The organism is Sporolactobacillus terrae DSM 11697 (genome assembly GCF_000648615.1).
In the GTDB taxonomy this organism is placed as follows: domain Bacteria; phylum Bacillota; class Bacilli; order Bacillales; family Sporolactobacillaceae; genus Sporolactobacillus; species Sporolactobacillus terrae.
Genome location: NZ_JFZC01000038.1, coordinates 1 through 57,671 on the forward strand (window position 1 = coordinate 1; position 57,671 = coordinate 57,671).

Sequence of the window (57,671 nt, forward strand, 5' to 3'; positions counted from 1 at the left end):
TCCCTCGCATGGCACACATGTCCCTCGTTTATGTCCTAAGTGTCCCAAAAACATGGCATAACTGGGCTTTTGCGATGGCAATATACATATAGTTCATAAACCAAAATTTTTAGTTCTTGACGAACCAACGACTGGGTTAGACGTAAGTGCCTCAACAACTTTACTCAATTATTTAAAAGAGTTATCAAAAGATAACAAATCTATAGTCATTTCGTCACATGATCTGGATCTACTTGAATCATTTTGTACAAAAATTATATTTATAGTTAGTGGCAAAATTAAATTTTTCGGAGACATGTCTCATTTTTTAAGTAACAGTCAAAATTTGAAAATATTAACGATTAATTTTAATGGTAAATTGACTGATGATTCCATACAGTCTTTGAAAGAAAGATGCGTAGATATCGTAAATTGGAAACCTCTTGAGATAAAATTAAGCAAGCAGACTTCGATTAATTCAATATGGGATTGTTTAGCATCTGTCGTACAAATAAATAGTATTCAAGAAAAAAAACCGTCTCTCAGAGATATTTTCTTAGAGACTCAAAGAGAGAGGGCGGGGAAATGACACCAAATGAATTTAGAAACAATCGACAATTGGGTTTACGTGGATTTTTTATAGTAGTTTTAATAGAAATGAAGGCATTTTGGAATAATAAAAATATATTATATTCTAAGGTTTTGACGCCTATTTTTTATTTTCTTTTTCTTACTGTTGGTATTAAACAATCAATGGATAATTTTGAGTATCAGGGGCAAAACGTAAATTATATTCAATATACGACCATAGGAATTTTTGGTATATTGATAATTTCACAAATGTCTCAAGCGGTGTACAGAACTGTTATTGATAAAAGATGGGGATTATTACCTATAAAATTATTTAATGGAATTCGTCCAAAATACTATGTAATTGGGATGTCCACTTTTCCGTTAATTTCAGTTTTTATTCAGGTGTTGATTGTGTATAGTCTATCAGTAGCTATTCAAAATAGCATAAGCTTTTATAGTTTCATTATAATTGTATTTTTTTCTTTAATATGTCTTATATTTTGGACCTCATTAGGGATTATTATTTCATTAATGGTTAAAAATTATCAGCAGAGGGATATCTTATTGAGTGTGTTGTATTTGCCAATATCTTTTACAGCACCAACTTTTTATAGTTTAGATCATGCTCCAATTTATATACTCGTTCTATCCCATCTTAATCCTTTAACCTATCAATTAAATGCTATGAGGTCGGTTGTTTTTGGAAATATTAATTTTCAGATGATTGGCATCACGTTGGCATTATCGTTATTAATGTATTTATTCGCAGTTTTTCTTATTAAGCGCGCTCCACTCTTAAGCGAAGAAAAATAATATTTGAAAAACATTTGTGACCTTTTTGAATGGCAATTTTTTTGAGATTCAGATTTTTTGCATTTAGAATTATAAAAATAACCCACACCTATTCACAATGATCTGTACCCTGTCAAGTTGACAATCGAAATAATGAAAGCTCATTTTAATTTTTAACGTAAGCGTCAAATAATGGACACCTTCTCTTGATCAGTCAAGCATGCGATAATGCCTCTATCAAATGATCTGGAGGATGATCCATGACGCGTATCGAGTTACAAAATCTTTGGCAAGAGCGCATGAAAGATTTTGAGAAAAGTGAACAGAACGGCAAAGAATGGTGTTCGACACAAGGAATTTCACTCAGTCAATTTCGATATTGGCGACGTAAGCTAAGATTGATGCCAGCGACACCTTCAACGCATTCATGGATGACCATGGATTTTGATCGTGCACAGAAACAAGAGAGTCTTTTTGTCCATCTTGGAGTTTCAAGGATCGAGGTCCACGCCGGGTTCGATCCGGATCTGTTGGCTGATGTGGTTCGTGTGTTGCGAACGCTATGATTCGGGATTCGATCATTGAGCAAGTGTATTTAGCCAAAGGTCCTACGGACCTGAGAAAGTCGATTGATGGGTTGTCCGTTATCGTACAGGAAGGCTTTCATCTTAATCCTTTTTCCTCCTGCCTATTTGTGTTCTGTAATCGTAAGCGGGACAAGTTAAAAATCTTGCATTGGGAATATAACGGCTTTTGGCTTTATTATAAGCGTCTGGAGAAAGGAGCCTTTGCATGGCCAAAGGCTGACGATTCCTCGCCTTCTTTAAAAATTACGCGACGACAGCTGAATTGGCTGTTGGATGGCAAATCAATACACACATTTACACAATTCGTTGAAACCATAGAACTGAGTACATATAAAATCTTGATCTAGAAGGACAAGAGGGGGAATTAGGGTGTCTAATATTTATTACTCAATAAAGAATGGAGTAACAAATTTAATCAAATGGTTTCCCGTAATATGGACAGATAGAGATTATGACAATGCATATCTTTATAAGCTATTATGGAAAAAGCTACAAAATATGGCCAATATGCAAAGAAGAGAGGGTCATTCAACAAACTCAGAAGAAATAGCTGAACAAATAGAATATGCGGCAAATCTGGCACATAGGTTGTGGAAGAATAATTACCTTGAAGAAACACTTAACAAGTATGACTACTATACAAAATATCCAGCTATTGATGCTAATGAAATTATGCATGTTGCTGATCAACCAAATAAAGATGGAAATTATGATGTTACACAGAGTATAAATACGATACAATTAAAATTATTTCGTCAGTGCGGGACAGAAGCTGATGATCTTTTTGAAGAAGAACATAAACAATTATTCGATTACTTGAAAAGGTATTCGGAAAGTTGGTGGGATTGATTGAATCGTAGTTTCAGTAATAGGGAAGAACAAGTCATCATAAGCAAGAAAGAGGTTTAAAAATCCGTATCTAAGAATAGTCAAAGGAATTGACTATATTTGACCGTATTTAATGAATCCCTTCCTAAAGCTAAATATTTTTCGTTGACTCCGCTTGATGATGGTGTCTGGGCAGCGCTTTCTATACCTGGAACTGGCTCGTGGTCAAATGCGGGGATCAAACAGTTGTTTTTGACGCGTTCGCTACCCCCACGGCTGCCGATGATTTACGAATGGTTGCTGAATCCCCGCACAATACGCATCATATGGTGCACCTAGCATCTTTCATTACAATATAAAGTCCTTGCTGGAAAAGGGAAAAGGATCCAGTAATTTGTAAAACCGGTAAGATTGCGGGACGAGGCCTCCTATTTATCAAACCTTATTTAAGTATATTTAACTCATCAAAGCCCCAATAAACCAACTTTTTGCTCTTTAACTCCGTTCATAGCAAACGAGTGGGGATAAAGACAAATACAAATTAAGCAATAATGCCTATTTCACGGCGTTTATTGTGATGAATAAAAACTGTTAAAGATGATAGGGTTCCCTAGGGAATCTCTTCCAGAGAGTGGCCTCATAAATAGTGCCCTTTCCAAGCAGCTTGTTAGAAACAAGGCAAATTACTTTTCTTTCCTTTTTTATACTGACACTTACGAGGACCATATTCTTTGTTGCACATTTCTCCTATCCAGAAAAACTTTTATCAATTGGAAAAGGCCTGTGCGAACGTAGTGATTCGTACAGGTGTTTCGTAATTGTATTTTGTTACTTTGAAAAAGCTTGGTCAATAATCTTTTTCTCTTCTTCACTTAAAACGGAAAGGGGTTCACGGCAGATTCCGACATCAATCTTTTGCTTTTCAAAAAGATATTTAACTGAACGCAAGGTTCCCATTTCCATGATTGAATGGATATAGGGTAAAAGTTTAGTCAGCTGTTTTTCTCCGGCCTCAGTTTTTCCTTCATGAATCGCTTTGATCATGAACTGGATTTCATTTGGAAATATATTTCCTATAATACTTGTAATGCCGTCAAATCCTAACTGATGATTTTTAATAAGCGACAAATCATCTCCGGATAAGACCATGAATGCCTTACCCAGTTGTTTTTTGATATGGGGTACAGTATTGGGATTGCCCGCCTGTTTGAATGCAACGATTTGTGGGTTTTTGTCAATCAACTTGAAGAGTGTTTCCAGATGCAGATCGAATCCTGTTCGTGGAGGATTGTTGTAAAGCATGATTGGCAATGTCGTTGTATGGCAAATCTTTTCCACATAAGTGATCGCTTCTTGTTGGCTAATGCGTAAATAAGGAGGGAAGCCCAGCATGATACTATCGAGTCCCGATTTCTCCGCAGAAACAGCTAGGGCCATTGCATCCTTTGTTCGAACAGCAGCGACACCGCCATATAAGATCAGGTCATCTTTTGCTTCTTTTTTTACTTCGCTGAATAAAGCTGCGCGTTCTTCATAAGTCATTGAATGCTGCTCGCCGGTAGATCCGCTAATCAATAATGCAGGAACGCCCTGCTTCTTATAGTATTCGATTAAAGGGGGAATTCCTTTTAAATAGAGATCGCCATTCGTCGAAAAAGGTGTAATCATAGCGACACTGAAAGGTAAAAAAGGTTTGTTCATTTTTCCATCTCCTAATCTCTATTTTTTATACTCTTGAATTGTCAAACGAAGTCTTTGGCTTTGCCCAAGACTTGGCTGTACCCTGAACATTCCACTGTTTATTGAGCACGCTCAAGATGGCGGTCTATTTGTAAGCGGCCAAATACTTTTTTAGTTAGTGACATGAAGTAATTGAGTAGGGGTCCCCCTAAACAAACCGTTAATAGAGTTCCAACACCAATGGGTCCATTTAAAATGACTGCGATGATCAAAAATAGGACGTAAATGAGCGTCCTTGAAAAAAATATATTTGTTCTCGTTAATTCTTGAATAATTAATGTTAATCGGTCAACTGGAATCGGGGCGAAATTTGTATGTAAATAGATTGACGTTCCTAATCCGATAACAACTAAGCCGATTCCAAAATAAACCGCTTTGCTGTACCATTGTTCAGGTGTTACAAAAAAGTGCAATAAAAAAAGCCACAGATCAATACCGATTCCTGTTATAAGTGATGTTAACAACCCTAAAAATTCTGGCCTTTGTCTTTTTAATAATGAATTACAACTTATTAATAGTAAAGCAAGTATAATTTCCCAACTTCCTACAGTAAACCCTACATTTATAGATAGGCCTACCAAAAGTGCATCAAAGGGTGAAGTTCCGAGGTCCGATTGTATCGTGAAAGAAATACCAAGAGTTAATAGTAAAATGCCTAGTACATAAAAAGCATATTTCACTTTATTTTGCCACTTCCTCTTGATCAATGTTTTTGTTGTAAATGCAATAAAATTAGTTTAAATTTAATATATATCATAGTTGTTGCATATGCAATAAAAATATTTGTGAAGGAGTTAATGATGAAGGAAATTCTCCGTGAAGTTGGAATGATTGCCCGGGCACTAGATTCGATAAGCAATATAGAATTTAAAGAATATGAACTGACAAAAGGGCAGTATTTGTACCTTGTGCGAATAGGTGAAAACCCGGGAATCATTCAAGAAAAGTTAGCTGAGATGATCAAAGTGGATCGAACAACAGCAGCTCGTGCCATTCAAAAACTTGAAATGAAGGGTTTTATTGAAAAAAAAGATGATGAACATAACAAAAAAATAAAAAAACTCTTTCTCACAGAAAAAGGGAAAAAGGTATTTCCTTTTATTAAAAGAGAAAATGATTATTCGAATAGCGTTGCATTAGCGGGACTTTCCGGAGAAGAAACAGAAACGATTTTTTATCTTCTTCAAAGAGTTAGAAAAAATGTAGAAAAAGATTGGGAATTTGTAAAAAAGGGAAACAAAAGAAATTATTGATCGATAAAAGGAGTGCCATTTTAAAATGACTATAAGGATTAGCAAGTGCTGCCGTGAAGACTTACCAATACTCCAAGAAATAAGTATTGAAACTTTTGACCAGACATTTAGGGAGCAGAATTCTCCGGAAACGATGAAAGCCTATTTAGAAGAAGCATTTAATGTGAAACAGCTGGAAAAAGAAATGTCTGACCCCTCTTCAGAGTTCTTTTTCATCTATCTCAATAAAGACCTTGCTGGTTATTTGAAGATAAATGTTAATGATGCTCAGTCTGAAAAAATGGGCGATGAATCACTTGAAATAGAGCGGATTTATATTAGACGCACGTTTCAAAGAAAAGGACTTGGAAAGTATCTCATTAATCAAGCGCTGGAGATGGCCCGCATTCAAAATAAAACAATGGTCTGGCTAGGTGTTTGGGAAAAGAATGAGAAGGCAATTGCCTTTTATAAGAAATTTGGTTTTGTACAAAATGGAGCCCATTCCTTTTATATGGGTGACGAGGAACAGACGGATTTCATCATGAAAAAACCCCTTGTTTGAATTCAGAAGTTCGAATTAATCCTCTGCTCGCCCATGATGATCATTACATTAACAGAAGTGTTCTTCCATTAAAAGTTTATTCACCTCTATTAGAGGCTGCATCGATTGATTTATGGAGAACGCATGTGAGGGTGGAGTTAAAAACAATTGACAGCGACCGACCGTTCGGTTACCATTGCTGTATGAAAAATAAAGATAAAAATAAATTACAAATGATTCTTCATGCAGTTCTAAGTCTGACTTCAACGAATGATCTGGTCAATTTGTCGATCAGCAAAATTGCTGCGGCAGCAGGAATATCCAAGTCAACGGTCTATGTCTATTTTAAAGATAAAGAGGAGCTACTTTCCAAAACCTATATGTACGTAAAGGATTTGATGGACGAAGGTATTGCCGAAGTTGAAGCGAAGCATCCGGATTTAGATGAACGCATCGGCGCATTCATTCGCCACTTTGTTCAGCGCTATCAGCGTTATCCTAAAGAAGCGAAATTTATGGAGGCGGTTCAAACCAATCCGAGTGTAGTCAGCGAAGAGGCGCACCAATATGCCGAAACGACGGCTGCGCCTATTTACAGGGCTTTTGAAGAAATAGTTGGAAATCCGGAGTTTGTTCAGGCACCGGCCTATGTGTACGCGACTTTCTTTTCTTTACCTATGAAAATGGCAGAGATCAATGGGACAATGACAGATTCGGAACTGGATTCGATCATTTGTATGGTGCTGAATGCAATGAAAAGGCGTTAAAGATTGACGGGAGCGCAGAAATGCGCTTTTTAATAAAATATAAAAAGACCGAACGTTCGGTCTTGATAGGAGCCATAATCATGCAAAATGAAAAAAGAGTGGTATTAATTACAGGCGCATCGTCAGGTATGGGGTATGCAAGTGCTAAATATTTTCATGATCACGGTTGGGTCGTTTATGCAGGTGCCAGACGAACGCAACGTATGAAAGATCTGAATGAACTCGGCATTCATGTCCTCCCGTTGGACGTTACAGACAATGAATCAAATCAAAATTTTGTCGAGACGGCAATAAAAGAACAAGGCCGAGTCGATGTATTGATCAATAATGCAGGTTATGGAGAGTACGGTCCACTGGAAGAAGTTAACCTTGAAAATGCCAAATATCAATTTGATGTCAATTTATTTGCGGCCGGTGAATTGTCTAAGCTGGTCTTGCCGCTGATGCGGAAGCAACAATTTGGACGGATGATCAATGTGACGTCGGTTGGAGAAAATGTTTATATGCCTCTTGGTGGATGGTACCATGCGACTAAAGCAGCGCTGGGGATATGGTCAGATGTACTCGATATGGAAATCAGACAATTTGGTCTCCGGAGCATTGTGATTCAACCGGGAGCTACTCAGTCTGAGTGGGGAGACATAGCAATGCAAAAAGCGGAAAAGAATTTAAAAGCAGACTCACCCTATAGGAAACTCGTGCTGGCGATCAAGAAGCTTTTATTTTCTTTTCAAGCATCGGCAACGTCTGATGATTTAGCAAAAATTTTCTATAAAGCTGCGACGGATTCAAATCCCTCAAGAAGGTATTATCATTCATTAACAGATAGAATTGCGGTACGGATTGCAAGAAATCATCCGTCCCTTTGGCGCTTTGGCATGTGGAAAATGATGCGTCGAATGGGAAAATGACGAAGTGAAAATGTCGTCATTAAAACGACTCTGTTTAACACGATTTTGGCGAGAATTCCCCGCTTCAAGCTTTGCGAGAAGCTAAGCGGTAAGATGAATCGCTTTCTTTAGTGTCTCGTTACCATTGGCAATAATCACGATTGACTAGAATAAGCGTTCGCACTATGATTTGTGTATAAAAGGATTTCCTAAGCAGGTGGGTGAGCCCATGATCCAGAAAAAAGCCTACACGTTTAGACTGTATTCCATCAAAGAACATAAAACAGGGTTCCGGTCTTTATATGCATCTGAAGCAACATGAATTTTTCCGAATTTATCACCTATGTGGGAGACGATCAATAGATGGAAAGTTTTGGGATTGCTACTCTTTTACCGAATCCGCAGCTGAACAGGCATCACTTCTTAGAATGATGCCTGTTCATTATTTTGTGCTTATTTATTCATCTTGATGAGCTCTTCTATTGATAACCCGGTTAATTCGGCGATGGTGTGGAGGTCTATTTTCTTTTGAAGCATACGCAGCGCCATCTCTTTTCGAGCTTCTATTTTGCCTTCAGTTTTACCTTTCTTCAATCCGCGATCATAGAATGAATTCGGCCATTTGATGACTTGTTCTCGCTCATCTTTCGGTAATGCATGGACTTCTTTCATGAGTTGATCCACCTCATTTTCACTCAGATTTAAATAGGTTTCAAAAAAACCGTTGATCATGCTGCTGCGTGCTTCATCAAGCTGCAAACCGGCCATCTGCCTGAGAAAGGCAAGCCGAACGGCTACACGTTCTTTCTTTTTATAATTCATTTTACTCATCAAAGCGGCACTTGCAGGATTGTTGCTGTGCATAAATGCGTGCCAGTTCATTTTGCCCAGTTCCATCTTATAAAAACGAAATCGCATGGTATCAAGAAAAGGGGTTTTGATGATGAATTCATTCGGTTCATCGCTTATTCTTACTCCATCATAACTGAAAATGGCAATCGGTAAAACAGGTTTTCTGAATTTTAAATAAATCATTGAAAAAACGAAAAAGTAGACAGATCAAATGTAATGATTTAGTATTACAAGTAAAGTTGAATATATTCTTCGGGGCAGGGTGTAATTCCCGACCGACGGTAATAAGCAAGTAAGCTTAAAGTCCGTGACCCGCAATTTTGCGGTGGATCTAGTGAGAGTCTAGAACCGACAGTTAAAGTCTGGATGGGAGAAGAATTTAGTATTATTGCAATTCTAACGAGGATTGTATCTTTTTTGCTATGGTCTAGTTAGATAATAATAAAACTAAGTCTATTTTGTGTTGCCCCGTAGGTTACTACGGGGCTTTTTGTATCTTTTTAAAGAAAGGGGGACGTGCAATTGGATGAACGGTTCATGAAAAAAGCAATTGAGCTGGCTGAAAAAGGTGGTCGAAACACATATAGAAATCCACGAGTGGGTGCCGTTATTGTGAAAAATAATCGCATTATTGCAACCGGCTATCATGCGAGATTTGGTGAAAAACATGCGGAAAGAATGGCCATTGACCATTGTGCTCACCCCGAAGAACTGCACGATTCAACTTTATATGTCACTTTAGAACCTTGTACACATTACGGCAAACAGCCGCCGTGTGTGCAAGCGATCATTGACAGTGGGATTAAGCGCGTGGTCATTGGCCAACTTGATCCTAATCCGATTGTTGCTCATAAAGGCGCAGCAATCTTAAAAGCCCATCAAATTGACGTGAAAATGAATTGTCTCACGAGTGAAGCTGAATCACTAAATAAGCACTATAACTATTTCTATCGACATAAAAAACCGTATATTGTGTTGAAACAAGCCCTTAGTTTAGATGGAAAAATAGCAGCTAAACCAGGTGAAAGAACGGCGATTACCGGTAAACGGGCGAATCGATTTGTGCATGAAGAGCGATTAGGCTATCAAGCGATTCTAGTCGGAAGTGGCACGGTTTTAGCAGACAATCCCATCTTATTACCCAGTGGAAACAGTGATTATCCACCCATTCGAATAATCGTAGACAGAAGCGGGAAGACGCTGCATTTTGAAGCGTTTAAATTATTTGAGCATCCAGAGCCAATTTGGATTTTTACGAGAAGTGCATTACAAGAAAAGGCACCCGATCATGTGAAAATTATCCAAACCGATGATTTCTCAATACCAAAGATTGTGGATGATATTGGACAGCAAGGGGTGCAATCCATCTATGTTGAAGGCGGCGCGCAGATTCATCACACCTTTTTGCAAGCGCATTGCTATGAAGAAGTGATTACTTATCTCGCGCCTAAGTTAATTGGCGGTACCGGTTTATCCGCCTTTTCCGGCAATGGAATGATCGATCATGAAAATAATTTGACATTCAAAAGTATCGAACGTATTGGTGAGGATTTACGAATTGTCAGTGAGAGGGTGAAGTAAATGTTTACAGGGTTAATTCAAACGGTCGGGAAAATAAAACGGGTGAATAAGCAGCAACATCACATCACGTTGACGGTATCTGTAGAAGATACGGATCGATTAAAGGGTTTCAAAGTTGGCGATAGCATGGCAATAAACGGTGTTTGCTTAACGGCAACCACTGTTGAAAAGGATTGCTTTTCCGTTGACGTTATGCCGGTAACCTTTCAGAAAACGACTTTTTCGCAAATGAAAGAAGGCACTTTAGTCAATTTAGAGCGCGCAATGTCTCCAAATGACCGGTTTGAAGGGCATATCGTCTCTGGGCATGTTGATCAAACCACTCGATTAATTCAAAAAATGAAGTACGAAAACTCACTTAAATTAACCTTTTATTATCCACCAGAACTAAAAGGTGAAATTGTTCCACAAGGCTCAATTGCTGTCAATGGCACGAGCCTGACGGTTGATGATGTCAAACCGGGAACATTCGCTGTAGCTTTGATCCCACATTCTTTAGAAAATACGAATTTTGATCGTTTAGTAAAAGGGGATTATGTCAATTTGGAGACCGATGTCGTCGGTAAATATGTGAAGTCATTATTGAGAACAACGATTCATTTAAACGAGGAAGGGTATCATGCGTGAAGAAAAGATCCTACATGCGGTTGAAGCGTTAAAAGCAGGGCAATTAATTATTGTTGCTGATGATGACAATAGAGAAGCTGAAGGCGATCTAATCGGGCTATCAAGTAAAGTGACCCCCGAAGCGGTTAATTTTATGACCAAAAACGCTCGGGGCTTACTCTGTGTACCTGTAACAAAGAAGATTGCACAACGGTTAGATTTACATGCGATGACGGCTGAAAATTCCGATGCTTTTGGAACAGCTTTTACAATTAGTGTCGATCATAAAGAAACGACTACAGGCATTTCAGCATTTGACCGAGCGAAAACGATAAAGGCGCTCGCTGATCCGAACAGTGAGCCAAGCGATTTTTTACGGCCGGGACATATCTTTCCGCTAATTGCTGAAAATGCAGGCGTTTTGAAAAGAAGAGGCCACACGGAAGCGGCGGTTGATTTAGCAAGACTGGCTCATGAAGAGTCCGCTTATATTTGTGAAATTCTAAAAGAAGATGGCAAAATGGCGAGAACGGCCGACTTAAAAGCGTTGGCTCGGAAATGGCAACTCGATTTTATAACCATTGCCGAGTTAAGCGACTATTTAACCCATCAAAAGAAGAGCGCCGATGTCACAGTCCAATTACCTACTAAATACGGTGATTTTAAATTATCGCTCTACCTTGACCATGAAGGAAAAGAACAATTGGTCCTATCAATGGGCGATTTAAAGAAGAGCAAGGAGCCCCCGTTGATTCGCGTGCATTCAGAATGTTTGACTGGAGATGTATTTGGTTCGCATCGCTGTGACTGCGGCGAACAATTAGATCAGGCAATGAAGCAAATTGCTGAAGCGAAAATAGGTGCCATTTTATATTTACGTCAAGAAGGCAGGGGGATTGGCCTACGGAATAAGCTAAAAGCATACAAACTTCAAGAAGCAGGTATGGATACTTATGAAGCGAACGTTGCTTTAGGATTCTTACCTGATGAAAGACACTATGCGCAAGCGGCATGGCTATTAAAAAACGAAGGGGTTTCAAAAATTAAGTTACTCACCAATAATCCTGAAAAGATAGCAGAGCTACAGCAACATCATATTGAAATTGTCGAACGTGTACCACTCGAAACAACGGTTTATCAAGAAAATAAGCATTATTTAAAGACGAAGCAAGAAAAGTTCCATCACATGTTATCACTCGAAAAGGGGATTAAATCATGACGGTTTATGAAGGAAAATATCAAGGAGAACATGTAAAGGTCGCCATTACCATTGCTCGTTTTAATGAATTGATTACATCAAAATTACTTGCAGGTGCTAAGGATAATTTGATAAGACACGGCGTTGACGCGAAGAACATCGATGTTTACTGGGTACCCGGTGCCTTTGAATTACCGTTTATTACCAAAAAAGTAGTCGCTACTCAAAAATATGATGGGGTCATTACTTTAGGGGCTGTTATTCGAGGCGCAACCACACATTATGAACTCGTAAGTAATGAAGTAGCCAAAGGCGTAGCGCAAATCGAATTAAATTCAGATATACCCGTCATGTTTGGCGTACTGACCACGGAAACGATTGAACAGGCGATCGAACGTGCAGGGACTAAGAGTGGGAATAAGGGGAGTGAAGCAGCACAAGGATTACTTGAAATGGTATCGCTAAATGAATTGATGGAAAATAAAAAATCCTGAATGGCTACAGGATTTCTATCATTCGTTTTTAGCTGTTGTTTTTAGCGTTTATCCTATTGGCTTTTTGAGGAGTTACTTCAATGAGGAGTAGCTCCTTTTAAATTTATTTGTTCTTCACTAAGTAGTCTAGGAGTTTAAATAAAACCGTTTTGTTTTGTTCAGGAATACCAAAGTCGGTTATTTCTTCAGCGCTTTGCACGAATTGTGAGTGATCAATATAATCTCCGTCATGGGTGAGTAATCCCTGAATACGATTAGGGGTCATTTCCAGATGAAATTGCAAGCCAATCACTTTTTCACTGTAGATAAATCCCTGGTTTTCACATGCCGCGCTGCTCACTAATCGTTCCGCTCTATCGGGAAGTTCAAATTGCTCGCCATGCCAATGAAAAACAGTCAATTCCTCTGGTATAAACGGTAACCTTGAAGAAACGGAACGTATTGGATGCCAGCCTACTTCTTTATCGCCTTGAATAACAGCGGCTCCTAATGCTTTAGCAATCTGTTGAGCGCCTAAACAGACGCCAAATACAGGCTTATTTTCGGAAATGGTCTTTCTGATTAATCTGCGCTCTTCGTCAATCCATTGTTGATCCTGATCATTTGCACTCATTGGTCCGCCGAGTAGGATCAGAAATTCAAGATCATCGATCCGGGGTATTGAGGGATTTTCATAGAGCTTATGCATGCGAAAGGTATGGCCATTATCGTTGCCCCATTCTTCAATAGATGCGAGTCCTTCAAAGGGAACGTGCTGCAATACGTCAATGTTCATGTCATCACCCACTTTATCGATTTTGCAATCCGTCAATCAGCCTTGTTTTGCTTTGTACATTGCGGTCAATCATCCGCTTCTTGCATCTTCGTTTAAAAATCATTGATTCAATCATAGCGCATCTTTTAGCTTCAATAAAGTCTTCCCATACCAAAAAGGAACCTTAGCCGCACGAACTTCAGCAATGAAATCGAATCATTGATGCTACAATAAATCGTTACTTCTTGACAGCGGTCAATTTTAAATTCTTCGTCTCCGTTTATCCTTGAGTTATAAAAAGGAGGGGGAGGCTGTATGAACGTCCAGAAATGGGTACAGAAGCATAACCAACACATCACCTATTTGACCGGTGCTTTGATTGTCCTCGGCTTTTTAAGTAAAGGACTTTTTCATTGGGAATTAGGTTATACGGCGACCTTTATCGCGGCTACACTTGTCGGCTTTTTACCGGTTTTGATTCATGCATGGCAGGCCTTGAGCGTAAAGGTCATCAGTATCGAATTGTTAGTCAGTATCGCTGTGATCGGTGCCCTTTTCATTGGTGAATATAACGAATCGGCGATCGTTGTCTTTCTGTTTTTGTTCGGGAGTTATCTGGAGCAGAAAACCTTGCAGAAAACGCGCAACTCAATTAAAACCCTGACTGAAATGGCTCCGACGAAAGCTTGGGTTTATCAAGAGAATGGTCAGGTGCAGGAAACGGATAGTGATGAAGTCAATGCGGGTGATGAGCTCTTAGTGAAGACGGGTGCACAGGTCCCGGTGGATGGGGTGATCACCTCAGGTCACGGCTATCTGAATGAAGCCAGTGTCACGGGCGAATCGCGGGTTGTTGATAAGTCGGTCGGCGCGACCGTTTTCGCCGGGACTCTTTTAGACAATGGAACGTTACGCATTAAGGCAACTCGTGTGGGTGAGGATACCACATTCGGTAAGATCATTGAATTGATTGAAGAAGCTCAGGATACGAAATCACATGCGGAAAAGTTTATTGATCATTTTGCCCGCTACTATACGCCAGCCGTTCTCTTATTGGGAATAATTGTCTGGGGGATCACGCAGGACATCCGTCTGGCCATCACAATCTTAGTCCTGGGTTGCCCGGGGGCCTTAGTGATCGGTGCTCCGGTATCCAATGTCGCCGGTATCGGTAATGGCGCAAAACGCGGCGTTCTGATCAAAGGCGGCGAGATCATGAATACGTTCAGTAAGGTGGATACGTTAGTCTTTGACAAAACGGGCACGCTAACGAAAGGACAGACTGAGCTCGTAGAAATGAAGGCCATGCCTGGTCAGCAACGTGGATTAGCCTATACAGCTGCTATTGAAAAGGAATCCGATCACCCACTTGGTCGGGCGATCTTAGCCTATGCCGAGGCGCACGCTATTGAGTACAGTCATCTGAAGGTGACGCAAACCAAAGTGGTTAAGGGTAAGGGAATCCGGGCAGTTGTGGAAAATCAGACCGTCCTGGTTGGTAATCGTAACCTGTTAACTGAAGCCGGGGTTCGACTGAACCAGGAACAGGAACGAAAATTAACTGAGATGGAAGAGAAAGGAATATCCACCGTTTTAGTTGCGGTCGATCAGCAACTGGCGCTTATGCTTGGTATCGCCGATACGCCAAGAGACGGGGTTAAAGCAGCTTTAGCAGCGTTAAAAGCAATGGGCATCAAAAGAATGGTTATGCTGACGGGTGACAATGTGCGGACCGCGCAGGCGATTAGCCAGCAACTTGGTATTGATGAAGTTCATGCAGAGCTGTTGCCGGAAGATAAAGTGGGTTATGTAGAAAAGTTGAAGAAGGCGGGGCATACGGTTGCTTTCATCGGGGATGGCGTCAATGACAGCCCATCCCTTGCCTCGGCACATATCGGCATTGCCATGGGCAGCGGGACCGATGTTGCGGTGGAAACCTCAGACATTGTTTTGATGAAATCCAGATTTACCGAGCTTGTCCATGCTTATGGATTAACGAAGAAAACGGTAAAAAATATGAAAGAAAATATTGTTATTGCCATTGCTACCGTTGCTTTCTTATTGATCGGTCTGATCTTTGGCTATATTTATATGGCGAGCGGCATGTTCGTCCATGAAGTCAGCATTTTAGTGGTCATCCTGAACGGGATGCGTTTGTTAAGCTACCACACGAAGCATGCTGCATAACACTTAGCTCTTATTTCTAAAAGTTGATACCTGTCAATTTATTAATGAACGAATCGCTTTAAACTGAAAATGTAAAGAAAAGAAAGGGGCGTTCAAGATGACAAAAGTGATTTTACAATTAGAGGCGCTGACCTGTCCGTCATGTCTGCAAAAAATTGAAACCGGCCTTGCGCATCAGGAAGGCATTCTAAAGTCGAAAGTCTTGTTTAATTCCAGCAAGGTTAAAGCAGAAATCGATCCAGATAAGATCTCAGCCAAAGCGGTTGCGCAGATCGTGTCGAAACTCGGTTATGAAGTCGAATCGGTAAAAGTAAAGGAATCTTAAGGATCATAAATTCAGAGGAGGAACGCGTATGTCAATCGATGCGTTGTATGAAGCAGAAGTTTCTCAGTCGGAGAAAGATCACCACATCCCGACCGCCGGAGCGATGACCGGTCATATTTTAGCCAATCTGAAGATTCATCAGGAAAAGCTGGCTCAGGCCGTTTCTTATGCCAAAGGATCCGAAACTCCATTTTTAAAGGAATTCTTCAGCCAGGCGATCCAAACAGAAATCAGGTTATTTGACGAGCTTGCACAAGTGTTGTTAGATGAAAGCGAAGTGATTCCGACAACAACTGAGGAGTTCAACCGTTACAGTATGTTGGAGGAGCATGGGAAATTCAAGTATCTCTCTGCTAAAGAATGGCTTGTGGCTGCAGTGAAAGACTTTGATACGCAAAATCTGTTTATCACGCGCGCGATTAAATTAGCTGAAAAAGAGGATAAACCGGTACTTCAAGCGTTTCTGGTGCAGCAATTAGGCTGGAATAATTGCAAGATCCGTGAGTTACAGGCGTTCTTAGGTCATGCTCCTCGAGAGGGATTAGAAGAAGACGATGATGATGATGATTAATTAATGGAGGTTTGAATGATGGGGAAGCATAGCTGTCTGATCTTGGTCCCTCTGTTCAATCATTTGGACGAATCTGATTTAGAAAAAATTGATCAACTGACCAAACGTCATGTCTATAAGAAAGCGGAACAGATCTTCAAACCGTATGATCAGAAGCAGTTGACCATCGTAGCCAAAGGACGCATGAAAGTCTATCAGATTTCCGGCTCTGGTCGCGAGCAGCTTCTGCGCGTTGTCGAACCGGGTGGGTATGAAGGCGAAACGGCATTATTCGGTACAGAAAACGACAGCTCATTTGGCGAAGCGCTTCAAGAAACGGTGGTATGCACACTGGCTCACCAGGACTTCCGGAAGCTGCTGCTGACGTATCCTCAGATCAGTCTGAAATTATTAGAGACGAATGCAGAAAAACTGGTTTCTGCGGAGAACCAGTCAAAATTTTTACTCATGGAAGCTGTAGAAACGCGATTAGCGGTCTATCTGCTGGATTTAGCGAAGGCAAAGGGTTCCCTGACCTTCGATTTACCTGTGAAAATGAAGGAATTAGCGGGGTTCTTGGGAACGACCCCAGAAACGTTGTCCCGTAAATTTAAGTTATTAAAGGATAAAGCGTTGATTCATCGCGAGAAGCAAACAGTGACCTTGCTTGATCCGGAAGAACTTGAAGCGCGTTATGTCATCAATTAGAAAGTCCCGTCAGGAAAAGCTGACGGGACTTTTTGACAGGTAAAGAAAGTTTATGATTCTGCCCCTTCTTCAACCAATAGACCAGTGTCTTGGCTAAGAATCAAAACGGAGGTACTCTGGCGCCTGCGGGATCGCGCCTAGTTGATGCGTGCCAGCGAGTAACCGATAAAGGCGTGCACGTCGTGTGCACAACGCGGAAGTCATCACATCCTGTGGAAGTAAGGACCGGGCGTATTTTGCCTGGTTTTTCTTGTAAGTAGATAAATGTATATGAGCACTGGTCGCTGCTTCTCTCTTATGAATCATTCTCGATAAGGCTTGCTAGTTGAGGACTGCAATTGCCTTCTAATCGCATAAGATTATCCCGGGACATATTATCTAGAAAATGGTTGATAATTTGAGAACCATAATTGAGACAGTACTGAGATTAATCCATTTGTTGTCACCAGCAGACCTTTTGATAATCGCGCATTAAGGATGGCGAACATGAGCTCCTTCGTCCATGGCGTATCCCCTCCGCACCTACACCCATCCAGAACGAATTGATCGGCATCGGTACAGAACCTCATTAGATCGCCATCCTTCATTCAGGTTGATTGAAAGATGAAAATCCTGCAAAACATGATGTTGAAGTAAGCTTCACTTCAAACCAATAGCGTTTACTTAACAGGCCATAAACAATAGTTATAAATTACTACGCTGAAAATTGTAACAATTATAAATAATTTAAAACTTATGAAAAATTTGTTAACAAACAACAAAATGTATTTACTTTTCATCACTAGCGTTGCAGTAATTAAAGCTGATGATTCAAAATACTAGGAATGTTCGGATTTAAGGTGGTTAGCCAACAAAAAAATCCTTTACAATGGAAGGATAGGTGATTCTATCCAAATCCAAAGAAAAGGATTTACGCATGGATAAGAATACACATCTCTCTTCATTTTCGCAATGGTTAAATCAGATAGATTTTAAACAGCTTGACGAAACACTCGGACAAACCGGCGGTGACAAGTATGTGAAAAAGCTGACGACAAAGGCCTATATGACCCTTTTTCTGTATGCTCATCTTCAGAAAGAAGACAGTCTGCGTTCGATTTCGGACTGTGTCTTAGGTGAAGAGCTTCAGAAAGCAACGGGTCTTTCGTCGATCAGCGCCTCACAACTCTCAAGAAAAAATAACTCGGTTGACCCTCAACTGTTGATGACGATCTTTCTTGATCTCGTCGCCAAAATTAAAGGCAAACGAGCGCCCAAAATTGATGAACGGCTTAAGGTTGTGGATTCGACGACGATACCCCTGAATGCTCAGCGATATCCATGGGCTCACTTTCGCAAAACCAAAGCCGGTGTCAAGCTGCACCTTCGCCTTGTCTTTATGGGAAAAGGGCAAGTGTTTCCGGAAAAAGCAGTCCTTACATCAGCTCAAGTCAATATCCGCTCGCAACTCGATGTGCTCGTTGACGAGAAAGAAGCCATGTATGTCTTTGATCGAGGCTATGTGGACTACCAGGCCTTTGATCGTTTTTCAGAAGAGGGGATGTTCTTTGCTTCCCGTTTAAAAAAGAACGCCGTAATCCATGTCCTGCACGACTATAAAGTACCCGAGAAAAGTTCTATTTTATCGGATCAAATGATCCTGCTGGGCGGCGTTCAAAACCAAACGGAAAATGCCTTCCGTCTAATCGTGGCTAAAGACGATCAGGGTAAGAACATCCGGATCATCACCAATCGCTTTGACTTGTCGGCGACAGAAATCAGTGATGTCTATCGCCATCGATGGGCCATCGAACTTTTCTTCAAATGGCTGAAACAACATGTACGGATTCGAACGTTTTATGGACAAAGTGAGACGGCTGTCCAAAATCAACTACTTTTGGCATTGATTCATTACAGTCTATTCGTTTTGATTCAGCAGAAACTTGAAACAACGCGTTCAGTTCTTCAACTGACCCGATGGTTCAAAGCTGTGCTTTGGAAATCCTGTGAGCAATGGTTCCGCCGTATTCGTTTTCAAATGGAGAAACGGAAACGAGTAACCTAAGGGCACCTTTAAAGGCTGTCGACACCTTGACACTGATTAACTGGATAAAACTGTAAAATGGATCGAGTCACCTTTTAGGTGGACATTAACTTTTTTAGTTTTGGCAGAAAAAATATAATTTCCGAATATTCTCTTAAAATTCATGCAACGCTAGTGATGAGATTATCAATATTTTACTGGATTTTAATATTAGAAGAATTCGACTCTCGGACACAGTTGGCACAGCGACCCCGTCTTTATGCAGACATAAATTTGAACGATTGTCGGTGTCTGCAAAGCCTCAGCCGAAGTTTGGGTTTCATGGGCATAACGATTTGGGAATGGCATTAGCCAATACAATTGAATCCTTAAAGGGTTCCTCCTGCGACTATGCAGATACAACATTACTGGGGATCGGTGAGAGGACGGGGAACTGTGATTTTTTACAGCTGATACGCATTGCTCGGCCGATCTTTAATTTTGGTGTGTCTATTGAAAGAGCAGAAGACATCCAAAAAAAGTTTCTGAAAATCACGCGTTTGTTATAGAGTTGCGTGTTCACATCAGCTATTTTCCTGCTTTTAATTGACTGATAATTACATTTATTTCATGGTAATCACTTCTGCAGGCAATCATAAGCGACACCTTTATTTTGACAAGAGGAAGCTAGGGACAAGCAGCTAAGCTAGGCATGAAGCAGGGGGAGGGTAACAATGGCTAAGCTCGTAGTGTTTTCATCGGAAAACGGACTGTGCCCATTTAAAATGGCCGATCAATTGATTGTTTATGAAAAGATCGAAAAAAGATGGGTGATTAACAGAAAAATAAAAATGAATAATCAACAGCCGCGCTCTATTCGGGCACAAAGAAAGTATGTTGAGGAGCTACTTCCTTTGATTTATGATTGCAAAATTCTTGTCGGGAAAGAGATTAGCGGAATTCCTTATGTCGTTTTTGACAAAGCCGGGTTTCATGTTTTTCAGGTAAATCAACTCTCGGATGAACAGTTTGAAGCAATCATCCGAGAAATCCATTCCATTGAAAGCGACAATGCGGTTAAGAAAGAAATTTTGAAAAAAGCAGTACCGGTACCGACTGAAAATAAAGATGTCTATTTTTTAGATTTGATCAAACTTCAGAAGAGATTTCCAGAAGTCACGTCAAAACAGGCGTTAAAGCCCTTTATATCCCAGACTCCCTTTCTAGAACTGCATTTATATTGCAAGCATACACCACCATGGATTGAAAGGGACGGCAGATATATCGTCGAATCGAAACCGGCGAAAAGCGACCAATATATTGTTATCAAAGCCAAACCCAATCATAAATAATAAATTCAAATCACGAACCGTCTGTTGCGAAAACAGAGGATTTTCAGTATGAACTCAGAAGGGTCGATGAAGGAGGACAACGATGGAATCGAAAAAGGCCAGAGAATCATTTTCAGTGACCTCAATTCACGTTTTACCAAACGATACAAATAACCATGGCACATTTTTCGGTGGAAAACTGATGATGCATGTGGATAATATTTCTTTAACGGCTGCCACTCGCCATTCGCGCAGGCTCGTTGTAACTGCTTCTATTGATTCGGTTGATTTTCTGCGACCGATCTATGCGGGTTCGTCAGTTTGCTTAGAGGCATTTGTGACATGGAGTCACAACACCTCGATGGAAGTATTTGTGAAAATTATTGATGAAAATCTTAAAACCGGTGTACGTCAATTATGCACGACGTGCTTTTTAACTTTCGTAGCACTTGATGACTATGGAAAGCCGACTTTAGTTCCTAAAGTAATTCCTGAAACCGAGGAGGAACAGTTCCTTTTTGAAAGTGCAGAAAACCGTTATCAGAGTCGGAAAAAACGCAAACAGCAAACGAAAGAATTTACTGCAGGACTGACGCTTGAGAAACCTTGGGAATAACTGTCTTATTTTGCGCCACAAGCATCTTCATTTTGGACGACGCTTCTCAGGGTACGACGCCAGAAACTTTATTGCGCAAATTTAAGTTATTGACGAACAAAGATTTGAGCGGCAAAAGTGACACTGCTTGATTCGGAAGAGCTTGAAGCGCCGCTATGTCTGATCAATCAAAAAGAGGGTGTCTCAAAAGTCAATTGACTTTTGAGACACCCTTAAAAAACGTCTATTTTGGGATTAAGCGCGAAGATGCGAGACTCCTGCGGAGCGTTCCCGTTGATCGCGAGCCGGAGGAGACCCCGCAACCCTTACAGGATCAGTCGAGGAGGCTCCTGGATCGCCCGCGGTCGCGCTCTGTTGATGCGAGCAGCTGGAGTGCCCGTCAGGCCAAAGTTAATGAATCAAAGCCGACGCCGTTATTTCTTTTTACTGTTCATCATCCTCGATAAAGCGTGCAAGACGATGGCTGTAGTCACCGTCTAAGTGTACAAGATCCGCTTTGGACATATTCTCTAGAAAACGGTCGATAATTTTAGGACCGTAATCGAGATCGAGTTCTGAGATTGATCGATTTGTCGTCACCAGCAGACTTTTCGATAATCGCGCATTGAGTATGGCGAACATGAGCTCCTTCGACCATGGAGTAATCCCTTCTGCACCAACGTCATCCAGAATGAGCAGATCGGCATCGGCGATGAAGGTCATCAGATCGCGTTCAGTGAGCGTACTCTCCTTCGTCCAGGTTGATTTAAAGATGAGCTTTAGAGCTGGAACATCGATAAATAAGCATGTTTTATGATATTTTTGGTCAAGCAGTTTACTGATCCCCACGGCTAAATGCGATTTTCCGAGGCCGGGTTTGCCATAATAGAACATTCTCGCCGGCTTATTTTCTCCTATTTTTTCAACAAATTCAACGGCATGTTCAACGGCATGGATCTGTGACGCATTCTGAGCGGAAAAATTTTTTAATGTCGCCTGTTTTAAGGCATCGTTGATCGTCGACAGTTCGTAAAAGCGTTCACGCTTGATTCTGTCGGCCTCTTGTAGCGCTTGCTGAGAAAACGAGCAGTCACAAGGCTCGGTGATCGTCGTCCATGAACCTTTTCGCGGCCCGCCGATCATGCGCATTTTATAGACATTCAACGCTCTGCCGCAATTGCGGCAATGGCTCACATTGACTAAGGTTCGCTTCAAATTGATGCCATCTGCATTTAAGAAATTAGCTAAGCGACGCATGGTGACACCAGCCTTTATGAGACGGATTAACGCTGCACTTATTTCTTAGTATCATGCTTATTCCCCCGAAAGACGCGAGCACTTCGAACATAGTCAACATCCTTTACATGGAGCCGAAAGTTGGCAACGCGTGCAGCGGCAAAAAAGTAATCAGAGAGACGGTTGATATAGCGCAAGGGTAGAGAGGACAGTGCCTGATCCTGCTTCATAAGACCTGCGATGCATCGCTCGGCTCGCCGTGCCACGGTGCGGGCGATGTGGAGCGAGGCAGATGCGGCAGTCCCTCCAGGAAGAATAAAGCGTTCAATGTTCGGCGCTTCATCGGTTAACGCATCGATCCGCTTCTCCAGCCAATCGACCATTTCTTGGTGTAATTTGTTCGGTCGTTCCTTAATCACGCTTGCCAGATCGCTGCCGCAGTCAAACAATTCATGTTGAATCTTCTCCAAGTCATCCAAAAGATCCTGAAATAGGGCGGGATCAAGCTGGGCAATGGCCAACCCGACAAAACTATTGGTTTCGTCAACCGTTCCATAGGCCTCGATTCGAATGTCGTCCTTATCCCGCCGACCGCCAATGATGCTTGTCTGCCCCTTGTCACCCGTTCGCGTATAAATTGCCATGGTTTTTCACTTCTTTCGTCAGCATTGCTTCAGTTCTAAAGTCTTTAAAACTTGCTATAGTACCAGACGATCTGATCATTTTTTTGAACCTTTACGGCACCAGCGCCGACATTGGGCTGTTTGCCGTTAACGGTGAACAGCCAGCCGGCGTTCTTTGAGGCTTTTTTGTTGTTTAAGCTTGTCACATAGACCATTTTGCCACTGCCGCTGCTGCTCATTTCGAGATGCTGTTTTTTACTGAATTTTTGAAGCAGGCTAAAGACGGTTTCGTTTTTTGAAAATGCGATTTTGCCTTCTTGTACATGGGAACCGTTCTTAATACTGATAAAAGCGCTTGGAGCAGCAGTTTGAGCCGCATGTGCGGCTGGGTTTGCTGCAGCGTTCTGCGCCGTCTGATGCCCGGCCCAAAAGCCTGCACCAAATAATACGGCGGCTGCAAGTAGCGCAATGATGACGCGATAAATGGTTTTCATTAGTTTTGTCTCCTCTTCGTGTAGGGTGTTTGCTTAACGGGTCTGTTTGTTCAATTTACGGGCTTCAGCTGCGAAGACTTTGAACAAAAGCGGAGAAAACAAACCGAAAATGAGATTGCCTGCCGCGTGATAGAGATCAAAAGGCAGTCCGCTGATCCATAGACCGACGACCGTTAAGGGATTTTGGGTGAAAACAAAATAGGACAAGGCCATGATCATACCAAACACTAATCCGCTCACGACCAGCCATAAGAAATAGAGCCACCGCTTCTGTGGAAGCAGCGCGGACAGGAGTCCGATCAATCCCCACGCGACAAGGTGAAAAAGTGTCCAGTAACCGAGACCGAGAAACAGATCGGAGACCAGCGCGGTTAACAACCCTTCCGCAGCCCCCATTTTCCAGCCAAAAAACCATCCGGTCAGAATGATGATGAGTGTTGCCGGTTGGATATTTACTCCGTGAATCGCAAGTCGGCCGGCGACCGCGGCTGCAGTCAGCAAAGCGAGCAGTGTCATTTTATGAATGGCCAGCATCAAGATACCCTCCAGGTCACTTATTTTACAGGACAAGCGCCACCGACGCAGTCGCTTTGACCGACGATTTCAAGGTCTTTCTGTTCCTTGAGACGGAGCGTTTGATAGAGTTCAGCAACATCCGCACGAATTTTGGCTTTGCGCTCAAGATACTTTTCTTTACTGATTGGCTCTTTTGGTGCCTGAGCGAAGCCGTGTCCGCTGTAGGGAAGCAGCGAGGTTGACTTGCACCGTGTTCGGTATTGCTGAAGCAGACCGGCAATCTTTGAAGCTTCCTCTATATGAAACGTAATGGTGCAGCTGACCGAGTTGTCGGCCCAGTAGGTTTGCAGAAACAGCTGCGTCGCAAACTGTTCGCCGATCGATACATCATTTGCGGATACAAAGCCTTGATGATCGGCACTGCCGGCTTTGACCGGGAATTCGACGACCATCGTATTCTCAGAGTATACATCTTTTTCGATCGTATAGCCGGCTTGTTGCAGCACAGGCAGCAAAGGATCACTGTCCTGAAAACGGATGCGTTGAATCAAGTATTTATCAAAACTAAAGTGCATCCCTTCGGATATCCCGACAAGCTTTGAGACCGTTCCGGATGGCTTGACGGTCGTGTGTTTGATTGATGGACTGCAGCCGAGTGTCTGGGAATACTGTTGATCGGCTTTGACGACCATTTGATAAAAGGCATCAACACGTTGTGCCGCTTGCTCATTAAAAATTGGCTTTTGATACAAGGTTCCGCTTTCTGGATCTTGAGCATCCACAAAGCCGCTGATGAGACGTTCGCCAAATCGTTTGAGTACCCAGTCTTGGATGCCGCTCATTGAGATGCCGATACGCCGGTTTTTCTCGATAATTGTTCTTGAGCATTGCCAATCATAGTGCGAGAACGTGACGCGTTTGGCATAGCGGACGGCAAGACTGAAGACTTCTTCCATCGACCAGCCCATCTCTTCTGCAATCCCGGGGAAGACTTCAAATAAGTTGCAGGGTTCGCCGTTTCCTAATGAGATTTCGCCGCAGGGGTTGGTTCCTTCTGCATCAGCGTCGATGCCTGGCTGACGACCGTCTGCAAACCGCCCGTAGTTGCGGATGTTGTCCAGATTGACGATACCCGGTTCTCCATTTTTGGCAATCGCCTCGGCAACCGCATCGTAGTGATTAAAGTCAGGGGTGACCAGCACACTGTTGTTTGAGGCCCAGCGATGATCCATTAATTGTTCCTGATCCTGTTTCATCGTGACGAAGGCTTGGTCGTCCGGATCACCAAGGGCAATTTCTGCACTGCGGCGCACATTGCCGGCAACGACATTTTTGCCGATTAAATTGCAGATGTCCGTACAGTCCACGGATGTGAGCGATTTCCCGTTTGCCTGATTCAGCACACGGTTTACTGCGCCCAGCATTTCGATGAACGGAACAGGACCTGCGGCTACACCGCCGAATCCTTTAATTTTTTTCCCTTTTTCACGAATCGCGCTGACATCGATGACCACATGTGATGCATGGTCAATCATCGACGAGAAGTGGGCATCAATGAGCAGGGCATTCGATTCCACCCATCCTTCGCGTGTATCCGGCGTTTGGTAGCAGAGACAAGCTGTGCGGTCATGATCCTTATACCAGGTATCGGCATCTTGCGCGCCCGCCTCAAGTGCTGCTGCGTAATCGCCATTTTCTTTACTGATCAGAATATCAAGTTTCACGTGACGCGTCACCGGAGGGATTTGACGAATATTTGCTCTGGAAACGGAGAAACCGACACCACCGCCTTTCATTAATTCGTCAAACAGGAAGGAGAAGGGCATGGATACGGCCGGCTGCTCTTTCTTCAGATAGAAAGGAACGATATGACTGTCCCCATAGGCTTGGGGACGAATCGCAATAAACCAGCAATTATTCAATGCATCGCCGACACGCTGCTGATAGTCCGTACCGGAGATCCAAAGGTTGCGTCCTGATGGGGTGGAGGCAAGGCTGTAAATAAGTTTAAATAAGCGCTCGGCTTCTTTTCCAAGTTCATGGACGGTTGCTTCGGATACCGGATCCGTATGGAGTCTCGGATCCAGATTTATATTGCCTTCAACCACCCGCCTTACTGTTTCGTCCCATTCTTCGTAGCGGCCAAACGGCTCAATCCAGCGGGCATAGGTTCTTTTATAGGTGACCCATCCGAGTTCGCCCCAGTGTGGCTGAACGTCCGACTTTATCTTTTGTATGTAAGCATCTGATAACTTAATCTGCATTATTTTACTCCTCTCGACGATGTTTCCTGCTCATCGTAACTAGATATCGTATTAAAGTCAATCATTTAATCAATATATAGTATTATCAGCTTGTTCGGTTCAATCCTGCATGGTTATCGGATTTTTGGTGTGACAGCCTTTGGATGCATCAATTCAGTAAAATATAGTGTCACATAATTGTCACTTTGTGAAAAGATACCCAATAGACCCTTTATCTGCACATTAACCGTGCGGGCGACAAGGTTTTTTTCTGATGAGTGAGGAATGGAGGCGTCACGGTTTTTCTAATAGGAATTGATGGCTGCGAAAATAAAAGATGAGCTTATTCTTGAAATTGAGAATCGTTATCAATAAAATGTGTAGGTGGAGAATAGTCGCTTGAGATTCAACCCATGCTTAAATAAGTACGGGTCTTGAAAGCGAAAGCGGCGTGATTCTGATTAATGAAAGGGCCTTTGCTCCTAGTTTTCTAACTGCATCGGTAGAAGAAATTTTCGTATTCGGGATCCATTGGCAGTGTTTCTTGATAAATACGGCAGACTTTAGTGGAAGATGAGGAAACAATAATGAGAGACCACGAAACTGGGATTGGCGTGAGCAGCAGTAAAATTATTCTGATTGGCGAACACTCGGTTGTTTACGGAGAACCGGCGATTGCTCTGCCTGTTCCGGTCATGCATGCAGTGACACAAACAACCCGCTGTCTCGGACCGCTGAGGCTGCAATGCAGCTTCTATAATGGCATTTTGAGTGATGGAACGGATCAGATTGCCGGACTCAGAACGATTATTCCGGCAGCACTGCACGTTTTAAAGCAGCCTGAAAAAGATCTAACGCTCACAATTAACAGTACAATACCTGCAGCGCGCGGCATGGGTTCAAGCGCTGCCGTTGCGATATCGGTGATCCGCAGTTTATTCAACTATTTTGAAACACCGCTTGAGCGGAAGGTGCTGCTCAAGCTCGTCGGCGTTTCTGAAAACTATTTTCATGGAAATCCGAGCGGTCTCGATGCGGCTGCGGCCAGCAGTACTCGTCCGATTTTCTTTATGAAAGGAAAAGGAATGGAATGGATTCACCATAAGCTGCGCGGTTGTTTGGTCATTGCCGATAGCGGGATAAAAGGCCAGACGAAACGTGCAGTCACCGCCTTAAAACAACGTTTGCTGCAAAGTGCATCGCTCCAGTGGAAAGTAAACCAATTAGGTGTACTTACCTCAAACGCAAGAGAAGCGTTGGAGACAGCCGAAGAAGAAGTCTTGGGTTCCATTTTGCTGGAAGCACATCGTCTTCTCAAAGAGCTGGGCGTCAGTCATCCTTCTTTGGATCGTTTAGTTGCAGCAGCGATGAAAGATGGGGCGATTGGAGCGAAGATGACTGGCGGGGGATGCGGCGGCTGCATGATTGCACTGGTAAAGGATGTGCGCAAGGCGCATGATCTAGCGAATAAGTTAATCGGTGCCGGCGCGTCTAAGACTTGGATTCAGCCGCTTCGGGGCAGAGATCTTCCAGTCAATGCCGGGCTCTTGGACTGAGCTGAATAAGAAAGAAGGAGAGTGAGTGGATTGTATGCTGCTGCACGCGCGTATACAAATATTGCTTTGATCAAGTATTGGGGGAAGAAGGATGAGCAGCTTATTCTGCCGATGAACAGTAGTTTGTCGCTTACGCTCAATACTTTCTATACGGAAACAAGTGTTGAGCCGCTGCAAGGGCTGCACGAAGATGAAGTGATGATGGATGGCGTGCCTTTATGCGGCGCTTCCGCTGCAAAAATCAGCCGTTTTATGAATCTTGTTCGTGAAAAATCGGGAAGGCACAGGTTTGCTCGAATTGTAACCAAAAATCATGTTCCGGTGGCCTCTGGTTTTGCGTCTTCTGCCTCCGGTTTTGCCGCGCTTTCAGCCGCAGCAGCGCGTGCCTATGGCATGGACTGCTCGGGAGCTGCGCTCTCTCGGCTTGCGCGTCGCGGTTCGGGCTCGGCTTCGCGTTCGATTTACGGCGGTTTTGTTAAGTGGATGAAAGGAACCGATGATGCGAGTTCTTATGCGGTTCCGGTTGATCCGGCAGAGTGGCCAATTTGCCTCTTGTCCGTTGCTGTGAACAAGCAGCCCAAAAAGATTTCCAGTCGCGAAGGAATGAGGCGAACCGTCAAGACGTCATCCTTTTATCCGGTTTGGATCAAAGAGGCGGAAAGGGATCTTGCCAGAATTGAACCGGCGATTCGCAAACACGATTTGGACATGGTCGGCAAAATTGCTGAAGCAAATGCACTGAAGATGCATGCGGCTATGCTGGCAGCGGATCCTCCCTTTACATACTGGGAAGAAGGAACAATGACCGTAATGCGGCGCGCCGCTCATCTGCGCAAACAAGGCATACCATGCTATTTTACGATGGATGCCGGCCCAAATGTCAAACTGCTTTGCTCGGAAGCACAGGTCGGTCGGATTCTCGAAGATCTATCTGAATTTTTCCCTTCAGAATCCCTGACCGTTGCCCGGCCAGGACCTGGCGTTGACTATTTGGAGAACCCTATTCAATGAAGGAGACATTCACAAATTGCATGGCGTACAATGTGCACCTGGAAAACTTTATATAGCGGGAGAGTATGCGGTTGTTGAGCCGGGCTATCCTGCCATCATTGCTGCAATCGACAAATCCGTCACTGTAACCATTGAAAGAAAGGAAACACATGGTCAAATTCAATGGGCACATGCAACGCTCAACTTGAGACGCAGTGCAACGAACCAATGGAACACGGAGGGTGATGTTTCTCCGTTCCGATTTGTCTTATCGGCAATCGAACGAACCGAGCGGTACATACAATCGCTCGGAAAACAACTTGGCGTTTATCAACTGTCCGTGAGCAGTGATCTGACAAGAAAAGATGGCAGAAAATACGGATTGGGTTCCAGTGCTGCTGTGACGGTTGCCTGCACGAAGGCAATCCTTGCTTTCTATGATGTGACGATTGATCAACAAATCGTATTCAAACTGGCCGCCCTTGCCCATCTTGCGGTTCAAGGGAACGGATCATGCGGGGATATAGCTGCCGCTGTTTACGGTGGTTGGATTGCCTACACCTCATTTGACCGTGAATGGCTGGCACCGTTCATTTCTTCAGGAAAGGATTGGCTTGAACTGCTCAAGACGGATTGGCCGAAGCTATCGATTCAGCCGCTTGTTCTGCCAGCGGATCTGCATCTCATTGTCGGCTGGACAGGAACGCCTGCCTCAACCGCCAAGCACATTGATCGAGTGGAAAAAGCAAGACGTGGTAAGGAAAAAGGTTACCAGCACTTTTTGAAGCAAAGCAAAGCCTGCGTAGAAAAAATGATCGCCGGTTTTTTAAACCAGCAGCCAGTGTTAATTTTGGAAGGGATTCGCGAAAATCGCAGGATTCTTGCTCAATTAGCCAAGCTGTGCGGGATCTTCATTGAAACCGATAAACTGCATCAGCTCTGCAGCATTGCCGAAAAGCATCGGGGCGCAGCAAAAGCATCGGGGGCCGGCGGAGGCGACTGCGGCATCGTTCTTGCTAACCAGGAGACCGATCAGAAGGCGCTCATCGAAGAATGGAAAGCACAGGAAATTACTCCGCTTGATCTGCACGTAGTTGACAGAGAGAGTCAAAAGGAAGAAGGATCGTGAGATGGAATCGCGTAAAGATCAGCATGTTCGGCTATTTCAGGAAACCCACCAGAAGCATACGAATGATTTTGATTCTGTGAAATTTATACATGACGCGCTGCCGGAAATGAGTCTTAAGCAGGTGACTTATACAACGGATCTGCCGTTCGGCAGTTGGCCAGTTCCTTTTTTTATCAATGGGATGACTGGGGGAAGCCAGAAGACAAAGAAGATCAATGAATGTCTGGCACAAGCAGCGGCAGAAACGGGGCTTGCGGTTGCATCCGGCTCGCAGAAGGCGGCCTTAAGAGACCCGGGATTGCGCGACACTTTTCAGGTGCTGCGCCGTGCCAATCCGGATGGATTTATTTTTGCAAATATCGGTGCTGAACTCGATGGGGAACAAGCGATACGTGCAGTCGATATGCTGGAAGCGAATGGGCTGCAAGTGCATTTAAATGCCCCGCAAGAAATCGTAATGCCTGAAGGTGATCGCGACTTTTCTTCATGGCTGAAAAATCTGGAACGGATTGTCCGCGCTGTTGAGGTTCCTGTTGTCGTGAAAGAAGTGGGGTTCGGGATGAGCCGGGCAACATATCAGAAGTTGATCGATGCAGGTGCTGCGGCCATTGATGTTGCCGGTAACGGAGGAGTAAATTTTATCACGATTGAGAATCTTCGCCGGGAGCGGGCACGATTTGACTACTTGCAAGACTGGGGGCAATCGACGGTCATCTCGATGCTTGAAGCGCAGCCTTATATTGATCAGACGGTCTTCTTTGCGTCCGGAGGGGTGCGCAATCCGCTGGATGTTCTGAAAGCTCTTGCACTTGGGGCACGTGCGGTCGGTATTTCAGGAACCTTTCTTCATACCGCACTCGCGGAAGGTAAGGATGGGCTGGTTGCCCAGATTGACGAATGGAAAGAACAGATGAATCAGATTATGCTGCTCCTCGGCTGCTCAAATGTACAGGCACTTCGGAACAAGAGTCTGATCCTGAGCGGTGCCCCTTTCGAATGGGCACGTCTAAGAGGACCACGGCCCGAGGCGCTGGCTAGTCGTTCAGCTACGTGAAAAGGATACGCGCTTATATGCACGGCGCTTGTTGTTGGTCCTGAATCAGAAAGGAGAATGGCTGCCTATGACTGCACGTTCAAAAAAGGATTCGGAAATGATTGAAATTTGGGAGGATGTCGTCCGGATCAAGGATCTTATCCTCGCGATTGCGATCAACAGCATCACAACGTTAGGCGGCTATTTTGCTGCACCAAATCACGCGCCGATGCCGCTCTTGTTTGGCTTAGTCGGAGCGGTTGTCGGGTTTATAATTTGCTCACTCTTCATTAAACCGAAACGCATGTTTGAAGAGACGGAAAGTGAGGAATAATGGATGGACCTTGTCCTCTTAGCAGAAATGATCGCTGCAGCTGTTGCGGCTGCACTTTTATATACAATTATTGGCATCATCCCGGGAACGGACGAAACGGCCGTTCTGGTCCCCGTCACGCTGATCTTGGTGCTCACCGGTGTTCAACCCGTCATTGTCCTCTGCTTTTTTATTTCTGCTGTGATTGCCAATAACCTGATGGATGCGGTACCCGCCGCCATTGCCGGGATTCCCGGCGGTGTCATGGCGAGCCCACTTGTTGACCATGCGCAGTTGCTTAAACGAAAAGGGATGGCTGACCGGTCGCTGCGCAAAATGGCCGCGGGTTCGCTGATCGGCGTACTGGTCAGTGTTCCGGTCAGTCTGCTGCTTGCACGAAGTCTGATCCCGCTTGCCGAAGCAATTAAAGCGTACGCTGACCCGCTCTTCTTTGCCGGCGCTGTTTTACTTGCCTTGCTGAGTAAGAATAAGTTACTGGCGCTTGCTTCGATTCTCCCATTCACACTGCTCATTGAAGGGCTGCGCTATCTCTATTGGGGCATCGGCATTGTACCGAGAGGATCAACGGTGTTCATCTCATTCTTTCTCGGCATAACGATTGGACCGGTTATTCTGACACTGTTTGAGTTGCTGAATAAAGAGAAAAGAGAACGCCTGAAGTGTGATCAACCGCGCAGGATTACCCTTCAGAAAGTACCCTTCAAATGGAAATCGCTCAATCCGTTTCGCGCGTTGAAAAAACAGGAATGGCTGACAAGTGCCGGAGCGTCACTGATCAGCTGTTTCACTTTTATTCTTAGCCCGGTCGGGATGACGACGCTGTTTGGCGAACTCTTTTCAAAACGGACGCAAGATCCGGTTGATCGGTCGGTGCTTGCCATTACAACGATGAATGCACTGGCAAACGCGACCTACCTTTCCGGGACACTGATCCCGTTGATCGCCTTAGGCATGCCTCTGTCTCCAGTTGCCATAGGTCCTGCTCATGCGCTGTTTGACGCACCGCCGGTCTTTACCGCAACGCACAATATGCACCATATCCTTTCGCAGACCGATTTCATTTTGGCGACAGTGATTGGTGCCGGCGTTGCCCTGATTGTCACGTATACACTGGCAATCAAATATGCGCAATCAATTTGTGCCTTTGTATTCAAACGGATTCCCCACGAAGCAATCCTCGGCTTGTTTTGCGCTTTCGTTCTCCTGCTTGCGTATATGGATGCGGGTTGGATGAATATCGGCGGTGTCGTGCTGATCGGACTTTTTTCCGGTCTGCTTCACCGCTGGGGCGTGGGTTACGGGATATTATTTATGGTCTTATATGCGGCGCCATGGCTCGTTTCGGGATTCTGATCATGATCCGTTCTGGAGCGGGCTGCGCCGAAGCATTCACTAGGCTGATCCGCGCACATGGTGCAGGAGTGATCACTGATTTCTGAGTGAACCGGCCCATTAATTTTGACCGATTAACCAGAGTATAACGCCTACTCAATAGGTGCTGATTCAACCAACAGATGATGAAACGCGGAGGTGAACGAGATGAATCCGGCGATTCGAGATAAACTTTCCTTGCTTCCGAAACAGCCCGGCTGTTATCTGATGGAGGATCATCGCGGTACGGTCATTTATGTTGGAAAAGCAAAGATCTTAAAGAGACGCGTGCGCTCGTACTTCATCGGCAAACATAATCCAAAGACGGAGAAATTAGTGAGTCAAATTGCTAATTTTACGTTTATTGTGACTGCCTCTGATGTTGACGCACTCATTCTTGAAAATAATTTAATTAAAAACTATCATCCTAAATACAACATCTTGCTGAAAGATGATAAAAGCTATCCCTATATAAAAATAACGGATGAGCGCCATCCCAGGCTCATCATTACGCGACAGGTGAGCAAAGATCAGGGAAGGTATTTCGGCCCTTTTCCCAATGTAAGTGCTGCCAATGAAACGAAAGCACTGCTGGATCGTCTCTACCCATTAAGGCGCTGCCCACTTTCTGCCCAGCGGCCATGTCTCTATTACCAGATCGGCCGATGCATCGGGTGTTGTGCCAGAGAAGTGAGCGAAGAAGAATATCGCCAAGTGACGCGTAAAATCGTTCATTTTTTTAATGGCGGGTTCAGAGCGGTCGCGCGAAAATTAAAGGAGGAGATGCGGGAGGCATCGGATCGGTTAGACTTTGAGAAGGCCCAGGAGCTCCATGATTTGATCTCTTGTATTGAAGCGACGATGGACAAGCAGAGCATCAATACCCTCGATTTCGTCGATCGCGATGTGTTCGGTTACGCTTTTCAAGAAAGCTGGCTATGCGTGCAGGTTTTCCATATTCGCTGTGGTAAATTAATGCAACGCGCAGCTTCATTCTTTCCCGTGTATGCTGAGCCGGAAACGAGTATTCGTGCTTATCTGGGACAATTTTATTTGGGAAATCACCAGATCAAGCCAAAAGAAATCTTAATGCCGGAATTGGATGATGAAAAAACGATCCAAGAATTTCTGGGCATCCGTTTGATCCATCCCCAACGTGGCACAAAAAAGAATCTTGTACAGATGGCCTGTCAAAATGCACGGGTAGCGTTGCAAAATAAGCTGTCGTTATCGGGATTGAAATCAACGGGCAATAGGGACTGAATCCTGTTTATAAGGGGGCATTTGCGTTATGGCCTGTTCTCATTTAAGTAAAAATAAAGCCCTCTCTTCAAACAGAGGGGATGCGGAACAATTAATGGAAGCATTTGTCGAATCCGGTTCGTATAAACGGTTAAAAGAACTTGAAAAGGAAGGGCGGACACTTCGCGACCGTGTGCGTGGCTGTCTCAGCAGCAGTGAATCAAGAAGGTACGAGATTGGCAATCATTTGGTTGCGAAGTTCATTCCTAAAAAAATTTATCAATACGATTATCCTGGACTCAATGAATATCTGTATAATCTCGGATTACTCCAGAAACTGACGATACTGACCAGTCGAAATTTGAACAAAGACCAGAAACTGCTGGACTTATTTGAACCGTACCACTTAACTCCAGAATATTATGTTAAGCCCTCTTTTAATCGAGCGGGGCAGGAACTGACAAAGGGTGAGCGAACACCTGAAGTGAATGTGACGCTGCACGATGCGGCGATAAGAATAAGCCAAAATCGAAGTCGTTTAAAAGCCGTAAAAGATGAGTATGAAAAGCTGAAGGATGAATTGGCCCAATCCAATCAATTATCGGTGAACAAGAACGTGACTTATAAATATGGCTCCTTATCCCTTCGTCGAAAACCGCTGCGTTATCGGATCATGCATCGTACAAATCAAAGGATAATTCATGCGTTAATTGAATTTGGAAAACCAAGTTTTGATGGAATTGACCATTATCTGTTTAAAGGAATCATTAAAAAGAGCGAATTTGAGGCATTTAGGACGCTTAAGGATGTTCGATTAGATTTTGTTATTCTTGACTTGGACGATGAGGCGAAGATGCAGAATTATTTCCACCGAAAATGGACCAATCATTTACTATTTTTGAATGAGTGAACGAGATATAATGAGTTTAAGGACAAGTTTTCCCAAAGGAGGAATCGATATGTCCAAGCAGACGGTTCTGATTATTAACGGTAGAGATACGCGCTATGGTTCTGCTAAGGGCGCGTTGAACACATTTCTAGCGGATACAGCTGCAAGTCATTTGAAAGAAGAAGGGTTCACCGTAGAGACAACGCGCGTGGCGGACGGATACGAGACTGCAGAAGAAGCGCGCAAGTGGCAGCAGGCAGATGTTATTCTCTTTCAGTTTCCGATTTATTGGTTTGCTGCACCCGCCGTTTTAAAACGGTATATTGAAGAGGTTTACCAGCACGACACGTTTTATTCCAGCGCCCCGGAATACGGACGCGGAGGACTGTTGCATGGGAAACGCTACTTGGTTTCCACCACTTGGAACGCGCCAAAGGACGTATTTGCCGACCCTTCCTCATTTTTCAACGGCCGTACCGTTGATGACGTGCTTGCCGATTTTCACTTCACGCAGGCGTTTGTCGGATTAACACGGCTGCCAAGCATTTCCTTTCATGATGTCATCAAGCATCCTGATGCAGCAGCTTATGCGGAACAATTGAAAACGCATCTCAACAAAGCATTAAGCATTTAAGTGAAGGGATTCAATGGTCCAAGGGAAGATCCGTTTAACCTTACACGGAGCAAGAACCTTTGGCAGATGCCTGCTGCTAATGACAGGAATAGTAAAAAACATGCGCAGGCCGCATGTTTTTTTGCAGGATAAGCGTGTTTATTGGCCATGAAAAAGACAGTGCATCAACGCGCAGATGCGAGACCCCGCAGACGCCTGCCTGAGGAGGCTCTTGGACTGCCCACGGCAAGCGAGTAACCGAAGCGACGATTCAGCACCGGGCGCTTTTTGCCTAGCTTTTCTCATCAGCAAAACAGTTTTGGAGTGTTTCAATGCTCTATCGGCAGGCTCCTGCTTGCATGATTAGACATGAGCACGCAAGGTCAGTGCTATAATTAAAGGGAGGATGTGAAAATGAACGAAAATTTATCCAATTCGGAGGAGTGACGGTCAAGTGAAACCTGTTGCCACAGCATTTCAGGACATTCAACAGGGAGACATCCATGACTATGATGACATTATTCAGTATTTTAACTTCAGGCAGGTAAAGCAAGAACTGCCGAAAGAGCCTCGCTCGATTACCTTTGTGACAACCGGAATTATTCCTTATGACGGTGGGCAAACGACGATGCTGCATTTAGGGACGGAATTGAGCAAACGCGGCTTTCAGGTCTACTATTTGAGTTATGTCGCGCAATCACGGGAAGCGATGGAGATCAATGCTGGGTTCAATTATTCCGGTTATCAGGGCACCTGCCTGGATATGAGCGCTTTGGCGCATCATCAGTCGGATATTTGGCTTGGGACACTTTGGGAGTCGGTTTATGTTTTTAAAGATAAGCCGGGATATAAGATGTATTTTGTTCAGGATTATGAACCCTATTTTTATGCGTATGGCGACCGCTCTTACCTTGCGAAGAAGACTTATGAATTAGGGCTGCACATGATTTCGCTTGGACCATGGTGTGCTGAAATGATTAAAAAAAATTGCCACGTGCGCAGCCCGCTTGATGTGATTCGTTTTCCGGTCGATGCGGGTCGGTATCCATTTCAGCCGAGGGAATTTTCGGAGTATAAGAATAAAAGCGTATTCACCATTGCGGCTTATACAAAATGGAGCAGTCCGCGCCGAGCACCGATCAGCATCCAAATTGTGTTGAGCAATTGTGCGCGAATCGCGCAGAAACATGGTATTCAGCTCAATATTGCGTATTTCGGCACCGATCAATCCAAACAATTTATTAATGGCAAGAACCTCGGCAAGCTGACGAAAAAAGAGATGTATGAACGGTTTCTTCGCGCGGATTTTGGTATTGCTCCGTCGATGACGAACTTTTCGCTTGTCCCTTATGAAATGATGAGCAGCGGTTTGCCGGTCATTGACTTTTATGAAGGTACGGGGTTGAGCTTCATACCGGAGGATTGCGCGCTGTTCTGCCACCTTGATGAAACAAGCCTTTTTCAAACGCTCCACGATGCGATTCACAGTCCGGAACGGATCACGAATACGGTGCAGCATGCCCAAGCACATTTAACAGCGGTTACTTGGAAGGATACACTCAGCGATTTTATGGAAGTGATAAACCGTTTGCCCATTGAGACGGCTTCGTAACGTTACGCGTGTTCTGCTTTTGAACAGCACTGCTTCTGTGCAGCAAGAGCAGTAAATGAAAACGATAAATCGCTTTAGTGAAAGGCAGCCTAATTACAGGTCTGGTGGCCAGCGTCAGCGCGTGGGTATCGCTCGGGCACTTGCTGTTCAACCGGAGCTAATCATTGCGGATGAACCCATCTCAGCTCTGGATGTTTCAATTCAAGCCCAAATTGTTAACTTATTAAAGAAGTTACAAAAAGAACGTGGACTCACACTTTTATTCATCGCTCATGACCTTTCCATGGTCAAGTATATAAGTGATCGGATCGGTGTGATGTACGCGGGCAAGATCGTCGAATTGGCGCAGGCAGATGACCTGTATCATTGTCCGCTCCACCCCTATACAGAGGCATTGATTTCGGCGATCCCGCAAGCAGTTCCACTTCGCGAGCAGCATAAAAAAAGATTGATTTTTCAACCGGATCGTCAAAAGACAGGATCGGTATCGAAGAAGAGGCTGCGCCAAATCATTCCCGGACATTTTGTCTCCTGTGACGAGAGCGAAGTATCCGTATTGAAGGATAAGTATGAGCGGTTAACTCAGTCTAAAATACGTGGGTGAATCATCAGCGTACATGATTGAGTGCTTTATAAAGATCATGGATGGTTGTCACCTCAGACTCGTCACGAGGGATCATGCATCGCTTGTAGTGCGGACATGATCAGCAAAGAAGAATAGGCTCAAGTGATTCACAAAATCATTAATGGCAGTTATAAAAAAGTGGCCAGCATGTATGGAGATAATCGAATGGATACATTAAAAGCTATTTTTAATCGTATAAAAGCGGATCCTGACAATATTCAGTTCACGCGCAAGAAGATCGAACCACTCTACTATGCTGCTTCGTCGGCAAAGATACTCATTATCGGTCAGGCCCCCGGTGAAAAGGCACAGAAGACAATGATTATCTGGAATGATCCAAGTGGCATTCGTTTGAGAGAGTGGATGGGGGTATCGGATGATACTTTTTATCATTCTGGAAAAATTGCGGTTCTCCCGATGGATTTTTATTTCCCAGGCAAAGGGAAACATGGAGATCTACCACCGCGAGCTGACTTTGCTTCTCAATGGCATCAGCAATTAATTAAGGCTATGCCGGACGTGAAGTTAACGTTGCTTGTCGGCTCATATGCCCAGCGGTACTACCTAAAGACGGGTTCAAAACAAACGCTGACTCAGGTTGTTAAGCATTATCGTAATTATCTACCTAACTATTTTCCGCTCGTGCACCCGTCACCGCGCAACAACATTTGGATGAAAAAAAATCCATGGTTTGAAGAAGAGGTCTTGCCTGATTTGAAAATGCATATTCATCAAATTCTTTCTCGGTGATCATAACCATTCATACGGAGTGATCGGTTACTGCTGATTCGCTACGGTATATTCAGAATATAAATGTTTGACCATTCTTCTGCCTTGAGAACCGCTCCTTTTCCCGATTGATTAGAATTGGCTGTAAGTGCCCCAGACAATTATAATGGAATGAATTGAAACGTAATGAGCAGTGAAAAAAATTTGGGGAAGGTCGCAATGGGTAAAACAGATGTGATTTTAATCGGCGCCGGGATCATGAGCGCGACACTGGGGACGTTGCTTAAAGAACTCGCTCCAGAATGGAAGATGAGTATTTTTGAGAAACTTGACGCTCCAGGTAAAGAGAGTTCGAACGAATGGAATAATGCAGGCACCGGCCATTCAGCGCTATGCGAATTGAACTATACACCGGAAAAAGCAGATGGAACGATCGACATAAGAAAAGCGGTTGCAGTTAATGAAAAATTCCAGCTTTCACGTCAGTTTTGGTCGTACCTTGTAACAAGGAACAGGATCCGTCATCCACAGGACTTTATCCAGCCCATTCCGCACATGAGTTTTGTAGAAGGTGAGGAAAATGTGCTGTTCCTGAAGAAACGTTTTGCAGCATTGTCTCAGCATCCGCTGTTTCAAGGCATGCAATTTTCCGATGATCCTAAAAAACTGCAGGAATGGATGCCGTTGGTGATGGACGGCCGTATAGCGGATCCGCCGGTCGCCGCCACGCGGATTGAGTCAGGGACGGATGTCAACTTCGGCGCATTGACTCGGATGCTGTTTGCGCAGCTTCAGGAACGAGAACAAGTAACGGTTCACGACATGCATCAAGTTGAGAATATAATGCGTGTTGATGACAACTCATGGAGAGTTCGCGTGCGCAATCTTAAAACTGGAGAATGCGAAGACCATGAGGCGCCGTTTGTTTTCATTGGGGGCGGAGGTGGGAGTCTGCCGTTGCTGCAGAAAACCGGGCTACCGGAATCAAGACATATTGGCGGTTTCCCGGTCAGTGGTCTGTTCATGGTTTGCCATAATCCCGAGGTCGTATGCAAGCATCATGCGAAGGTCTACGGCAAAGCGAAGATCGGTGCACCGCCGATGTCAGTCCCTCATCTGGATACGCGCGATATCGATGGTAAGCAGTCCTTGTTATTTGGTCCGTTTGCCGGATTCTCGCCGAAATTTCTGAAAACCGGTTCTTATTTTGACCTCATCCGTTCCGTGAACGCAAACAATGTACTGACGATGCTGGCAGCCGGTGTGAAACAAAGAAAATTAACGAAATACTTGATACAACAGCTCATGTTATCCAATGAAAAGCGCATGGAGGCATTGCGCGCGTTTATTCCGAATGCCAAAAATGAGGATTGGTCGGTTCGTGTTGCCGGCCAGCGCGTGCAGGTGATCAAGGACACGGATATAGGCGGAAAGGGCACGCTGCAATTCGGTACAGAAGTCGTCAGCAGCGCCGATGGATCGCTCGCTGCTTTGCTTGGCGCTTCACCGGGCGCATCGACCGCCGTTTTCGTCATGCTTGATGTTCTTACGCGATGTTTTCCTGATCAGATGAAGCTTTGGCAAGGGAAAATCAAGCAGATGATTCCTTCTTACGGAATTCAGCTTGCGGATGATCCGGTTCTTGCGGATAAAATCCAAACGGAAACCGCACAAACACTCAAATTGAAAAAGTGAATGACAGAACAGTAATGGACAGCCTCATGATCAGAGGTTGTTTTTTTCTTTGATGGGAATAAGGTCAGCGTGCGCGCATAGGATGTGAATCAGGTGCAGAAGGAATGGGCTTTCTCAAGCACCATCGTTGGGATAAAGCTTGCGTTTTTTAGATAAAGCAAACGTTTTCACAATAATCCATCCGGCAAGAAAAAATTTTCTAAAGAACTATTGAAATTTTATGCGCGAAGGGCTATGATAAGTGTATTGAAAGAAAACGTTTTCAGAAAGCGCATTCAATCGCATGAATCTGTAAGAGGTTCATAGTTTTAAGTGAAATAATTCACAATAAAGGAGCGATTTGTTATGTTAAAGGCGGTTAAGGAAAATCAAAAAAATCAAGATCAAAAGACAGGAGCTGCACAATCTCAAAATGAGGAAGCGGAGCTGGAGTCGATCAAGACCTATATTGACGGTTTGGTTCAAAAATCGAAAACCGCGCTGAAGACACTTGCCGATTTTGACCAAGCGAGCGTTGATAAAGTTTGCGAAGCAATGGCCATCGCTGCTTTGGATAATCATATGAAACTGGCAAAAATGGCTGTGGAAGAAACAGGACGCGGCGTTGTTGAAGATAAAGCGGTGAAAAATATTTACGCCAGTGAATACATTTGGAATAAAATTCGCCATGACAAAACGGTGGGTGTTATTGAAGAGAATGATCAGGAGCAGATTGTGAAAATCGCTGAACCGGTGGGGATCATTGCTGGGGTTACACCGGTTACCAACCCGACCTCGACCGTTGTCTTCAAGGCGCTGATTGCGCTGAAAACGCGAAATACAATTATTTTCGGGTTTCACCCCCAGGCTCAGAAAGCGTGCGTGGAAACCGCAAAAATTATCACAAAAGCAGCAGTTGAAGCGGGCGCGCCGGAAAACGCGATTCAATGGATCGAAAAGCCAAGTATTCAAGCAACCGGGGCATTAATGAATCATCCGGATGTCGCGACGGTGCTGGCCACCGGCGGTCCAGGCATGGTGAAAGCAGCGTACTCGACCGGCAAACCGGCACTCGGCGTTGGACCGGGAAACGGACCGGCGTACATTGAGAAAACCGCGGACATCAAGCAAGCGGTGAATGATATCACGCTTTCCAAGACGTTCGATAACGGCATGATCTGTGCATCGGAAAACAGTGTGGTTGTTGACGAAGCCATTTACGAAGCAGTTAAGGCTGAGTTCAAACGGCTGGGCAGTGTTGTTCTTGATAAAAAGGACAATGACGCACTCGGCGAAGCGATGATGGATCCAAAACGCGGCAGCGTACGTGGTCCGATTGCCGGAAAATCTGCCTTTAAAATTGCCCAGCTTGCCGGTATCAAAGTGCCGAAAGAAACAAAGGTTTTGATTGCAGAGATCGATGGAGTGGGCCCTGATTACCCACTGTCTCGTGAAAAACTATCCCCAGTGCTTTCGATGTACAAAGCGAAGGATCACGTGGATGCCTTTAAAATCGCCAAAGCGTTGCTTGACTTCGGCGGCGCGGGCCATACGGCGGCCATCCATACCAAGGATCAGGAATTGATAAAACAGTACAGCTTGAAAATGAATGCATGCCGCATTATTGTGAACTCGCCATCTGCGCTCGGCGGCATTGGCAATATGTACAATAACATGGTTCCATCGCTCACGCTTGGCACAGGTTCTTACGGTCAGAACTCAATTTCGCACAACGTTTCCGATTTCGATCTGCTCAACATCAAGGTTGTTGCCAAACGCCGCAACAACATGCAGTGGGTTAAATTGCCGCCGAAAATCTATTTTGAACGCCATTCATTACGCTATTTAAAAGAAATGACCGGAATGAAACGTGTTTTCCTCGTCTGTGATCCAGGGATGGTCAAATTCGGTTATGCCGATCGTGTGGTTGCGATGCTGAACACGCGCAGCGACAAACCGGCAATTGAAATCTTCTCACAGGTTGAACCGGATCCGACGACCGACACCGTCGATCGCGGTGTCGCTGCAATGAAACAATTTCAACCGGATACGATTATTGCGCTCGGCGGTGGTTCTGCGATGGATGCTGCAAAGGGCATGTGGTTGTTTTATGAACGTCCGGATGCTTCATTCGTCGGTGCAAAACAGAAATTCCACGATATTCGCAAACGGACCTATAAAGTGCCGGAACTCAAAAAGGTAAAATATATCGGGATTCCGACAACATCGGGGACCGGTTCGGAGGTAACCCCGTATGCCGTCATCACCGATTCCAAAACCCATGTTAAATACCCAATTACGGACTATGCGATGCAGCCGGATATTGCGATTGTCGATCCGCAGTTCGTGGAAACGCTGCCGAAACGAACCGTGGCTTGGACGGGACTTGATGTCTTGACCCATGCTGTTGAATCGTATGTATCGGTTTATGCGAGTGATTATACACGCGGTTGGTCGCTGCAGGCAATCAAACTTGTTTTTGATAATCTGCGCGCGTCATTTGCCGGCGATCAAACGGCACGTGAGAATATGCATAATGCATCAACGATTGCCGGTATGGCGTTTGCCAATGCTTTTCTGGGCATTAACCACTCACTGGCTCATAAACTAGGCGGAGAGTTCGGGCTGCCACATGGTCTGGCCATTGCAATTGCTTTTGCTCCTGTTGTCCGTTATAACGCCAAAATCCCGAAAAAATTGGCGATCTGGCCGAAATACAGCCGCTTCACTGCGGATGAAGATTATGCGACCATTGCTCGTTTCTTAGGCTTCGAGGGGAACACAACGGAAGAATTGAAAGAAAGCTTCGTCAAAGCGTTTATTAAACTGGCCCATGACTGTGACGTAAACCTGAGTCTGAAAGCCAATGGCGTCGACAAGAAACATTTTGATGAATCGGTCGATAAACTTGCTGAACTCGCCTATGAAGATCAATGCACAGGCACCAATCCGAAAGAACCTCTGATCAGCGAATTGAAGCAGATCCTCGATGACGCATACGAAGGTGTCGGCACAGAAATCTAAAGATCATAGAATGAACAAAGCGCTTCCCAATCAACGGGAAGCGCTTTGTTTTTGGAAGCGAAAGGGATACTTGAAAAGTGGTCCGATCAGCACAAAGGTCAGAATACGTGCAGCAAAGGCTATTATCTCTGAAAATAATAACCTTGATTAATGTCTTCAATTAGAGAAGGATGCACGGGGCGCCACCCCAAGCGCTCATGGGTTAATACGCTTGATACAGGGTTGTCGACCGATGCGAAGTTGCCCAGCCATCCGAAATGCGAACTTGCCTTTTTCGCGTCTATGCTTTTTACCGGTAGCTTGAGATGTTGGCCAAGGGCGACGGCGATATCACGAAAGGGCACGCCCTCATCGGCAACCGCGTGAAACCGCGACCCTGCCGGAGCCTTTTCCAAAGCGAGACAAAAAAGATGTGCCACATCGAGGTGATGCACAGCGGGCCAACGGTTGGCTCCAGTTCCAATGTAGGCTGAAATGCCTTTCTTGCGAGCGATGCCGATCAGGCTCGGGACGAACCCATGCGTATCGCCATCGCCGTGTACAAGTGGAGGGATACGAACAATTGAGGAGCGAACGCCTCGATCGGCTAACGCTAACGTCGTTTTTTCCGACGGGACGCGTAATTTTCCAGCGGAATTAGGGTCAGCCGCATTGTCCTCCGTTCCGAGTTTATTAGGGGTGAGGGTCAGTGTCGGCATAGCGACAACAAGAGGGCGGTCGCGGCCGGAAAGCGCGGTGCCCAATGTCTCAATGGCACGTCGGTCCGTTTCGACAGCTGCCGCCATGAATCGCGATGGCGCCTGACGGGGGGTTCCACCAAGCACGATTCGCAGGCGTGTTGACAGTCGTGCATGAGAGAACTTGTGGAAGAAGGCTGTGTGAATGACGCAATCTGCAGCGGCAGCACCGCTGCGCAAGCTTTCCAGGTCTTCGATTGAACCCTGGTGAGCCTTTGCACCAAGGGCAATAAGCCTTTTGGCAGCTTCTTCGGAACGAACAAGGCCGACAACATGATGGCCAGCATCCATGAGTTCACGAACAACCGCCAATCCGATGAATCCGGTCGCTCCCGTAACAAAAACACGCATATGAAAAACCTCCTTATAAGCAGTATAATTGGGTGGTTTGAACCATGCGCAGTGCCGTCAGCGAAGTGCACGGTCGGCTCATGGTTAACCTAATTATAGAAGAGGGTTTACTTGGATGTTTGCGTGTTCTGATTGAGTCATTGCCCGATTCAACGGAACCTGTTCAAAAAAGCGCGAAGCCTTGAAGCAGCGGAGATATGAAAAAAGGCGACGAGGCATCCTGATCAGTTTAAATTCCGTCTTTCTTGGCGCCATCTGGCGATATCTCTGTTTGGCGGGCTTCCAAAGAAGCGACTGTATTCTCGACTGAATTGGGAATCGCTCGCATATCCCACAATCCGGCATGCAGTCGTCGCATCCATTTGATTGGATAACATCAGCCGCCTGGCTTCTTGAAGACGCAGTACATTGCGGTATTGTAAGGGACTCATCGCGGTGACGGACTTAAAATGCTCACGGAAAGAGGATTCGCTCAAATGGACCATCTCTGCCAAATCAGCGATTTTAAATGGCTGGGAGAAGTTGTTCTGGAGCCAGTCAATTGCTTTCACAACCCGCTGCACGCTGGATTCCGCAAAAACGGTCTCAGCAACGTAAACACCAATGGGGCTGCGAAGAAGTCGAATGAAAATCTCATCCGTGATGAGCGGGGCAATTAAATGATCATCGCCGGGACTCGAGAGACAATCGACCAGTCTTGCCATGGCATTAATCAGAGCCAAATCAGCATCCATGACATAACCCGCACGCCGATTACGAATCATTGGCAAGCCCTGCGGATATACTTTCGGCACCAACGCCGCGATCCTTTGCGGGTCGAGATATAGCCCTACGCCCAAGAACGGTTCGGTAGGGCTGGCCAAAATGGTTTTCATTGCAACCGGTAAGGCAACGGGAGCAATAAAAATACGTGACCCTGCGTATTCATAGACATCCTTTCCGACGGTTATGATTTTTTTACCCTGCGCGGCAATGCCGACAGTAGGCGAATAAATGGTATGCACATAATCTGTGGCTTCAATTCGCGAATAGCGATTGACATATAACCCGGGGATCCGCGCGGCATAGGTCCCATCATGCGAAGAATGAGTATAGATCAGATTTGCTAGTCGGGTGTTTTCCGCTTTAAGCGATCCATTGGCACTATCTGACATTGGCGTGGCCGCATGATCATCCAGACTCATTTTCTCGAAAGCAACTCCTTTTACTGTTTGATCATCTGACATGACGGGCATGCAGGCAATAATTATGGTGCTTATCTATTACTTACTCTAATGATACTCGATTAGCTTCGTCAAATTCAGCGCCTTCCAAGCATGGTTTATATCGGCTAGCTTAGCGAGCAGTCCACACCTTCATTTTGTGTCCTTATGCAGCTGCAAAGCAAAGAAGGATGTCGCATAGTCATAGACTTTTGTGACATCCTCTTTCTCTAATCATTGAGCGTTTTTATACAGCCGTTAATTGGCAATATGATCGAGCAGATAGCTAATATCGGTAATGATAAACCGTCGATTCTTGATCATCAGCGCACCGTCGTTTCGAAGTTCACTGATCATACGGTTCACGCTGCTGCGCGCACTGATTCCGCAGAATCCGGCGATATCATCGTTGGTGACAATGAAATCAATCAGCATCCCTTCTCGAATTTTGCGCCCGAATAAGTCGATAAGACTGTAAATAAAGGCGCAAACCGCTCCTTTTTTGCCATTCATCATCATCCGCTGCAAACGGAAGATATTCTCCGATAATTTTTTACGATAATAGCTTTTCACATAGTTTTGCAACTCTTGATTGGCATTTACATAGTTCCAAAACGTCACGCGGTCGATTTGATAGAAGGTTGCTTCATCGGATTCGACACGCACATTAAATGGCTGTTCGGTAAACTTGGAAACTTCGTCGCGCAGCAGTGAGATGACATCAGGCTTTGCGATATACGATAAGTTGAATTCGCGTCCATCCTGCAAAATGATGCTGTTCTTTATAATACCCTTCTTTAAAACATAGGTATAACGCTCTTCAAGACCGTGATAGGTCAAGTAGGTGTGTCGACTTTTGTTAATTGTCGGCACGTTATACGCATCCAGAAAATTAATTAAATATTCGATTTCACTCAATACCATTGATCTTTTCATTCCTATCGGGAAGGATCTGCACGGATTACGGATACAAATGTTATCTATATTCCTATTTTAACGCCATTTCAGCTAATATATATCACAAATAAAGGAAACATTTGTTAACATTTTTTGATGATAGCAAACGGAACCGACAACCTTTTTGTTTTGATTTATAACAGATGGTGCATGAAAAAGTTTGGCAGAACCGGTTTTCGCGTGCATGTGCAGCCTTATTTTTTCTAATACTAAGTAGCGTCTTGAGTCTTTCATTCTTTTTGACTGACAGAAAAAAATTAAAAAGAGAGCTGTTGATTTATGGTTCGTATTGAACTGCCTTATGACAAAACAACGCTTGTTGCTGATTTGCCTGACAAAAACTTTGCTGGAAAATTAGTCTCTGAAGCGGCAACCTATCACACCGATCAATCTGAACATGCAATCGTTGAAGAGTCGCTCGACCACCCGATCGGTTCGCTGTCGCTAGAAGCGTTGGCCAAGGGTAAGAAAAATATTGTCATGATTAGTTCCGATCACACGCGTCCGGTGCCTTCACACATCATCACACCAATTCTTTTGCGGCGTTTGCGTGAAGCCGCTCCGGATGCCCGCATTCGTATTCTCGTTGCCACCGGTTTTCATCGCCCGTCGACACGCGAGGAACTCGTTAACAAATATGGACAAAAAATCGTGGATGAAGAAGAAATCGTGATGCACATTTCGACTGATGATGCGTCGATGGTCAAGATCGGCCAGCTTCCGTCGGGCGGTGAATGCATCATCAACAAAGTAGCTGCTGAAGCCGATTTACTGCTTTCGGAAGGATTTATTGAATCGCATTTCTTTGCTGGATTTTCCGGCGGCCGTAAATCGGTGCTTCCGGGAATTGCTTCCTACAAGACGATTATGGCCAACCATTCCGGTCCATTTATTAATTCTGATAAAGCACGTACCGGTAACCTGCATCACAACCCGATTCATGAGGATATGGTGTATGCAGCGCGCAAGGCAAAACTTGCTTTTATTGTCAATGTTGTGCTCGATGAAGAGAAGAAAATCATCGGATCGTTTGCCGGAGATATGGAAGCGGCACATCAAAAAGGCTGTGAATTTCTGCAAGAGTTATCGCGTGTAAAAAAAATTGACTGCGACATCGCGATCTCGACGAACGGCGGGTATCCGCTTGACCAAAACATCTATCAAGCCGTTAAGGGCATGACGGCTGCCGAGGCAACCAATAAAGAAGGCGGGACGATCATCATGGTTGCCGGTTGTCGGGATGGGCACGGCGGCGAAGGTTTTTATCACAATCTTGCCGATGTGTCCGATCCGAAAGCATTCTTGGATCGTGCCATTAATACCCCGAAGTTGAAAACGATTCCGGATCAATGGACCGCGCAGATCTTGGCACGAATTTTGGTTCATCATCATGTCATCATGGTTTCCGATCTGGTCGAGGCGAATTTGATCACGGACATGCATATGTCGCTTGCAACGTCGCTCGATCAAGCGTTAGAGATGGCGTACGAACGTGAAGGCAAGGATGCCAAGATTGTTGCGATCCCCGATGGTTTAGGTGTTATTGTGCGTTAATCGGTTGCTTACTTATTTAACGAGGAAAGGGGGACAAAAATGGAACGAGACACGTTCAATGAGGCCGACTGCTCGAAGCCCGAGCATGGAGAAATGGAACAAGCGTTGCAGGGAAATACCTTTGCCGATCTCGGATTTGCTAAGGTGGATCTTTCGCGAGAGCAGCGCAACGGTTACCCGGAAGTGGTTTACGGTGAGGGGAAGACGGCGGAGCAGATCATTGGCATCATTCAGGCGATGCGCAAGCAAACGGTCAACATTTTATGCACCCGCCTTTCCTCAGATAAGTTTAAAGCAATCAAAAAAGCAGTACCCGATGCGGTCTACTATAAAGCGGCGCGTTGCGCGCTGATCAATCGCGCAGAGGTAAAACAGACGCGTAGCTATATCGCCATTGTAACGGCAGGTACCTCCGATATTCCGATCGCTGAAGAGGCGGCAGTGACCGCAGAAGCATACGGAAATCGTGTGGCACGTGTTTATGATGTCGGCGTGGCAGGGATTCATCGGCTGTTCGCACGTTTGGATGTTATTCGCGGCGCCAAGGTTGTGATCTGCATTGCCGGCATGGAAGGCGCCCTTGCCAGTGTTGTCGGCGGGTTGATCGATAAGCCGCTGATTGCCGTGCCGACCAGTGTCGGCTATGGCACAAATTTAAAAGGCGTAACGGCGCTGCTGACGATGCTGAACAGCTGCGCGTCGGGCATTACCGTTGTCAATATTGATAATGGATTTGGCGCCGCCTATTCTGCCAGCATGATCAATCATTTATGACGGAACGGACAGCCGATAGGGAGGAAAATGATGAAAACACTTTATTTAGATGCCTTTTCCGGGATCAGCGGCGATATGTTCATCGGGGCGCTGATCGACCTTGGTGTTGATTTTGACCAGTTTAAGGCGGAGCTTGCTAAATTGAATGTCGACGGTTATCAGCTTCACGTGGAACGGCTGTCTAAAAGCAGCATCTATGGAACCCGTTTCGACGTTCAATTGACTCATGAGAAGGATCATGGTTTTATCGAGAGCCACCACGACCCGCATCATGAGCATCACCACCAGGATGCGGTACGTCATCTGAGCGATATCGCTGCGTTGATTGCCGCCAGCACATTGTCGGAAAAAATCAAACAGCAGTCGCTTGCTGTTTTTACCGAAATTGCCAAAGCGGAAGCAGCCGTGCATCACATGCCGCTGGAAGCGGTCCATTTTCATGAGGTTGGCGCGTTGGACTCGATTGTTGATATTGTCGGCTGTTTCGTCGCGCTTGATCTGCTTAAGGTTGATGAGGTGCGTGCCTCCGAGCTGACCGACGGATCCGGTTTTATTCACGTGGCGCATGGGGAAATGCCGGTGCCGGTGCCTGCGGTGATACAGATGCGTATCGGGACTAATATTCCGATTAAGCAGCGCACAGACATCCAAACCGAGCTTATTACGCCAACGGGAATGGGACTGGTGAAAGCGTTGGTTCGCCAATTCGGACCGATCCCGGAAGCGCAGGTTCTGCTCAAAAGCGGGTATGGCTTCGGCAAGCGGGATACCGGCGCATTCAATGCACTGCGCGTCCTTCTTTTTGATGAGAAAAAAAGCATGCAAACGGTCAGCAGCGACCAAGATTCGGTACTGCTGATTGAAGCCAATCTTGATGATGAGGATGGCGAGTCCTTTGGTTTTGCGATGGATCTGCTCTTGGAAGCAGGCGCGTTTGATGTCTTTTTTACACCGATTTTCATGAAGAAAAATCGTCCGGCAATAAAACTCTCGGTACTCTGCGCCCCTGCAGAACGTGATCGTTTTGCGAGCATGCTCATGAAACACACCCGTACTATTGGCGTTCGCTATCAGCGGATGCAGCGGGTGATTATGAAACGTCACTTCAAAACAGTAGAAACAAGGTTTGGTCCGATTCGTGTAAAAGTTGCAAGCCATGGCGATCTTGTCAAACAAATGGCCGAATATGACGATTGCGCAAAAGCTGCACGCGAATACGGGACTTCTCTGGAGACGGTGAAACAAGAGGTAAACCGGCTTCTGAACAGCTGACAAAAAGAAAAGTGTTTGGAGGAGAAATTTGTGATTCATCAGTTATTGGCCGAATTTTTGGGAACAGCATTAATGATTGTCTTTGGCGTCGGTGTGCACTGCTGCGAGGTGCTCAATACATCAAAGTACCAACATTCCGGCCACATTTTTGCCATTACAACGTGGGGATTTGGGATTACCGTTTCCTTATTCATCTTTGGCGCAGTTAACATCAATCCGGCAATGACGCTGGCTCAAGCGATTCTGGGCAATATTCCATGGGCCAACGTGATTCCGATTAGTCTTGCAGAGGTTCTTGGCGGTGTTTTCGGTTCGATTTTTGTCTTCATCGCTTATTATGACCAGTTTAAGGCGTCTGAATCGATTAATCGTGTGGCAATCCGAAATATTTTCTCAACCAATCCGAACGTTCGAAATTTGCCGCGTAATTTCTTTGTCGAATTCATTGATACGTTCATTTTTATTACGGCAATCTTGGCGATTGCGGGTGCAACGACGAAAGCCCCGGCGCTGCTGCCGATCGGCGTGGGCTTGCTTGTCTGGGCGATCGGTATGGGCATGGGCGGTCCGACCGGATTTGCGATGAACCTTGCTCGAGACATGGGCCCGCGTATTGCGCACGCCATGCTGCCGATTCCTGGCGGCAAGGCGGATAATGATTGGCAATACGGAATCCTTGTACCGGGTATTGCGCCATTTCTTGGCGCTGCTTGTGCCGCGCTGTTTGCACGCGGATTTCTTGGACTATGACCAGGCTGTGATCAATACAATGAAAATAAAAAAGAAGGTAGAAATTCATGCATACGTTAACTGAAAAAACACAAATGTTGACTGATCTTTTGAAGAAAATGGATCGTGTTGTTGTTGGCTTTTCCGGAGGAATTGACAGCACACTGGTTTTGAAAATGGCTTTGGATACGCTGGGCAAGGATCGTGTGTTGGCGGTTGTCGCCAATTCAGAACTGTTTACCGATGAAGAATATGAAAAAGCAGTTGCTTTAGCGAAAGCTCTTGGTGCTGAGGTGATGGGGACTCAGCTGAATTATCTTGCTGATGAACACATTAAGCATAATACGCCGGACAGCTGGTACTATGCTAAAAAATGTTTCTATGCACAGATGAACGTGATTGCGCAGGAACAAGGCTTTAATTATGTTCTTGACGGCATGATCATGGATGACAACAGCGACTTCCGTCCGGGCCTTCGCGCGCGCACAGAGGCGGGGGCACGCAGTGTGCTTCAAGAAGCCGGTTTCTATAAAACCGATGTGCGTGCATTGGCGAAAGGAATTGGCTTGACGAACTGGAACAAAGTTTCCTCCTGCTCCGTATCTTCGCGCTTCCCTTACGGCACAACGCTGACGCCGGAGAAGATTGATCAAGTGATGGCGTCGGAAGCCTATCTTCGTGACCTCGGTTTCCCGGTTGTGCGCGTTCGCTATCACGGAGAAATTGCCCGTGTTGAGGTGCCGGCAGAACGCTTGGGTGACTTGCTTGAGCGCAGCGGTGAAGTAAGCGCCAAATTAACCGAGTTTGGATTCCGTTATGTCACGCTCGACCTCAGCGGTTTTCGCAGTGGTCGTATGAACGAAACGCTGTCCGAGGAAGAACGCAAGGCGTTTGTTTCCTGAGCGATCACCAATAGCGTGTACGCAGAAAAGAACGGCGACTTTTTCGAATCTGGAAAGAGCCGCCGTTTTTTCTAACAGGATAAGAAAGTATAGGATTTTGCCCCGTCTTCAAACCAATAGACCAGTGTCTTGGCCAAGAATCAAAGCGGAGGGGCTCTGGCGCCTGCGGGATCGCGCTTAGTTGATGCGTGCCAGCGAGACCCCGCAGATTTCTGTTTGTCTGAGGAGGCTCGCGGTGCGCCCGCGGCAAGCGAGTAATCGAAGCGATGATTCAGCACCGAAAAGACACGAATCCATCACACATGGCTGGAGGTTAAGGACCAGGTGCTTTTTGCCCGGTTTTTCTTAGCATGTCGCATGCTTAAAAGTAGAAAAAAAGTCCTGATGCGGCGCGCAAGTAAGCACAGAACTTGCGCAGAAAGCTGCCAGGCATGAAAGGAAGAATTGATGTGTTAAAAAAAAGTTTGCCTTACTACATTGGATCCCTGTTGCTTCATCTGCTTGGATTCAGTCTGCTTATCTTCGCGGCAAGAACAAATCCATTTATCCTTGGGCTCGGAATGGTTGCCTATACGCTTGGGCTGCGTCATGCCTTTGATGCCGATCATATTGCCGCAATTGACAATACGGTGCGTAAATTAATGCAGCAAAATCAGAATTCAATGGGCGTTGGTTTTTACTTCTCGCTCGGCCATTCTTCCGTTGTGTTTCTGATGGCTGCTGCACTTGCTTTTTCGGTGCACTGGGCGCAGCAGCATTTGCCGCTTCTTTCACATGTTGGCGGCGTCATCGGTGCGACCGTGTCCGGAAGTTTTCTGTTAGTCATTGCTTTCATTAATCTATTTATCTTAATTGATTTGCAGAAACTGTTTCTTCGCTTAAAGCAGCACGCGTTTGATCAAAAACAATTTGATCAGCTGCTTCAGTCGCGCGGCTTTTTATCGCGCATGTTTCGGCCGCTCTTTGCTTTTATTAGTCAAAGCTGGCATGTGCTGCCGCTCGGCTTCCTGTTCGGCCTTGGCTTTGACACGGCAACGGAAATCAGTCTGCTTGCATTGTCTGCAGAATCCGCGCGTGCGCATATGTCTATTGCCGCCGTTCTTGCGTTGCCGCTTCTTTTTGCGGCCGGGATGAATGTGATGGATACCACGGATTCGGTCATGATGACACGTGCGTATCGTTGGGCATTGGATACACCGGTCCGCAAAGTCTATTACAATTTAACGGTTACAGCGATCTCGGTGCTGGCTGCTTTGCTGATCGGCAGCATTGAACTCAGTCAGGTAGTCAGTGAGCAGTTCCACCTCCAAGGCGGCTTCTGGAATTGGGTGCAGGCGATCGACTTAAATTGGATGGGTTACGGTTTAATTTTCCTCTTTCTTGCAGTCTGGCTCATTTCCTATCTCATTTGGAAGATTTTCCGTATCGATCGGAGATGGAGCCAAAATGTTCTATAGTGATGTGTGTGTGAAAAAGTGCTGCTTGAATCCAAACGGATTCAGCAGCGCTTTTTTTTACAGGGTAAAGAAAGTTGTCTTGTTGGTACCACTCATTTCTTTCCCATAGCGTTCCATTTTCCTTTTCAAAGCTCTCAGAACGTTCTCTATAAGCTATACTTGCTTTGGCCTGTGTTTTAACTCTTCCCAATGCTTTCGTTCGAGTACGACGCTCTCAGGCCCGTTTCTGAGGATTCCACTTTTCTTTATCTCAACTGGAATATTATCAATGTGATATTCAAACAGCTTATTTTTGTCAGCTGCAGCTCTAACACTCTTCAATTTTTCCTCTTCAAGACTCACCGTCAATTCCAATTCCCCAAGTGTTTCTGTCGCTTCTTCGATTTTACCGGAAAGCGTCCATGCCGACTGTGTCAATTCCATATGGTGTGCTTTCAGCTGAATCTCTTGTGCCGCACGCTGCGCAAGTACCTTTGTTGCCTTCTTGGCTTCTTCTACTTTCTGCCCACCTGTGGCAATCAGCGAATCCACTGTTTTTTTCGTTTCTACAAGGCTCTTCTGTTTTTCAGCCAATATCTTTTCCGTTTCGGCAGCCTGTGACTGTGCCTGTTTCGCCCGTTCTTCTGCCCTTTGTGCCTTGTATTCCAATTCATCTAAATGCTTATTTTTAGACTGCCCTTTCTGAACCACAAAGCCCTGTTTCTGCATATAATCAGGCAGATTTTTCTGCAAGTTTTGAAGTTCCTTACGGTTGAAAATTCGCTTTGCAGATAATTTATGATCTTCCGTGATCGGCACCACGCCCAAATGCATATGTGGCGTGGTCTCGTCCATATGTACCTGAGCATAGACCACATTTTCAGCACCATACCGATTCTTAAAAAACCCAGTCGCCTTTTCAAAATAAGATCGTGTTTCATTTTCTGCCTTATCCTTAAACAGTTCAGGGCTCGCACTTACAATAAAACCACAAACCCGCACCGCATCTTTTCGAATTGCCCGATTCGTTTCTACGCCTTCAGCAATTCGATCATTTATTTTCTTCGGGTAAGATATTTTCCCTGTATTGATCAAGTCATAGTTCAAATACGACAACTCTGTTTTAATATCCTTATTCGCATGATTTTCCGTCTCTCGCTGGTTATGCCTTTGCAGTCCCCCAAGATTTCCGGAAGCGTACTTAGTCATGTGACAAACCACAAAAGCCATGAGCGTGCACCTCACTTGTTTTTCGGAAAACTTCCATGTAAAGTATAGCGCAATATACTTCACTACGTGAAGATTGCGCTCTGCGAGGCTCTCCCGGCAAAGCCGGGCTTGCCTTCGGCAAGGCGAAACCCTGCCGACTACGCCCCTTGGAGCTAAAAAAAAGCCTTCCCAATGCTCATGCAAAGGGTCGGTTTTTTTTCCACTCCATCTAATGTATCAAAGCTTTTATTTTTTCATAATCGTAGGGATTTTCTACAACTTTATTATTGACCATCAAAGTCGGTGTTTGTTTCACCCCAATTTTTATCACATCACTATCTATATTTTTAATCTGATCTTTATACTTATCTGAATTAATTACTGATAAAAGCTCTTTCCGATCTAAATTTGGAACTGTTTGTTCTGCTTTCTTAGCAAGCAAATCATTTGTTACCCAATTCTTTTTTTCATCCCCCTGAGCTTTAAATAGCGCGTCATGGAAAGCGAAAAAAGATCGAGGGTACTTTTGATATATGTAGTAAGCTGCATTCGCCGCCTTAGCAGAATTTGGCCCTAACACTGTAAAGTTAACATAATAAAATTTCGTCTTACCCGTATCTACAAGATCCTTTTTGATTTTTGGATAAATCTCTTGTTGAAACTTTTTACACCACGGACAACGATAATCCGAAAATTCAACAATAATATTTTTCGCATTTTTACTACCAACATATGGTTGATTCCTAAGATAAAATTTTTTCGAATTAGAACCTTTAACCATATCTGAATTCATATATTTTAAATAAGCAATACCGCCCACAACTAAGATAAAAAACAAAACTGCAGCAACAATAAAAATATATTTTTTTCTCATTTTAGATAAACACATCCAATGTTCACTTATTCTTTATATTTTTTATTGATGACTCCAACAACACTCATAAATACTGCAAATATCACAAATACTACGAACGAGAGATATCCACTTCTAAATATAAAACTATCAATCAAAATGAATAAAAATGCCAGCATAGTAGAAATCCACCAGATAAGCTCATACTTTTCATGAATAAATTTCATTTTTATCAACTCCTTAAATTTAGAAATATATAACAATAATATGGAAATATGCTACCAATAGACGTACAATTATAAATAATCTTACACATAAAAGGAGGTCCCACACAACAATGAACTACGTAATAACCAAAAAGAACATAGCTATTTGGATAATTATTTCCACGCTATTGTTCGCCATCATCGGATTAGCAACCAGCCCAAATCAAGCTCAAGCGAAATCTGAAACAACACAATCCAATTTCGCTAAGAATCAAACCATCTCAGAAGAACTTCCCAACCTATCCTCCAGTGAAGAAGCCCTAAAAGCCATTGAGAACATACCAAAATCCGTAGTTAACCAAGGTCATGAAGCAATACTAGAATGGTTTAAAAGCAACATTAAAGATCCTGCTACACTTGCAGTAATAAACTCAAATCTCGAAAGTAGTGGAAAATACCAAGTTAAATCAGTTCTTGGTTGCGTAAGTGCAGTAGGAGCAGCACTAGTAGGTTTAGCATGGGCTCCTGCCAAACTACTAAAAATAAAAAAAGCACTAAAAGCCCTTGGAGGAGTAACAACTTTCGTTAAAAAATCAATTCAATACTACAATGTTTACAAGAAACGCTACAGAAGCAAAACAACTGCATGGAAAAAGGCAACAGCTAAAGCGGCAAAAAAAGCTAGTCCTCAACTTAGAGACGCATTATTATCTTTCTTTGGAATAACAGCAATCATAGATTCTTGCACCTAAACAAAGTAAAACCAAATATACTACCAATAGAATGCAAAATAAAAAAGAGCTCCTTCACTTAACGAAGACATAGCTCTTTTTTATTTTCCCTATTCAAAAAAAGGATTTAATGAAAAACACTACTGCAATTACCACCGTCACTACAATTCCACCAAAAACCACAACCGGAACTTCAGATGCATCCCCTATTTTTTTGCTTTGATCAAGCTGCGTTTTACGCATCGCCGCCAGTTCTGCCGCGACTTTAGACGCTTTTTCCGCTGCCATTTGCTGCGCATCACGCACCGCCGCCAGTTCCTGGCGCACACTATGTAGTTCCTGTTTTAAAAGCTGTTCTTCTTTTGGAACTTCTTCTTTTATTGCCGGCGCCTCCCCAAGCTTTTCCTCTATGAGCGATTTCAATTCTTGCAATCCTTCAGGTTCACCGTACCGATTCACATACGTTTTCGCCGTCCGAAAAGCACTCTGCGCACGCCGCAATTCCTTCTTTTCTTCTTCCTCAGTCAATGCCATTCCATCAGCTCCCCCCATTAGTACAAAATCCAATATCTATGCGGTGTTTGCACTTGTGCAGGCGCTCATTAGCGCCCCTGTTTGCGCAAGCGCAGGCTCACCGTTTACGCCTTTAATTTTTGACCGTCTTATGACCGCTATTCCACTGCTTGATTTGTTCAGCCGACATCTCGGAATAATGCTCTGTATAGCTGCCTTTTATCCAGCTCGATGTACAGAACAAAACATAAATATTGGTGTCCTGCTTTTTGAACTCGTCCAATTCATCCGCGTCAAATTTCTTTGAATACTCGAGGAACACACCATTATAGCCAATCAAACGGCGACCCTTCAGCGCGCCATAATAATAGTCAAAGACACGCTCGTCCACATCAATGTCAACCAAATCCTTGCTCACATACTTCGACATTTCTAATGGCGCTCGGCTGTTCTTCACTTTTTGAATATTTACTTGCGTGATCTCATCCGTTCCTTTTTCAGTCACGCCAGTCATTCGCGTTGCTTTGCGCCAAAGGTCTAGCCATTCCTCATGACTTACGTAATTACGACTTGTAAAATAACTTTGCCCGCGGTCACGCCCTGTTGATGCGAGCAGAGGGAGTGTCTCACAGGCACAAACTTGATGGTTCAAAACCACATACAGAGCAAAAGGAACTTTCACTAATTTTAAAAGGAACTTTCGCTAAGGACGCATACGTCCTGTATGCAATGCGAAAGTCATCACATCCTGTGAAGGTACGTCCTGTGCACAACGCAGAAGTCACCGCGTCCTGCGGAAGTACTCCTGCTAATTCTCTACTTCAATTTGTTATTTTTTCAATCAAGTCCTTCAGCATAGAAACTAGCCTAACTTGGAGCTGCATCGTATGTTGCAATGTAAAACTCCGCCTCATTATTGCTACCATCTACATATTTAGAGATATCATGCCAGCTAATTGATCCATTTCCGGTAACCCTTACTGAATGACTAACAAATTCATCTTGATTATCGGTACCATCATATTCCCTTAGTTGAACTGTAAAACTATTTTTAACGTTGGTGAACTCAACTTTGAAATTTCCACCTGCAGATCGCCAATTTGCACTACCGCTTGGTGTATAATACAGCACACCCTATGTGGTATATGCGTATCCCTTATATTTCCCTCTGGATTGCCAACCACCCGGATCAGATAT

Annotated in this window: 58 protein-coding genes, 1 pseudogene and 1 riboswitch; of the genes and pseudogenes, 42 read left to right on the plus strand and 17 right to left on the minus strand. The window is 44.6% G+C overall.

What is annotated here, in order from left to right; genetic code table 11:
• Nucleotides 1-295 precede the first annotated feature (295 nt).
• The 5 genes from AA84_RS19620 (at nt 296) to AA84_RS0106595 (ending at nt 2,780) form a co-directional block, all read left to right on the plus strand.
• The gene (locus AA84_RS19620) at nt 296-568 is read left to right on the plus strand and encodes an ATP-binding protein DrrA1-3 family domain-containing protein (protein WP_028976542.1); all 273 of its coding nucleotides are present in this window, start codon (nt 296-298) and stop codon (nt 566-568) included.
• Complete coding sequence (locus AA84_RS0106580) at nt 565-1,365, plus strand: ABC transporter permease (protein WP_028976543.1); 801 nt, start codon at nt 565-567, stop codon at nt 1,363-1,365. The genes AA84_RS19620 and AA84_RS0106580 overlap by 4 nt, the downstream gene beginning before the upstream one ends.
• Before the next feature lie 239 nt (nt 1,366-1,604).
• The gene (gene tnpA / locus AA84_RS0106585; RefSeq protein ID WP_028976544.1) at nt 1,605-1,910 is read left to right on the plus strand and encodes an IS66 family insertion sequence element accessory protein TnpA; all 306 of its coding nucleotides are present in this window, start codon (nt 1,605-1,607) and stop codon (nt 1,908-1,910) included.
• Nucleotides 1,907-2,278, plus strand: a complete 372-nt coding sequence (gene tnpB, locus AA84_RS19625) for an IS66 family insertion sequence element accessory protein TnpB (protein WP_051577842.1) — start codon at nt 1,907-1,909, stop codon at nt 2,276-2,278. The genes tnpA and tnpB overlap by 4 nt, the downstream gene beginning before the upstream one ends.
• A gap of 22 nt (nt 2,279-2,300) precedes the next feature.
• Nucleotides 2,301-2,780 (plus strand): hypothetical protein, encoded by a 480-nt coding sequence (locus AA84_RS0106595; protein WP_028976545.1) that lies wholly within the window; start codon nt 2,301-2,303, stop codon nt 2,778-2,780.
• A gap of 807 nt (nt 2,781-3,587) precedes the next feature.
• Here AA84_RS0106595 and AA84_RS0106600 read toward each other — a convergent pair.
• Entirely contained in the window at nt 3,588-4,460 is an 873-nt protein-coding gene (locus tag AA84_RS0106600) for a dihydrodipicolinate synthase family protein (RefSeq protein ID WP_028976546.1), read from the minus strand.
• Between the two features lie 98 nt (nt 4,461-4,558).
• On the minus strand, nt 4,559-5,179 hold the full coding sequence (locus AA84_RS0106605) for a YczE/YyaS/YitT family protein (protein WP_028976547.1): 621 nt from the start codon (nt 5,177-5,179) through the stop codon (nt 4,559-4,561).
• Nucleotides 5,180-5,299: 120 nt separating this feature from the next.
• Between AA84_RS0106605 and AA84_RS0106610 the strand changes: the two genes are divergently transcribed.
• The 4 genes from AA84_RS0106610 to AA84_RS0106625 all read left to right on the plus strand — a co-directional run bounded on the left by AA84_RS0106610 (nt 5,300) and on the right by AA84_RS0106625 (nt 7,953).
• On the plus strand, nt 5,300-5,752 hold the full coding sequence (locus AA84_RS0106610; protein WP_028976548.1) for a MarR family winged helix-turn-helix transcriptional regulator: 453 nt from the start codon (nt 5,300-5,302) through the stop codon (nt 5,750-5,752).
• 25 nt (nt 5,753-5,777) lie between these two features.
• Nucleotides 5,778-6,296, plus strand: coding sequence for a spermidine/spermine N(1)-acetyltransferase (gene paiA / locus AA84_RS0106615; RefSeq protein ID WP_028976549.1), 519 nt, complete (start codon nt 5,778-5,780; stop codon nt 6,294-6,296).
• A gap of 131 nt (nt 6,297-6,427) precedes the next feature.
• Entirely contained in the window at nt 6,428-7,042 is a 615-nt protein-coding gene (locus AA84_RS0106620) for a TetR/AcrR family transcriptional regulator (protein ID WP_028976550.1), read from the plus strand.
• 80 nt (nt 7,043-7,122) lie between these two features.
• Nucleotides 7,123-7,953 (plus strand): SDR family NAD(P)-dependent oxidoreductase, encoded by an 831-nt coding sequence (locus AA84_RS0106625; protein ID WP_028976551.1) that lies wholly within the window; start codon nt 7,123-7,125, stop codon nt 7,951-7,953.
• Between the two features lie 432 nt (nt 7,954-8,385).
• On the opposite strand, the gene AA84_RS17310 is transcribed toward AA84_RS0106625, so the two are convergent.
• A complete protein-coding gene (locus AA84_RS17310) occupies nt 8,386-8,814 on the minus strand; it encodes an RpnC/YadD family protein (protein ID WP_128191227.1) in 429 nt (142 codons plus the stop codon).
• Nucleotides 8,815-9,028: 214 nt separating this feature from the next.
• A riboswitch (FMN riboswitch) is annotated at nt 9,029-9,166 on the plus strand.
• A gap of 134 nt (nt 9,167-9,300) precedes the next feature.
• Here AA84_RS17310 and ribD point away from each other — a divergent pair.
• Genes ribD through ribH form a run of 4 tightly spaced genes read left to right on the plus strand, consistent with a single transcriptional unit; the run spans nt 9,301 to nt 12,663 of the window.
• Complete coding sequence (ribD, locus tag AA84_RS0106635; protein WP_236628065.1) at nt 9,301-10,365, plus strand: bifunctional diaminohydroxyphosphoribosylaminopyrimidine deaminase/5-amino-6-(5-phosphoribosylamino)uracil reductase RibD; 1,065 nt, start codon at nt 9,301-9,303, stop codon at nt 10,363-10,365.
• Entirely contained in the window at nt 10,366-10,992 is a 627-nt protein-coding gene (locus AA84_RS0106640; RefSeq protein ID WP_028976553.1) for a riboflavin synthase, read from the plus strand.
• Nucleotides 10,985-12,190, plus strand: coding sequence for a GTP cyclohydrolase II (ribA, locus tag AA84_RS0106645; RefSeq protein WP_010023752.1), 1,206 nt, complete (start codon nt 10,985-10,987; stop codon nt 12,188-12,190). Before AA84_RS0106640 ends, ribA begins: the two co-directional genes overlap by 8 nt.
• Nucleotides 12,187-12,663, plus strand: a complete 477-nt coding sequence (gene ribH / locus AA84_RS0106650) for a 6,7-dimethyl-8-ribityllumazine synthase (RefSeq protein WP_010023751.1) — start codon at nt 12,187-12,189, stop codon at nt 12,661-12,663. Before ribA ends, ribH begins: the two co-directional genes overlap by 4 nt.
• A 103-nt stretch (nt 12,664-12,766) precedes the next feature.
• On the opposite strand, the gene AA84_RS0106655 is transcribed toward ribH, so the two are convergent.
• Nucleotides 12,767-13,438 (minus strand): type 1 glutamine amidotransferase, encoded by a 672-nt coding sequence (locus AA84_RS0106655; protein WP_010023749.1) that lies wholly within the window; start codon nt 13,436-13,438, stop codon nt 12,767-12,769.
• A gap of 294 nt (nt 13,439-13,732) precedes the next feature.
• Between AA84_RS0106655 and AA84_RS0106660 the strand changes: the two genes are divergently transcribed.
• The 8 genes from AA84_RS0106660 to AA84_RS0106695 all read left to right on the plus strand — a co-directional run bounded on the left by AA84_RS0106660 (nt 13,733) and on the right by AA84_RS0106695 (nt 21,136).
• Nucleotides 13,733-15,604 (plus strand): heavy metal translocating P-type ATPase, encoded by a 1,872-nt coding sequence (locus AA84_RS0106660; protein ID WP_028976554.1) that lies wholly within the window; start codon nt 13,733-13,735, stop codon nt 15,602-15,604.
• A gap of 97 nt (nt 15,605-15,701) precedes the next feature.
• Entirely contained in the window at nt 15,702-15,929 is a 228-nt protein-coding gene (locus AA84_RS0106665; RefSeq protein ID WP_028976555.1) for a heavy-metal-associated domain-containing protein, read from the plus strand.
• 28 nt (nt 15,930-15,957) lie between these two features.
• The gene (locus AA84_RS0106670; RefSeq protein ID WP_028976556.1) at nt 15,958-16,500 is read left to right on the plus strand and encodes a ferritin-like domain-containing protein; all 543 of its coding nucleotides are present in this window, start codon (nt 15,958-15,960) and stop codon (nt 16,498-16,500) included.
• 18 nt (nt 16,501-16,518) lie between these two features.
• Complete coding sequence (locus AA84_RS0106675) at nt 16,519-17,187, plus strand: Crp/Fnr family transcriptional regulator (RefSeq protein ID WP_201770044.1); 669 nt, start codon at nt 16,519-16,521, stop codon at nt 17,185-17,187.
• Nucleotides 17,188-18,103: 916 nt separating this feature from the next.
• On the plus strand, nt 18,104-19,231 hold the full coding sequence (locus AA84_RS0106680; RefSeq protein ID WP_037563194.1) for an IS4 family transposase: 1,128 nt from the start codon (nt 18,104-18,106) through the stop codon (nt 19,229-19,231).
• A 170-nt stretch (nt 19,232-19,401) separates the two neighbouring features.
• On the plus strand, nt 19,402-19,758 hold the full coding sequence (locus AA84_RS19630; RefSeq protein WP_420542176.1) for a hypothetical protein: 357 nt from the start codon (nt 19,402-19,404) through the stop codon (nt 19,756-19,758).
• A gap of 165 nt (nt 19,759-19,923) precedes the next feature.
• On the plus strand, nt 19,924-20,541 hold the full coding sequence (locus tag AA84_RS0106690; RefSeq protein ID WP_028976560.1) for a Fe-only nitrogenase accessory AnfO family protein: 618 nt from the start codon (nt 19,924-19,926) through the stop codon (nt 20,539-20,541).
• Between the two features lie 82 nt (nt 20,542-20,623).
• On the plus strand, nt 20,624-21,136 hold the full coding sequence (locus tag AA84_RS0106695) for an acyl-CoA thioesterase (protein WP_010026629.1): 513 nt from the start codon (nt 20,624-20,626) through the stop codon (nt 21,134-21,136).
• Nucleotides 21,137-21,559: 423 nt separating this feature from the next.
• On the opposite strand, the gene AA84_RS0106710 is transcribed toward AA84_RS0106695, so the two are convergent.
• Genes AA84_RS0106710 through nrdJ form a run of 5 tightly spaced genes read right to left on the minus strand, consistent with a single transcriptional unit; the run spans nt 21,560 to nt 26,248 of the window.
• Nucleotides 21,560-22,372, minus strand: a complete 813-nt coding sequence (locus AA84_RS0106710) for an ATP-binding protein (protein WP_028976562.1) — start codon at nt 22,370-22,372, stop codon at nt 21,560-21,562.
• Nucleotides 22,373-22,410: 38 nt separating this feature from the next.
• Nucleotides 22,411-22,995, minus strand: coding sequence for a cob(I)yrinic acid a,c-diamide adenosyltransferase (locus AA84_RS0106715; RefSeq protein ID WP_028976563.1), 585 nt, complete (start codon nt 22,993-22,995; stop codon nt 22,411-22,413).
• Nucleotides 22,996-23,039: 44 nt separating this feature from the next.
• Nucleotides 23,040-23,468, minus strand: a complete 429-nt coding sequence (locus AA84_RS0106720) for a DUF4430 domain-containing protein (protein WP_028976564.1) — start codon at nt 23,466-23,468, stop codon at nt 23,040-23,042.
• Nucleotides 23,469-23,501: 33 nt separating this feature from the next.
• On the minus strand, nt 23,502-24,002 hold the full coding sequence (locus AA84_RS0106725; protein ID WP_051575325.1) for an ECF transporter S component: 501 nt from the start codon (nt 24,000-24,002) through the stop codon (nt 23,502-23,504).
• 20 nt (nt 24,003-24,022) lie between these two features.
• On the minus strand, nt 24,023-26,248 hold the full coding sequence (gene nrdJ / locus AA84_RS0106730) for a ribonucleoside-triphosphate reductase, adenosylcobalamin-dependent (RefSeq protein WP_028976566.1): 2,226 nt from the start codon (nt 26,246-26,248) through the stop codon (nt 24,023-24,025).
• Nucleotides 26,249-26,814: 566 nt separating this feature from the next.
• On the opposite strand from nrdJ, the gene mvk reads away from it, so the two are divergent.
• The 14 genes and pseudogenes from mvk (at nt 26,815) to adhE (ending at nt 43,048) form a co-directional block, all read left to right on the plus strand.
• A complete protein-coding gene (mvk, locus tag AA84_RS17320) occupies nt 26,815-27,783 on the plus strand; it encodes a mevalonate kinase (protein WP_037563174.1) in 969 nt (322 codons plus the stop codon).
• Nucleotides 27,784-27,813: 30 nt separating this feature from the next.
• On the plus strand, nt 27,814-28,794 hold the full coding sequence (gene mvaD, locus AA84_RS0106740) for a diphosphomevalonate decarboxylase (RefSeq protein WP_028976567.1): 981 nt from the start codon (nt 27,814-27,816) through the stop codon (nt 28,792-28,794).
• A 16-nt stretch (nt 28,795-28,810) separates the two neighbouring features.
• Nucleotides 28,811-29,902 (plus strand): phosphomevalonate kinase, encoded by a 1,092-nt coding sequence (locus tag AA84_RS0106745; RefSeq protein WP_028976568.1) that lies wholly within the window; start codon nt 28,811-28,813, stop codon nt 29,900-29,902.
• A gap of 1 nt (nt 29,903) precedes the next feature.
• Nucleotides 29,904-30,956: a type 2 isopentenyl-diphosphate Delta-isomerase gene (gene fni, locus AA84_RS17325; RefSeq protein ID WP_037563176.1), complete on the plus strand. Its 1,053-nt coding sequence runs from the start codon at nt 29,904-29,906 to the stop codon at nt 30,954-30,956.
• A 67-nt stretch (nt 30,957-31,023) separates the two neighbouring features.
• Nucleotides 31,024-31,269: a hypothetical protein gene (locus tag AA84_RS0106755; RefSeq protein WP_028976569.1), complete on the plus strand. Its 246-nt coding sequence runs from the start codon at nt 31,024-31,026 to the stop codon at nt 31,267-31,269.
• Nucleotides 31,270-31,272: 3 nt separating this feature from the next.
• Complete coding sequence (locus tag AA84_RS0106760) at nt 31,273-32,622, plus strand: tripartite tricarboxylate transporter permease (RefSeq protein WP_028976570.1); 1,350 nt, start codon at nt 31,273-31,275, stop codon at nt 32,620-32,622.
• 186 nt (nt 32,623-32,808) lie between these two features.
• Nucleotides 32,809-33,903, plus strand: a complete 1,095-nt coding sequence (gene uvrC, locus AA84_RS17330; protein WP_051577850.1) for an excinuclease ABC subunit UvrC — start codon at nt 32,809-32,811, stop codon at nt 33,901-33,903.
• A gap of 28 nt (nt 33,904-33,931) precedes the next feature.
• Nucleotides 33,932-34,792, plus strand: coding sequence for a hypothetical protein (locus tag AA84_RS0106770; RefSeq protein ID WP_236628070.1), 861 nt, complete (start codon nt 33,932-33,934; stop codon nt 34,790-34,792).
• A 49-nt stretch (nt 34,793-34,841) separates the two neighbouring features.
• Nucleotides 34,842-35,405 carry an NAD(P)H-dependent oxidoreductase gene (locus tag AA84_RS0106775; protein WP_028976572.1) on the plus strand — a complete coding sequence of 188 codons (564 nt, stop codon included), beginning with the start codon at nt 34,842-34,844 and terminating at the stop codon, nt 35,403-35,405.
• Nucleotides 35,406-35,838: 433 nt separating this feature from the next.
• Nucleotides 35,839-36,996, plus strand: a complete 1,158-nt coding sequence (locus AA84_RS0106780) for a glycosyltransferase family protein (RefSeq protein WP_028976573.1) — start codon at nt 35,839-35,841, stop codon at nt 36,994-36,996.
• Between the two features lie 82 nt (nt 36,997-37,078).
• Nucleotides 37,079-37,600: pseudogene (locus AA84_RS17335) on the plus strand (ABC transporter ATP-binding protein); the annotation flags it as partial.
• Between the two features lie 123 nt (nt 37,601-37,723).
• Nucleotides 37,724-38,371 (plus strand): uracil-DNA glycosylase family protein, encoded by a 648-nt coding sequence (locus AA84_RS0106790; RefSeq protein WP_236628071.1) that lies wholly within the window; start codon nt 37,724-37,726, stop codon nt 38,369-38,371.
• A gap of 198 nt (nt 38,372-38,569) precedes the next feature.
• Nucleotides 38,570-40,045, plus strand: coding sequence for a malate dehydrogenase (quinone) (mqo, locus tag AA84_RS0106795; protein ID WP_152540356.1), 1,476 nt, complete (start codon nt 38,570-38,572; stop codon nt 40,043-40,045).
• 345 nt (nt 40,046-40,390) lie between these two features.
• Nucleotides 40,391-43,048: a bifunctional acetaldehyde-CoA/alcohol dehydrogenase gene (gene adhE / locus AA84_RS0106800; RefSeq protein ID WP_037563178.1), complete on the plus strand. Its 2,658-nt coding sequence runs from the start codon at nt 40,391-40,393 to the stop codon at nt 43,046-43,048.
• 122 nt (nt 43,049-43,170) lie between these two features.
• On the opposite strand, the gene AA84_RS0106805 is transcribed toward adhE, so the two are convergent.
• The 3 genes from AA84_RS0106805 to AA84_RS0106820 form a co-directional block, all read right to left on the minus strand.
• Entirely contained in the window at nt 43,171-44,136 is a 966-nt protein-coding gene (locus tag AA84_RS0106805) for an SDR family oxidoreductase (RefSeq protein WP_028976577.1), read from the minus strand.
• A gap of 224 nt (nt 44,137-44,360) precedes the next feature.
• Complete coding sequence (locus tag AA84_RS0106815) at nt 44,361-45,362, minus strand: AraC family transcriptional regulator (RefSeq protein ID WP_328286232.1); 1,002 nt, start codon at nt 45,360-45,362, stop codon at nt 44,361-44,363.
• Nucleotides 45,363-45,596: 234 nt separating this feature from the next.
• On the minus strand, nt 45,597-46,262 hold the full coding sequence (locus AA84_RS0106820; protein WP_028976579.1) for a Crp/Fnr family transcriptional regulator: 666 nt from the start codon (nt 46,260-46,262) through the stop codon (nt 45,597-45,599).
• A 312-nt stretch (nt 46,263-46,574) separates the two neighbouring features.
• Between AA84_RS0106820 and larA the strand changes: the two genes are divergently transcribed.
• The 6 genes from larA to AA84_RS0106850 all read left to right on the plus strand — a co-directional run bounded on the left by larA (nt 46,575) and on the right by AA84_RS0106850 (nt 52,983).
• A complete protein-coding gene (gene larA / locus AA84_RS0106825; RefSeq protein WP_028976580.1) occupies nt 46,575-47,849 on the plus strand; it encodes a nickel-dependent lactate racemase in 1,275 nt (424 codons plus the stop codon).
• Nucleotides 47,850-47,888: 39 nt separating this feature from the next.
• The gene (gene larB, locus AA84_RS0106830) at nt 47,889-48,623 is read left to right on the plus strand and encodes a nickel pincer cofactor biosynthesis protein LarB (RefSeq protein ID WP_028976581.1); all 735 of its coding nucleotides are present in this window, start codon (nt 47,889-47,891) and stop codon (nt 48,621-48,623) included.
• 30 nt (nt 48,624-48,653) lie between these two features.
• Entirely contained in the window at nt 48,654-49,895 is a 1,242-nt protein-coding gene (gene larC / locus AA84_RS18590; RefSeq protein WP_028976582.1) for a nickel pincer cofactor biosynthesis protein LarC, read from the plus strand.
• Between the two features lie 30 nt (nt 49,896-49,925).
• Nucleotides 49,926-50,645 carry a D/L-lactic acid transporter LarD gene (gene larD, locus AA84_RS0106840; protein WP_028976583.1) on the plus strand — a complete coding sequence of 240 codons (720 nt, stop codon included), beginning with the start codon at nt 49,926-49,928 and terminating at the stop codon, nt 50,643-50,645.
• A gap of 47 nt (nt 50,646-50,692) precedes the next feature.
• Nucleotides 50,693-51,526 carry an ATP-dependent sacrificial sulfur transferase LarE gene (gene larE, locus AA84_RS0106845; RefSeq protein WP_028976584.1) on the plus strand — a complete coding sequence of 278 codons (834 nt, stop codon included), beginning with the start codon at nt 50,693-50,695 and terminating at the stop codon, nt 51,524-51,526.
• A gap of 431 nt (nt 51,527-51,957) precedes the next feature.
• Nucleotides 51,958-52,983, plus strand: coding sequence for a HoxN/HupN/NixA family nickel/cobalt transporter (locus AA84_RS0106850; protein WP_028976585.1), 1,026 nt, complete (start codon nt 51,958-51,960; stop codon nt 52,981-52,983).
• A 153-nt stretch (nt 52,984-53,136) separates the two neighbouring features.
• Here the strand turns inward: AA84_RS0106850 and mobV are convergent, their stop codons facing one another.
• The 3 genes from mobV to AA84_RS0106865 form a co-directional block, all read right to left on the minus strand.
• A complete protein-coding gene (gene mobV / locus AA84_RS17340; RefSeq protein ID WP_051577854.1) occupies nt 53,137-54,192 on the minus strand; it encodes a MobV family relaxase in 1,056 nt (351 codons plus the stop codon).
• A 208-nt stretch (nt 54,193-54,400) separates the two neighbouring features.
• Nucleotides 54,401-55,045 carry a thioredoxin domain-containing protein gene (locus AA84_RS17345; protein WP_051577855.1) on the minus strand — a complete coding sequence of 215 codons (645 nt, stop codon included), beginning with the start codon at nt 55,043-55,045 and terminating at the stop codon, nt 54,401-54,403.
• 26 nt (nt 55,046-55,071) lie between these two features.
• Nucleotides 55,072-55,251, minus strand: coding sequence for a hypothetical protein (locus tag AA84_RS0106865; RefSeq protein WP_028976586.1), 180 nt, complete (start codon nt 55,249-55,251; stop codon nt 55,072-55,074).
• Between the two features lie 110 nt (nt 55,252-55,361).
• Between AA84_RS0106865 and AA84_RS17350 the strand changes: the two genes are divergently transcribed.
• Complete coding sequence (locus AA84_RS17350) at nt 55,362-55,982, plus strand: hypothetical protein (protein WP_051577857.1); 621 nt, start codon at nt 55,362-55,364, stop codon at nt 55,980-55,982.
• Between the two features lie 93 nt (nt 55,983-56,075).
• On the opposite strand, the gene AA84_RS0106875 is transcribed toward AA84_RS17350, so the two are convergent.
• Nucleotides 56,076-56,495, minus strand: a complete 420-nt coding sequence (locus AA84_RS0106875; RefSeq protein ID WP_028976587.1) for a hypothetical protein — start codon at nt 56,493-56,495, stop codon at nt 56,076-56,078.
• 112 nt (nt 56,496-56,607) lie between these two features.
• Entirely contained in the window at nt 56,608-57,126 is a 519-nt protein-coding gene (locus AA84_RS17355) for a protein rep (protein WP_152540357.1), read from the minus strand.
• Between the last annotated feature and the right edge of the window lie 545 nt (nt 57,127-57,671).

Coding starts and splice junctions, on each gene's coding strand:
- AA84_RS0106805 (WP_028976577.1), bottom strand. CDS start 44,136: ATGCGTGTTTTTGTTACGGGAGCGACCGGATTCATCGGATTGGCGGTT.
- AA84_RS0106770 (WP_236628070.1), top strand. CDS start 33,932: ATGGCCTGTTCTCATTTAAGTAAAAATAAAGCCCTCTCTTCAAACAGA.
- AA84_RS0106760 (WP_028976570.1), top strand. CDS start 31,273: ATGGACCTTGTCCTCTTAGCAGAAATGATCGCTGCAGCTGTTGCGGCT.
- tnpA (WP_028976544.1), top strand. CDS start 1,605: ATGACGCGTATCGAGTTACAAAATCTTTGGCAAGAGCGCATGAAAGAT.
- adhE (WP_037563178.1), top strand. CDS start 40,391: ATGTTAAAGGCGGTTAAGGAAAATCAAAAAAATCAAGATCAAAAGACA.
- AA84_RS0106690 (WP_028976560.1), top strand. CDS start 19,924: ATGGCTAAGCTCGTAGTGTTTTCATCGGAAAACGGACTGTGCCCATTT.
- larA (WP_028976580.1), top strand. CDS start 46,575: ATGGTTCGTATTGAACTGCCTTATGACAAAACAACGCTTGTTGCTGAT.
- AA84_RS0106665 (WP_028976555.1), top strand. CDS start 15,702: ATGACAAAAGTGATTTTACAATTAGAGGCGCTGACCTGTCCGTCATGT.
- AA84_RS0106695 (WP_010026629.1), top strand. CDS start 20,624: ATGGAATCGAAAAAGGCCAGAGAATCATTTTCAGTGACCTCAATTCAC.
- AA84_RS0106725 (WP_051575325.1), bottom strand. CDS start 24,002: ATGCTGGCCATTCATAAAATGACACTGCTCGCTTTGCTGACTGCAGCC.
- AA84_RS0106670 (WP_028976556.1), top strand. CDS start 15,958: ATGTCAATCGATGCGTTGTATGAAGCAGAAGTTTCTCAGTCGGAGAAA.
- larC (WP_028976582.1), top strand. CDS start 48,654: ATGAAAACACTTTATTTAGATGCCTTTTCCGGGATCAGCGGCGATATG.
- AA84_RS0106655 (WP_010023749.1), bottom strand. CDS start 13,438: ATGAACATTGACGTATTGCAGCACGTTCCCTTTGAAGGACTCGCATCT.
- mobV (WP_051577854.1), bottom strand. CDS start 54,192: ATGGCTTTTGTGGTTTGTCACATGACTAAGTACGCTTCCGGAAATCTT.
- AA84_RS0106660 (WP_028976554.1), top strand. CDS start 13,733: ATGAACGTCCAGAAATGGGTACAGAAGCATAACCAACACATCACCTAT.
- AA84_RS0106710 (WP_028976562.1), bottom strand. CDS start 22,372: ATGCGTCGCTTAGCTAATTTCTTAAATGCAGATGGCATCAATTTGAAG.
- AA84_RS17345 (WP_051577855.1), bottom strand. CDS start 55,045: ATGAGAAAAAAATATATTTTTATTGTTGCTGCAGTTTTGTTTTTTATC.
- AA84_RS0106775 (WP_028976572.1), top strand. CDS start 34,842: ATGTCCAAGCAGACGGTTCTGATTATTAACGGTAGAGATACGCGCTAT.
- AA84_RS0106820 (WP_028976579.1), bottom strand. CDS start 46,262: ATGGTATTGAGTGAAATCGAATATTTAATTAATTTTCTGGATGCGTAT.
- AA84_RS0106680 (WP_037563194.1), top strand. CDS start 18,104: ATGGATAAGAATACACATCTCTCTTCATTTTCGCAATGGTTAAATCAG.
- tnpB (WP_051577842.1), top strand. CDS start 1,907: ATGATTCGGGATTCGATCATTGAGCAAGTGTATTTAGCCAAAGGTCCT.
- uvrC (WP_051577850.1), top strand. CDS start 32,809: ATGAATCCGGCGATTCGAGATAAACTTTCCTTGCTTCCGAAACAGCCC.
- ribA (WP_010023752.1), top strand. CDS start 10,985: ATGCGTGAAGAAAAGATCCTACATGCGGTTGAAGCGTTAAAAGCAGGG.
- AA84_RS0106600 (WP_028976546.1), bottom strand. CDS start 4,460: ATGAACAAACCTTTTTTACCTTTCAGTGTCGCTATGATTACACCTTTT.
- AA84_RS0106640 (WP_028976553.1), top strand. CDS start 10,366: ATGTTTACAGGGTTAATTCAAACGGTCGGGAAAATAAAACGGGTGAAT.
- larB (WP_028976581.1), top strand. CDS start 47,889: ATGGAACGAGACACGTTCAATGAGGCCGACTGCTCGAAGCCCGAGCAT.
- AA84_RS17310 (WP_128191227.1), bottom strand. CDS start 8,814: ATGAACTGGCACGCATTTATGCACAGCAACAATCCTGCAAGTGCCGCT.
- larE (WP_028976584.1), top strand. CDS start 50,693: ATGCATACGTTAACTGAAAAAACACAAATGTTGACTGATCTTTTGAAG.
- fni (WP_037563176.1), top strand. CDS start 29,904: ATGGAATCGCGTAAAGATCAGCATGTTCGGCTATTTCAGGAAACCCAC.
- AA84_RS0106625 (WP_028976551.1), top strand. CDS start 7,123: ATGCAAAATGAAAAAAGAGTGGTATTAATTACAGGCGCATCGTCAGGT.
- AA84_RS0106715 (WP_028976563.1), bottom strand. CDS start 22,995: ATGGCAATTTATACGCGAACGGGTGACAAGGGGCAGACAAGCATCATT.
- AA84_RS0106720 (WP_028976564.1), bottom strand. CDS start 23,468: ATGAAAACCATTTATCGCGTCATCATTGCGCTACTTGCAGCCGCCGTA.
- AA84_RS0106580 (WP_028976543.1), top strand. CDS start 565: ATGACACCAAATGAATTTAGAAACAATCGACAATTGGGTTTACGTGGA.
- AA84_RS0106815 (WP_328286232.1), bottom strand. CDS start 45,362: ATGTCAGATGATCAAACAGTAAAAGGAGTTGCTTTCGAGAAAATGAGT.
- AA84_RS19620 (WP_028976542.1), top strand. CDS start 296: ATGTCTCATTTTTTAAGTAACAGTCAAAATTTGAAAATATTAACGATT.
- AA84_RS17350 (WP_051577857.1), top strand. CDS start 55,362: ATGAACTACGTAATAACCAAAAAGAACATAGCTATTTGGATAATTATT.
- AA84_RS0106755 (WP_028976569.1), top strand. CDS start 31,024: ATGACTGCACGTTCAAAAAAGGATTCGGAAATGATTGAAATTTGGGAG.
- AA84_RS0106610 (WP_028976548.1), top strand. CDS start 5,300: ATGAAGGAAATTCTCCGTGAAGTTGGAATGATTGCCCGGGCACTAGAT.
- nrdJ (WP_028976566.1), bottom strand. CDS start 26,248: ATGCAGATTAAGTTATCAGATGCTTACATACAAAAGATAAAGTCGGAC.
- mvk (WP_037563174.1), top strand. CDS start 26,815: ATGAGAGACCACGAAACTGGGATTGGCGTGAGCAGCAGTAAAATTATT.
- AA84_RS0106850 (WP_028976585.1), top strand. CDS start 51,958: ATGAAAGGAAGAATTGATGTGTTAAAAAAAAGTTTGCCTTACTACATT.
- mqo (WP_152540356.1), top strand. CDS start 38,570: ATGGGTAAAACAGATGTGATTTTAATCGGCGCCGGGATCATGAGCGCG.
- AA84_RS0106675 (WP_201770044.1), top strand. CDS start 16,519: ATGGGGAAGCATAGCTGTCTGATCTTGGTCCCTCTGTTCAATCATTTG.
- AA84_RS0106865 (WP_028976586.1), bottom strand. CDS start 55,251: ATGAAATTTATTCATGAAAAGTATGAGCTTATCTGGTGGATTTCTACT.
- AA84_RS0106875 (WP_028976587.1), bottom strand. CDS start 56,495: ATGGCATTGACTGAGGAAGAAGAAAAGAAGGAATTGCGGCGTGCGCAG.
- paiA (WP_028976549.1), top strand. CDS start 5,778: ATGACTATAAGGATTAGCAAGTGCTGCCGTGAAGACTTACCAATACTC.
- ribH (WP_010023751.1), top strand. CDS start 12,187: ATGACGGTTTATGAAGGAAAATATCAAGGAGAACATGTAAAGGTCGCC.